General features: G+C 68.9%; 64 protein-coding genes (2 of these 64 cut by a window edge). 19 read left to right on the top strand and 45 right to left on the bottom strand.

Annotated features, from left to right (window positions below):
• The 12 genes from BM424_RS27090 to BM424_RS27035 all read right to left on the bottom strand — a co-directional run.
• On the bottom strand, positions 1-657 hold the 5' portion of the coding sequence (locus BM424_RS27090) for a bifunctional 3,4-dihydroxy-2-butanone-4-phosphate synthase/GTP cyclohydrolase II (RefSeq protein WP_093423812.1). Its footprint begins 642 nt before the window's first position; only the first 657 of its 1299 coding nucleotides appear in the window; the start codon lies at positions 655-657; its stop codon lies beyond the left edge, outside the window.
• Positions 654-1313: a riboflavin synthase gene (locus BM424_RS27085; protein WP_093423810.1), complete on the bottom strand. Its 660-nt coding sequence runs from the start codon at positions 1311-1313 to the stop codon at positions 654-656. Before BM424_RS27085 ends, BM424_RS27090 begins: the two co-directional genes overlap by 4 nt.
• A gap of 49 nt (positions 1314-1362) precedes the next feature.
• The gene (gene ribD / locus BM424_RS27080; RefSeq protein ID WP_093423807.1) at positions 1363-2382 is read right to left on the bottom strand and encodes a bifunctional diaminohydroxyphosphoribosylaminopyrimidine deaminase/5-amino-6-(5-phosphoribosylamino)uracil reductase RibD; all 1020 of its coding nucleotides are present in this window, start codon (positions 2380-2382) and stop codon (positions 1363-1365) included.
• A 36-nt stretch (positions 2383-2418) separates the two neighbouring features.
• Entirely contained in the window at positions 2419-3099 is a 681-nt protein-coding gene (gene rpe / locus BM424_RS27075) for a ribulose-phosphate 3-epimerase (RefSeq protein ID WP_093423805.1), read from the bottom strand.
• A gap of 114 nt (positions 3100-3213) precedes the next feature.
• Positions 3214-4599, bottom strand: a complete 1386-nt coding sequence (locus BM424_RS27070) for an amino acid permease (RefSeq protein ID WP_245776165.1) — start codon at positions 4597-4599, stop codon at positions 3214-3216.
• Between the two features lie 250 nt (positions 4600-4849).
• The gene (locus tag BM424_RS27065; RefSeq protein ID WP_093423800.1) at positions 4850-5257 is read right to left on the bottom strand and encodes an OsmC family protein; all 408 of its coding nucleotides are present in this window, start codon (positions 5255-5257) and stop codon (positions 4850-4852) included.
• Positions 5258-5331: 74 nt separating this feature from the next.
• Entirely contained in the window at positions 5332-5784 is a 453-nt protein-coding gene (locus tag BM424_RS27060; RefSeq protein WP_093423797.1) for a nucleoside deaminase, read from the bottom strand.
• 22 nt (positions 5785-5806) lie between these two features.
• Complete coding sequence (locus tag BM424_RS27055) at positions 5807-7216, bottom strand: RsmB/NOP family class I SAM-dependent RNA methyltransferase (RefSeq protein ID WP_093423794.1); 1410 nt, start codon at positions 7214-7216, stop codon at positions 5807-5809.
• Positions 7213-8136: a methionyl-tRNA formyltransferase gene (fmt, locus tag BM424_RS27050; RefSeq protein WP_093423790.1), complete on the bottom strand. Its 924-nt coding sequence runs from the start codon at positions 8134-8136 to the stop codon at positions 7213-7215. Before fmt ends, BM424_RS27055 begins: the two co-directional genes overlap by 4 nt.
• Positions 8137-8138: 2 nt before the next feature.
• Positions 8139-8684 (bottom strand): peptide deformylase, encoded by a 546-nt coding sequence (gene def / locus BM424_RS27045; protein WP_093423787.1) that lies wholly within the window; start codon positions 8682-8684, stop codon positions 8139-8141.
• Positions 8685-8777: 93 nt separating this feature from the next.
• Positions 8778-10562 carry a gamma-glutamyltransferase gene (gene ggt / locus BM424_RS27040; protein ID WP_093423784.1) on the bottom strand — a complete coding sequence of 595 codons (1785 nt, stop codon included), beginning with the start codon at positions 10560-10562 and terminating at the stop codon, positions 8778-8780.
• Positions 10563-10634: 72 nt separating this feature from the next.
• Entirely contained in the window at positions 10635-12218 is a 1584-nt protein-coding gene (locus BM424_RS27035) for a putative glycoside hydrolase (protein ID WP_093423781.1), read from the bottom strand.
• A 177-nt stretch (positions 12219-12395) separates the two neighbouring features.
• Here BM424_RS27035 and BM424_RS27030 point away from each other — a divergent pair, with 177 nt between their 5' ends.
• From BM424_RS27030 to BM424_RS28610, 6 genes are all read left to right on the top strand, one after another.
• The gene (locus tag BM424_RS27030) at positions 12396-13418 is read left to right on the top strand and encodes a polysaccharide deacetylase family protein (RefSeq protein ID WP_093423778.1); all 1023 of its coding nucleotides are present in this window, start codon (positions 12396-12398) and stop codon (positions 13416-13418) included.
• A 275-nt stretch (positions 13419-13693) separates the two neighbouring features.
• Complete coding sequence (locus BM424_RS27025) at positions 13694-15880, top strand: sensor histidine kinase (protein ID WP_093423775.1); 2187 nt, start codon at positions 13694-13696, stop codon at positions 15878-15880.
• Complete coding sequence (locus BM424_RS27020) at positions 15877-16257, top strand: roadblock/LC7 domain-containing protein (RefSeq protein WP_093423772.1); 381 nt, start codon at positions 15877-15879, stop codon at positions 16255-16257. The genes BM424_RS27025 and BM424_RS27020 overlap by 4 nt, the downstream gene beginning before the upstream one ends.
• Positions 16258-16263: 6 nt before the next feature.
• Complete coding sequence (locus BM424_RS27015; RefSeq protein WP_093423769.1) at positions 16264-16614, top strand: DUF742 domain-containing protein; 351 nt, start codon at positions 16264-16266, stop codon at positions 16612-16614.
• On the top strand, positions 16598-17179 hold the full coding sequence (locus tag BM424_RS27010) for a GTP-binding protein (protein ID WP_093423766.1): 582 nt from the start codon (positions 16598-16600) through the stop codon (positions 17177-17179). Before BM424_RS27015 ends, BM424_RS27010 begins: the two co-directional genes overlap by 17 nt.
• A gap of 240 nt (positions 17180-17419) precedes the next feature.
• Positions 17420-17974 (top strand): hypothetical protein, encoded by a 555-nt coding sequence (locus BM424_RS28610; RefSeq protein WP_139274184.1) that lies wholly within the window; start codon positions 17420-17422, stop codon positions 17972-17974.
• A gap of 146 nt (positions 17975-18120) precedes the next feature.
• Here the strand turns inward: BM424_RS28610 and BM424_RS27005 are convergent, their stop codons facing one another.
• Both BM424_RS27005 and BM424_RS27000 read right to left on the bottom strand, forming a co-directional pair.
• Positions 18121-18684, bottom strand: a complete 564-nt coding sequence (locus BM424_RS27005) for a GNAT family N-acetyltransferase (protein WP_093423763.1) — start codon at positions 18682-18684, stop codon at positions 18121-18123.
• Positions 18684-20705 carry a primosomal protein N' gene (locus BM424_RS27000; RefSeq protein ID WP_175548285.1) on the bottom strand — a complete coding sequence of 674 codons (2022 nt, stop codon included), beginning with the start codon at positions 20703-20705 and terminating at the stop codon, positions 18684-18686. Before BM424_RS27000 ends, BM424_RS27005 begins: the two co-directional genes overlap by 1 nt.
• 123 nt (positions 20706-20828) lie before the next feature.
• On the opposite strand from BM424_RS27000, the gene BM424_RS26995 reads away from it, so the two are divergent.
• Entirely contained in the window at positions 20829-21284 is a 456-nt protein-coding gene (locus tag BM424_RS26995) for a tRNA (cytidine(34)-2'-O)-methyltransferase (RefSeq protein ID WP_093423760.1), read from the top strand.
• Here the strand turns inward: BM424_RS26995 and BM424_RS26990 are convergent.
• The 13 genes from BM424_RS26990 to BM424_RS26935 all read right to left on the bottom strand — a co-directional run bounded on the left by BM424_RS26990 (position 21271) and on the right by BM424_RS26935 (position 31448).
• Positions 21271-21954 (bottom strand): YwaF family protein, encoded by a 684-nt coding sequence (locus BM424_RS26990; RefSeq protein ID WP_342742658.1) that lies wholly within the window; start codon positions 21952-21954, stop codon positions 21271-21273. The genes BM424_RS26995 and BM424_RS26990 overlap by 14 nt on opposite strands.
• A gap of 534 nt (positions 21955-22488) precedes the next feature.
• Complete coding sequence (gene metK, locus BM424_RS26985) at positions 22489-23697, bottom strand: methionine adenosyltransferase (protein WP_093423755.1); 1209 nt, start codon at positions 23695-23697, stop codon at positions 22489-22491.
• A 27-nt stretch (positions 23698-23724) separates the two neighbouring features.
• Positions 23725-24975, bottom strand: a complete 1251-nt coding sequence (coaBC, locus tag BM424_RS26980) for a bifunctional phosphopantothenoylcysteine decarboxylase/phosphopantothenate--cysteine ligase CoaBC (protein ID WP_093423752.1) — start codon at positions 24973-24975, stop codon at positions 23725-23727.
• Positions 24972-25265 carry a DNA-directed RNA polymerase subunit omega gene (gene rpoZ, locus BM424_RS26975; RefSeq protein WP_010310991.1) on the bottom strand — a complete coding sequence of 98 codons (294 nt, stop codon included), beginning with the start codon at positions 25263-25265 and terminating at the stop codon, positions 24972-24974. Before rpoZ ends, coaBC begins: the two co-directional genes overlap by 4 nt.
• 71 nt (positions 25266-25336) lie before the next feature.
• Positions 25337-25939 (bottom strand): guanylate kinase, encoded by a 603-nt coding sequence (gmk, locus tag BM424_RS26970; RefSeq protein WP_093423750.1) that lies wholly within the window; start codon positions 25937-25939, stop codon positions 25337-25339.
• Positions 25936-26253 carry an integration host factor, actinobacterial type gene (mihF, locus tag BM424_RS26965; RefSeq protein WP_093423896.1) on the bottom strand — a complete coding sequence of 106 codons (318 nt, stop codon included), beginning with the start codon at positions 26251-26253 and terminating at the stop codon, positions 25936-25938. Before mihF ends, gmk begins: the two co-directional genes overlap by 4 nt.
• Positions 26254-26718: 465 nt before the next feature.
• Positions 26719-26913 (bottom strand): hypothetical protein, encoded by a 195-nt coding sequence (locus BM424_RS26960; RefSeq protein WP_093423747.1) that lies wholly within the window; start codon positions 26911-26913, stop codon positions 26719-26721.
• A complete protein-coding gene (locus BM424_RS26955; RefSeq protein ID WP_093423894.1) occupies positions 26910-27683 on the bottom strand; it encodes an ESX secretion-associated protein EspG in 774 nt (257 codons plus the stop codon). The genes BM424_RS26960 and BM424_RS26955 overlap by 4 nt, the downstream gene beginning before the upstream one ends.
• A gap of 217 nt (positions 27684-27900) precedes the next feature.
• The gene (locus BM424_RS26950; protein WP_139274183.1) at positions 27901-29106 is read right to left on the bottom strand and encodes a PPE domain-containing protein; all 1206 of its coding nucleotides are present in this window, start codon (positions 29104-29106) and stop codon (positions 27901-27903) included.
• A 68-nt stretch (positions 29107-29174) separates the two neighbouring features.
• Positions 29175-29723, bottom strand: coding sequence for a DUF3558 domain-containing protein (locus tag BM424_RS26945; protein WP_175548284.1), 549 nt, complete (start codon positions 29721-29723; stop codon positions 29175-29177).
• Positions 29724-29742: 19 nt separating this feature from the next.
• Positions 29743-30141, bottom strand: coding sequence for a hypothetical protein (locus tag BM424_RS29025; protein WP_175548283.1), 399 nt, complete (start codon positions 30139-30141; stop codon positions 29743-29745).
• Between the two features lie 238 nt (positions 30142-30379).
• Complete coding sequence (locus tag BM424_RS26940) at positions 30380-30583, bottom strand: DUF397 domain-containing protein (protein ID WP_093423740.1); 204 nt, start codon at positions 30581-30583, stop codon at positions 30380-30382.
• A 16-nt stretch (positions 30584-30599) separates the two neighbouring features.
• Positions 30600-31448 carry a helix-turn-helix domain-containing protein gene (locus BM424_RS26935; protein ID WP_093423891.1) on the bottom strand — a complete coding sequence of 283 codons (849 nt, stop codon included), beginning with the start codon at positions 31446-31448 and terminating at the stop codon, positions 30600-30602.
• Positions 31449-31780: 332 nt separating this feature from the next.
• On the opposite strand from BM424_RS26935, the gene BM424_RS26930 reads away from it, so the two are divergent.
• Positions 31781-32497 carry a hypothetical protein gene (locus tag BM424_RS26930; protein ID WP_093423737.1) on the top strand — a complete coding sequence of 239 codons (717 nt, stop codon included), beginning with the start codon at positions 31781-31783 and terminating at the stop codon, positions 32495-32497.
• Positions 32498-32862: 365 nt separating this feature from the next.
• Positions 32863-33192 carry a hypothetical protein gene (locus tag BM424_RS26925; RefSeq protein WP_139274182.1) on the top strand — a complete coding sequence of 110 codons (330 nt, stop codon included), beginning with the start codon at positions 32863-32865 and terminating at the stop codon, positions 33190-33192.
• Positions 33193-33285: 93 nt separating this feature from the next.
• Here BM424_RS26925 and BM424_RS26920 read toward each other — a convergent pair whose 3' ends face one another.
• From BM424_RS26920 to BM424_RS26895, 6 genes are all read right to left on the bottom strand, one after another.
• On the bottom strand, positions 33286-33747 hold the full coding sequence (locus BM424_RS26920; protein WP_093423731.1) for a hypothetical protein: 462 nt from the start codon (positions 33745-33747) through the stop codon (positions 33286-33288).
• Positions 33748-34047: 300 nt separating this feature from the next.
• Positions 34048-34350: a hypothetical protein gene (locus tag BM424_RS26915; protein ID WP_139274181.1), complete on the bottom strand. Its 303-nt coding sequence runs from the start codon at positions 34348-34350 to the stop codon at positions 34048-34050.
• 164 nt (positions 34351-34514) lie between these two features.
• Positions 34515-35033, bottom strand: a complete 519-nt coding sequence (locus tag BM424_RS26910; RefSeq protein WP_139274180.1) for a hypothetical protein — start codon at positions 35031-35033, stop codon at positions 34515-34517.
• Positions 35034-35118: 85 nt separating this feature from the next.
• Positions 35119-35547 carry a hypothetical protein gene (locus BM424_RS26905; protein ID WP_093423722.1) on the bottom strand — a complete coding sequence of 143 codons (429 nt, stop codon included), beginning with the start codon at positions 35545-35547 and terminating at the stop codon, positions 35119-35121.
• A 1-nt stretch (position 35548) separates the two neighbouring features.
• Entirely contained in the window at positions 35549-36265 is a 717-nt protein-coding gene (locus BM424_RS26900) for a hypothetical protein (RefSeq protein ID WP_093423719.1), read from the bottom strand.
• A gap of 18 nt (positions 36266-36283) precedes the next feature.
• A complete protein-coding gene (locus BM424_RS26895) occupies positions 36284-36592 on the bottom strand; it encodes a hypothetical protein (RefSeq protein ID WP_139274179.1) in 309 nt (102 codons plus the stop codon).
• 90 nt (positions 36593-36682) lie between these two features.
• On the opposite strand from BM424_RS26895, the gene BM424_RS28605 reads away from it, so the two are divergent.
• Positions 36683-36997 (top strand): hypothetical protein, encoded by a 315-nt coding sequence (locus BM424_RS28605; protein ID WP_139274178.1) that lies wholly within the window; start codon positions 36683-36685, stop codon positions 36995-36997.
• 45 nt (positions 36998-37042) lie between these two features.
• Here the strand turns inward: BM424_RS28605 and BM424_RS26890 are convergent, their stop codons facing one another.
• The gene (locus tag BM424_RS26890) at positions 37043-37894 is read right to left on the bottom strand and encodes a hypothetical protein (protein WP_093423714.1); all 852 of its coding nucleotides are present in this window, start codon (positions 37892-37894) and stop codon (positions 37043-37045) included.
• A gap of 1 nt (position 37895) precedes the next feature.
• Positions 37896-38189, bottom strand: coding sequence for a hypothetical protein (locus BM424_RS26885; protein WP_093423711.1), 294 nt, complete (start codon positions 38187-38189; stop codon positions 37896-37898).
• Between the two features lie 443 nt (positions 38190-38632).
• On the opposite strand from BM424_RS26885, the gene BM424_RS26880 reads away from it, so the two are divergent.
• On the top strand, positions 38633-39211 hold the full coding sequence (locus tag BM424_RS26880; RefSeq protein WP_093423708.1) for a dihydrofolate reductase family protein: 579 nt from the start codon (positions 38633-38635) through the stop codon (positions 39209-39211).
• Between the two features lie 59 nt (positions 39212-39270).
• Here BM424_RS26880 and BM424_RS26875 read toward each other — a convergent pair whose 3' ends face one another.
• Entirely contained in the window at positions 39271-40479 is a 1209-nt protein-coding gene (locus BM424_RS26875; RefSeq protein WP_093423706.1) for a cytochrome P450, read from the bottom strand.
• A 139-nt stretch (positions 40480-40618) separates the two neighbouring features.
• Positions 40619-41335, bottom strand: coding sequence for a hypothetical protein (locus BM424_RS26870; RefSeq protein WP_093423888.1), 717 nt, complete (start codon positions 41333-41335; stop codon positions 40619-40621).
• Between the two features lie 248 nt (positions 41336-41583).
• On the opposite strand from BM424_RS26870, the gene BM424_RS28600 reads away from it, so the two are divergent.
• The 4 genes from BM424_RS28600 (at position 41584) to BM424_RS29640 (ending at position 43693) form a co-directional block, all read left to right on the top strand.
• Positions 41584-42285: a hypothetical protein gene (locus BM424_RS28600; protein WP_139274177.1), complete on the top strand. Its 702-nt coding sequence runs from the start codon at positions 41584-41586 to the stop codon at positions 42283-42285.
• Between the two features lie 157 nt (positions 42286-42442).
• Complete coding sequence (locus BM424_RS26865; RefSeq protein WP_139274176.1) at positions 42443-43006, top strand: hypothetical protein; 564 nt, start codon at positions 42443-42445, stop codon at positions 43004-43006.
• 80 nt (positions 43007-43086) lie between these two features.
• Positions 43087-43263: a hypothetical protein gene (locus tag BM424_RS29020; protein ID WP_175548282.1), complete on the top strand. Its 177-nt coding sequence runs from the start codon at positions 43087-43089 to the stop codon at positions 43261-43263.
• A 58-nt stretch (positions 43264-43321) separates the two neighbouring features.
• A complete protein-coding gene (locus BM424_RS29640; protein ID WP_245776163.1) occupies positions 43322-43693 on the top strand; it encodes a hypothetical protein in 372 nt (123 codons plus the stop codon).
• A 161-nt stretch (positions 43694-43854) separates the two neighbouring features.
• On the opposite strand, the gene BM424_RS26850 is transcribed toward BM424_RS29640, so the two are convergent.
• The gene (locus BM424_RS26850; protein ID WP_093423699.1) at positions 43855-44667 is read right to left on the bottom strand and encodes a helix-turn-helix transcriptional regulator; all 813 of its coding nucleotides are present in this window, start codon (positions 44665-44667) and stop codon (positions 43855-43857) included.
• A 117-nt stretch (positions 44668-44784) separates the two neighbouring features.
• On the opposite strand from BM424_RS26850, the gene BM424_RS26845 reads away from it, so the two are divergent.
• Positions 44785-45513 carry an alpha/beta hydrolase gene (locus tag BM424_RS26845; RefSeq protein ID WP_093423696.1) on the top strand — a complete coding sequence of 243 codons (729 nt, stop codon included), beginning with the start codon at positions 44785-44787 and terminating at the stop codon, positions 45511-45513.
• Between the two features lie 798 nt (positions 45514-46311).
• Here BM424_RS26845 and helR read toward each other — a convergent pair.
• Positions 46312-48444: an RNA polymerase recycling motor ATPase HelR gene (helR, locus tag BM424_RS26840; protein ID WP_245776162.1), complete on the bottom strand. Its 2133-nt coding sequence runs from the start codon at positions 48442-48444 to the stop codon at positions 46312-46314.
• A 329-nt stretch (positions 48445-48773) separates the two neighbouring features.
• Here helR and BM424_RS26835 point away from each other — a divergent pair, with 329 nt between their 5' ends.
• Positions 48774-48983 carry a hypothetical protein gene (locus BM424_RS26835; protein WP_093423694.1) on the top strand — a complete coding sequence of 70 codons (210 nt, stop codon included), beginning with the start codon at positions 48774-48776 and terminating at the stop codon, positions 48981-48983.
• Complete coding sequence (locus tag BM424_RS26830) at positions 48974-49759, top strand: hypothetical protein (RefSeq protein ID WP_139274175.1); 786 nt, start codon at positions 48974-48976, stop codon at positions 49757-49759. The genes BM424_RS26835 and BM424_RS26830 overlap by 10 nt, the downstream gene beginning before the upstream one ends.
• A gap of 117 nt (positions 49760-49876) precedes the next feature.
• Here the strand turns inward: BM424_RS26830 and BM424_RS26825 are convergent, their stop codons facing one another.
• The 3 genes from BM424_RS26825 to BM424_RS26815 form a co-directional block, all read right to left on the bottom strand.
• Complete coding sequence (locus tag BM424_RS26825; protein WP_093423689.1) at positions 49877-50230, bottom strand: hypothetical protein; 354 nt, start codon at positions 50228-50230, stop codon at positions 49877-49879.
• Complete coding sequence (locus BM424_RS26820; RefSeq protein WP_093423686.1) at positions 50227-51306, bottom strand: serine/threonine-protein kinase; 1080 nt, start codon at positions 51304-51306, stop codon at positions 50227-50229. The genes BM424_RS26825 and BM424_RS26820 overlap by 4 nt, the downstream gene beginning before the upstream one ends.
• A 95-nt stretch (positions 51307-51401) precedes the next feature.
• The gene (locus BM424_RS26815) at positions 51402-52076 is read right to left on the bottom strand and encodes a TetR/AcrR family transcriptional regulator (protein WP_093423684.1); all 675 of its coding nucleotides are present in this window, start codon (positions 52074-52076) and stop codon (positions 51402-51404) included.
• Positions 52077-52145: 69 nt separating this feature from the next.
• Here BM424_RS26815 and BM424_RS26810 point away from each other — a divergent pair, with 69 nt between their 5' ends.
• Positions 52146-53240: an FAD-dependent oxidoreductase gene (locus tag BM424_RS26810; RefSeq protein WP_093423681.1), complete on the top strand. Its 1095-nt coding sequence runs from the start codon at positions 52146-52148 to the stop codon at positions 53238-53240.
• A 24-nt stretch (positions 53241-53264) separates the two neighbouring features.
• Here BM424_RS26810 and BM424_RS26805 read toward each other — a convergent pair whose 3' ends face one another.
• The 3 genes in view from BM424_RS26805 to BM424_RS26795 are tightly spaced (at most 23 nt apart) and all read right to left on the bottom strand, a layout consistent with a single transcriptional unit that may run on beyond the window.
• Positions 53265-53876, bottom strand: a complete 612-nt coding sequence (locus BM424_RS26805) for a hypothetical protein (RefSeq protein ID WP_139274174.1) — start codon at positions 53874-53876, stop codon at positions 53265-53267.
• 23 nt (positions 53877-53899) lie between these two features.
• Positions 53900-54610, bottom strand: a complete 711-nt coding sequence (locus BM424_RS26800) for a hypothetical protein (protein ID WP_093423676.1) — start codon at positions 54608-54610, stop codon at positions 53900-53902.
• Positions 54607-55400, bottom strand: the 3' portion of a protein-coding gene (locus tag BM424_RS26795) for a WXG100 family type VII secretion target (RefSeq protein WP_093423673.1). 370 nt of this gene lie beyond the right edge of the window; 794 of the gene's 1164 nt are visible here — the last part of the coding sequence; its start codon lies beyond the right edge, outside the window; the stop codon is at positions 54607-54609. Before BM424_RS26795 ends, BM424_RS26800 begins: the two co-directional genes overlap by 4 nt.

Genomic DNA, 55400 nt, shown 5'->3' with positions numbered 1-55400 from the left:
CTTCTCGAAGCGACGCCGGTAGGTGATCAGGTCGGCGATGGTGATCAGCGCCAGGTCGTGCTCGTCGGCGAAGACCTCCAGCTCGTCCCGGCGGGCCATGTCGCCCTCGGACTTCTGGCTGACGATCTCGCACAGCGCGCCCGCCGGGCGCAGACCCGCCAGCCGGGCCAGGTCCACCGACGCCTCGGTGTGGCCGGGACGGCGCAGCACGCCGCCCTCGCGGGCCCGCAGCGGCACCACGTGACCGGGCCGGGTGAGGTCCTTGGGCGTGGTGTCGGCGTCGGCGAGCACCTGCAGCGTCCTGGCGCGGTCGGCGGCGGAGATGCCGGTGGTCACGCCCTCGGCGGCGTCCACGGTGACCGTGTACGCGGTGCCCTTGCGGTCCTGGTTGGAGTGGTACATCGGCGGCAGGTCGAGCCGGTCGCAGTCCTCGGCGGGCATGCCGACGCAGATGTATCCCGAGGTGTAGCGGACCATGAAGGCCACCAGCTCCGGCGTGGCCTTCTCCGCCGCGAAGATGAGGTCGCCCTCGTTCTCGCGGTCCTCGTCGTCGACGACGACCACCGGCTTGCCGGCCGCGATGTCGGCCAGCGCCCGCTCGATGGTGTCGAACTTGTTCGTGCTCACCGTTTCCGAAACCTCGTCCTCGGGGTTCATCGCGCCTCCCTGATGCCGCCATTGTCCCCCGTCACCGCGGGTCCACCAGCGCCGTGCGCGGCCAGCTGAGCTGCGGAGAGCCGCTCCAGGTGCTTGGCCAGCACATCCACTTCGATGTTCACTTCGTCACCCGCGGCGCGTCGGCCGAGGGTCGTCAGCTCCTTGGTGGTGGGGATGAGCGCGATGGAGAACCGCGCGGGCTCCCCGTCGACGACCTCGACGACCGTCAGCGAGACGCCGTCGACGGTGATCGACCCCTTCTCCACCAGGTAGTGGGCGAGGTGTCCCGGCAGGTCGAACGAGGTCAGGCCGGTGGCCTCGTCGGTGCCGCGCAGCACGGCCGTGCCGTCGACGTGGCCCTGCACGATGTGCCCGCCGAGGCGCTCCCCCAGCGCCATGGCGCGTTCCAGGTTGACCCGCTCACCTGCGGTGATGTGCTTGAGCGAGGAGCGGCGCAGCGTCTCGGAGACCACGTCGACGGTGAACGTCCCGCCCTCGGTGGTGACCACGGTGAGACAGACGCCGTTGACCGCGATCGAGTCGCCGTGCTTGGCGTCCTGGGTGACCACCGGACCGGTGATGGTCAGCCGCGAGCCGTCCTCAAGGGGCTCCACGGTCTCGATGGTGCCGAGTTCCTCGACGATCCCGGTGAACACTGCTGCCTCCTGCCTGCCCTGCGGGCCCCGCTGCCCGCCGCCCGGACCGCTAGTCCTGCGGGACGGCGCTGATGCGCACGTCCGGGCCACTCATCGTCGTCTCTTCGATTCGCAACCGCCATGCCTGCGAGATGCTTCCCACGCCCGCGTCTCCCAGCGCGGCGGGTCCCGATCCCAGCAGCGCGGGGGCGACGTAGGCCAGCACCCGGTCGACCAGGCGCGCCCGCCAGAAGGCGCCGGCCAGCGTCGGCCCGCCTTCCAGCAGCACGTCGACCGCGCCGCGGCGGGCGAGCTCGGCCAGGGCCGCGGCGGGGTCGCCACCGGGCAGCCGGACGGTCTCGGCGGAGTCGTCGAGGACGCGGGCTCCCGGTGGGATCTCGCGGTCGCCGATGACCACGCGCAGCGGTTGCCGGTCCAGCAGAGCGCCGCCCGGGTCGCGGGCGGTCAGCTGCGCGTCGTCGGCGAGGATCGTGCCGGTGCCCGCGACGATGGCGTCCATCGCCGCGCGAACCCGGCCCACCTCGGCCCGCGACTCCGCGGAGCTGATCCACTTGCTGGTGCCGTCCGCGGCCGCCGAACGTCCGTCCAATGTGGCCGCGTACTTCCAGGTTACATGCGGGCGTCCGGTGTGGACGAAGTGCAACCAGGCCCGCAGCGGACCTTTCGCGACCTCGTCGCGGAGCAGACCACTGTGGACGTCGACCCCGGCGGCGCGCAGCACCTCGGCGCCACCGGCGGCCGACGGATTCGGGTCGGAGACGGCGTGCACGACGCGGGCCACCCCGGCGGCGCGCAGCGCCTCGGCGCACGGCGGGGTGCGGCCGGTGTGCGCGCAGGGTTCGAGGGTGACCACGGCGGTACCGCCCTCGGCGCGCGGACCGGCTTCGCGCAGCGCGTTGACCTCGGCGTGCGGGCCGCCGGGCGGGCTGGTGGCGCCGGTGCCGGCGACCTCGCCGCGCGCGTCGAGGATCACGCAGCCCACGGGCGGGTTGGGGCTGGTGGTGCCCCGGACCCGCTCGCCGGCCGCGATCGCGGCGCGCATCGCCCGTGCTTCGACCTCAGCGGTCATGACGTGCTCCTCGGGCGATGCGCGGCGGTGGTGAGATCAGGCCCGGGCGTGGGCGTACGCCGGGGCGGCGAGGCCGCGCAGGGCCTCGATGGCCTCGGCCGGGTCCTTGCCGTTGTAGACCGCCGAGCCCGCCACGAAGCAGTCCACACCGGCTTCGGCGGCCTGCTCGATGGTGTCGGCGTTGATGCCGCCGTCGATCTCGACCAGCAGCTTCAGGTGGCCGGTGTCGACCAGCTGCCGCGCCTTGCGGACCTTGTCGAGCACGTCGGCGATGAACTTCTGGCCGCCGAAGCCCGGCTCGACCGACATCACCAGCAGGGTGTCGTAGTGCTTGAGGACCTCGACGTAGTCGTCGAAGTTGGTGCCCGGCTTGATCGCCAGACCGGCCTTGGCGCCGGCGGCGCGCAGGTCCTTGGCGAGGTTGACCGGGTTGTGGGCGGCCTCGACGTGCACGGTGACGTTGTGCGCGCCGGCCTCGGCGTAACCGGGGGCCCAGCGGTCCGGGTCCTCGATCATGAGGTGGCAGTCGATCGGGATGTCGGTCGTCTTGAGGATGGACTGGACGACCGGCAGGCCCAGCGTGAGGTTCGGCACGAAGTGCGCGTCCATCACGTCGACGTGGAGCCAGTCGGCCCGCTTGCCGGGCTCTCCGCCGACGGCGGAGATCTCGTCGGCGAGCCGGGCGAAATCTGCGGAGAGGATGGAAGGCGCGATCATCGGCTGGTTCGACACATGCGCGAGTTTAAATGCCACCGGCCGCGCCGACCGCCACGCCCTCCTCCGACGGTCGCGTCCCCGTGACGAACGGTCGCGGGGACGCGCCTTTCTCGGTCAAGCCCGCTGCCTGCGCTTGATCGCGTAGTAGGCGATCGCCAGCACCACCAGGGCCGGCACGCCCGCCTTCCACGCGGTGTTGAACTGCTCGGTGAACGGCGTCGTCAGCAGCACGGCGGCCACGAACAGCATCGCCAGCGCGGTGGTCACCGGGGCGCCCGGCAGCCGCACCGGCGAGGGCTCCAGGCCCTGGGCGGCGCGACGGCGGCGGAACACCAGGTGCGAGCCGAAGATCATCAGCCAGACCACCAGCGCCGCGAACAGCGCCAGGCCCATGAGCAGCGGGAACGCGCTCTTTTCGGTGAAGAACGCCAGCGCGGAGGCCAGCGCCAGGCCCAGCGCGGACAGCACCAGGGCGCGTCGCGGGACGCCGTTGGAGCTCACCCCGGCGAACCACTTGGGGGCGTAGCCGTCGAGCGCCAGCGAGTGGGTCATCCGGGCGGTCAGGTACAGGTTGGTGTTCATCGCCGACAGGGCCGCGGTGAGCACCACGAAGTTCATGATCCCGGCCGCCGCGGGGATGCCGACCATGCTGAACAACCGCACGAACGGGCTCTCGGAGACCGCGTCGGAGGACGACACCTCGTTCCACGGCAGGATCGAGACGACCACGGCCATGCCCAGCACGTAGAACAGCGCGAGCCGCAGCACGGTGTTGCGGGCGGCGCGCGGGACGGCGCGGGACGGGTCGCGGGACTCGGCGGCGGTCATCGAGAACGCCTCGGTGCCCAGGTAGGAGAAGGTGACCACGGTCAGCGCGAGCCACACCGCGCCGAGGCCGTTGGGCAGGAAGCCGCCGTGCTCGGTGAGCGCCCCCACGCCCGCGGGGGCGTGCCCGGGCAGGCCGAAGACGATGTAGATGACGCCGAGCGCGATGAACACGACGATGGTGGCGACCTTGATCATGGCGAACCAGTACTCGAACTCGCCGAAGAAGCGCACCGCCGCGAAGTTGACCGCCAGCATCACCACGGAGAAGCCCACGACCGGCACCCACAGGGGGATCTGCGGGTACCAGAACTGGAGGTAGAGGCCGGCGGCGATGACCTCGCTGCCGATGTTGACCACCTGCGCGGCCCAGTACATCCAGCGCGAGACGAAACCGGGCAGGCCGCCGAGGTACTCGCGGATGACGGCGCCGAAGCCGCCCGCCTCGGGGTGGACCACGACCATCTCGGCCAGCGCGTAGGCCAGCGCCAGCGCGGCCAGGGCGGCCACGGCGTAGGCGATGATCACGGCAGGTCCGGCGACCGAGATCGCCAGCCCGGAACTGAGGAACAGTCCGGTCCCGATCGCGCCGCCGATGGCGATCATGCCCACCTGGCGCGCGGACAGCGCCCGGCGCAACCCGGACTGCTCGGCCGGTGCGGTGTCCTCGACCACCTGCTGCCTCCTGCTCCTTGCCGATCTACAACGCCCCAGCACCTTACGACCCGCACCGCTTCCCGCGGGCCCTCGGCTACCGAAGCGTTGCCTGCGACGGGTGCAACACCGGGAGCACGACAGTTTTAGTGAAAACTGTCCGGGCAAAAGGGACATTGATCATGGACAGTTCTGGCAAAAACTGTCCCCCTCCAGAACCACGGAGCCCCCGGGGAGACGACCGCGGCGCGGGAGACAGCGCAGGAAGCGCTCAGCGGGGGAGGGTGAGGGTGATGGGGGTGGACTCCTCGACCGAGCGGCTGACCGTGCAGTAGTTCTCGATCGCCCGCTGGACGGCGTCGAGGAGCTTGTCGCGGTCCGGCACGCCGTCGAGGTCGGCGTCGAGGGAGACCTGGATCTCGGCGAACTTGTGGTCGTCGTCCGGGTTCTTGGTGCGGTCGGCGCGGGCGACGAGCTCGCCGTCCTCGCCGATCCGGCGGATGACGAGGTTCTCGCTGGTCACCGCGGAGCAGGCGGCGACGGCCGCGAGCAGCAGCTCACCGGGGGTGAAGGCGCCGGGCGCGCCGTCGCGGCCCACCGCGACCTCGGCGCCGCGCGAGTTGGTCGCGGTGAACGTGTGCTCGCCGGTGCGGGTCACTTCGACCGGAGTGGAGGACATGGGACCACCTTCGAAATCGTCGACTGCCTCGGCAGAACCACCGCGCTCCCCGCGTTGTTCCCACCGGAGGGAGATCAGCTCTCCCCGATGTCCTCGTTCCAGAGGCGGGGGTGCGCGGCGATGAAGTCGGCCATCATGCGGGTGCAGCCGGGGTCGTCGAGGACGACGACGTCCACGCCGTGCTCGGCCAGCCAGTCGTGGCCGCCGTGGAAGTTGCGGGCCTCGCCGATGACGACCCGCCCGATGCCGAACTGCCTGATCAGCCCGCTGCAGTACCAGCACGGCGACAGGGTCGTGACCATCGTCGTGTCGGCGTAGGAGCGCTGGCGCCCGGCGTCGCGGAAGGCCGCGGTCTCGCCGTGCACCGACGGGTCGTCGTCCTGCACCCGCCGGTTGTGCCCGCGCCCGAGCACCGCGCCGTCGGGGCCGATCAGCGCGGCGCCGATGGGGATGCCGCCGGAGGCCAGGCCCGCCTCGGCTTCGGCGACGGCGACCCGCAACCACTGCCCGTAGTCCACTGCGGACACTCCTTCGTCAGAACCGGGACCGTCAGACCCGGAAGAGGGCGCAGAACATCGCGTCGGTGCCGTGCCGGTGCGGCCACAGCTGCACGCCCGGCCCGTCGCCCAGGTCGGGGACGTCCGGGAAGTGCTCGCGCGCGTCGAGCTGGGTGACGCCGGTGCGCCGCACGACGTCGGCCACCACGCCCTCGGTCTCGGGCAGGTGCGGCGAGCACACGACGTAGCCGACGATCCCGCCGGGCCGGGTGAGCTCGATCGCCGAGAGCAGCAGTTCGCGCTGCAGCTTGGTCAGCTCCCCGACGTCGCCGGGCGTGCGCCGCCAGCGCGCCTCGGGGCGCCGCCGCAGGGCGCCGAGCCCGGTGCACGGCGCGTCGACCAGCACCCGGTCGAAACCCGGTTCCAGGCCGGGAGAACGGCCGTCGGCGGTGTGCACGGTCACCGACAGGCCCTCGGTGGTCTTGCGCACCAGGTCGGCCCGGTGCGGCGCCTGCTCGACGGCGTCGAGCGTCCCGCCGTCGAGCGTGACGAGCGCGCCCAGCAGTCCGGCCTTGCCGCCGGGTCCGGCGCACAGGTCCAGCCAGCGCAGGTCGGAGCCGGTGACCTCGGGCTTGGTGACGGCGAGGCTGACCAGCTGGGACCCCTCGTCCTGGACGACGGCGAAGCCCTCCTGCACCGGTTCCAGGTCACCCGGGTCGCCGGCGCCGGACTCCAGCCGCACGCCGTAGGGCGAGTAGGGCGCGGGGTCGCCGCCGGTGATGGCGGCGAGCTCGTCGGCGCTGATCTCGCCGGGCCGCGCGGTCAGGTGCACGGCGGGGCGGGCGTCGTCGGCGGCCAGCGCGGCTTCGAGCTCGTCGAGCCCGAGAGCGTCGGCGAAGGCCTGCGCGATCCACTTCGGATGCGCGTGCTTCATCGCCAGGTGGCCGACGGGGTCCTTGTCCCGATCCGGGGCGATCGCCTCGACCCACTGCTGCTCGTCCTTCTCGGCCGCGCGCCGCAGCACGGCGTTGGCGAAACCGGAGAGCTTGGAACCGTTCTCGAACCGCACGATGTCCACAGTGGAGGCCACGGCGGCGTGCGCGGGGATGCGGGTGCGCAGGATCTGGTACACCCCGACGCGCAGCGCGTCGAGCAGCTTCGGGTCCATCTCGGACAGCGGGCGCGTGCTGCACTCGCCGATCACCGCGTCCAGCAGGCCCTGCGCCCGGCAGGCGCCGTAGGTGAGCTCGGTGGCCAGCGCCGCGTCCCGGCCGGTGAGGCGCCGCTGCTGGAGCAGCGGGGGCAGCGCGAGGTTGGCGTAGGCGTCGCGCTCGCGGACCGCGCGCAGCGTCTCCACCGCGACCAGCCGCACCGGGTCGACGTCCACCGGTCGCGGGTTGGCCTTGCGCTGCGGCGGGCGGGCCTTCGACGGGCGGGAGGGCCGTCGGCGGCGTTCAGTCACTGGAGCTTGTCTCCTTGCTCGATGCGGGTTCCGCGCGCCCAGTCGGTGGCGGCCATGCGCTTCTTGCCCGCCGCCTGGACCTGACCGAGCGCGACGGCGGTGGTGCCGGTGCCGACCAGGACCCGGCGCTTCTCGGCCTCGATCCGCCCGGGCGGCAGCTGCTCGTCGGTGATCGTGACGGGGCCGAGCTTGAACCGCTCCTCCCCCAGCCACGCCCACGCGCCGGGCTCGGGCGTGACGGCGCGGATCAGCCGGTCGACGGCCGCGGCGGGCGCGGTGAAGTCGACCTTGGCGTCCTCGACGGTGACCTTGGGCGCGTAGCTGACGCCGTCGGCGGGCTGCTCCTCGGCGCGCACGCTGCCGTCCTCGACGCCGTCGAGGGTGGCCACCAGCAGGCCGGCACCCGAGATCGACAGGCGTTCCAGCAGCTCACCGGCGGTGTCGGTGGCGCGGATCTGCTCGGTGACCACGCCGAAGACCGGTCCGGCGTCGAGTTCGCGGACGATGCGGAAGGTGCTGGCGCCGGTGATCTCGTCGCCGTGCCGGATGGCGGCCTGCACCGGCGCGGCACCGCGCCACGCGGGCAGCAGCGAGAAGTGCAGGTTGATCCAGCCGTGCCGCGGGATCGCCAGCGCCTCCTCGCGCAGCAGCGCGCCGTAGGCGACGACCGGGCAGCAGTCGGGGTCGATCTCGCGCAGCCGCGCCAGGAACTCCGGGTCGGAGGCCTTGGCGGGGGTGAGGACCTCGATGCCGTGCTCGTCGGCGAGCGCCCCGACGGGCGAGCGCACCAGCTTGCGGCCGCGCCCGGCGGGCGCGTCGGGCCGGGTGACCACGGCGGCGACCTCGTGCCGGTCGGAGTCGATCAGCGCCTGCAGCGCGGGCACGGCGGGCGCGGGCGTTCCGGCGAAGACCACGCGCATGCTCAGCGGCCTCCGAACAGCGGGTGCGGGTTCTGCTTGATGACCGGGGTGGCGCCGTCGAACCAGGGGGCCTGGCGGATCTCGCGCATCGCGGCCTTGCGGGTCTCCTCGTCGAGCCGGTCGAGGAACAGCACGCCGTCGAGGTGGTCGGTCTCGTGCTGGATGCAGCGCGCGAGCAGGTCGGTGCCCTCGACCTCGACGGGCTCGCCGTGGAGGTTCCAGCCGCGCGCGACGACGTGCTGGGAGCGCAGGCAGTCCCAGGACATGCCGGGGATGGACAGGCAGCCCTCGGGCCCGAGCTGGTCGTCGCCGCCGACGGCGGTCCAGGTGGGGTTGATGAGGTGCCCGGCGAAGCCGTCGCAGTGGTAGGTGAACACGCGCAGGCTCACGCCCAGCTGGGGCGCGGCGAGTCCGGCTCCGCCCTGGTCCTCCATGGTGTCCCAGAGGTCCTTGACGAGGGTGCGCAGCTCCTTGTCGAAGTCGACCACCTCGTCGGCCTTGGTGCGCAGGACGGGGTCGCCGAAGAGTCTGATCGGCTGGACGGTCACCTGGTCTCCCTCACGTCGGCTACGACCCGACGAGTCTAGTAGCCGGACGCGCGCCCCGGCCGACCGCCGCACCTGCGGCCGGGGCGCGCTCGGTCAGGGAGTCGGCAGCACCACTCCGGCCGCGCCGCCGCCCCGGCGGTGGGGTTCGGCGGCGGCGAGCCACCGGCCGTCCGGGAGGCGTTCGACGCCGGTGGCGGCGCCGATCTCGTCGGTGGTCTCGAAGCGGTGGCCGAGCGCTTCGAGCTTCGCCGCCTCGGGCTGGGCGAGGAAGGCGGGTTCGGCGTCGGTGGTGGCGCTGTTGCGCTGCGAGGCGCGGGGTTCGGCGATCGCGTCGACCAGCGACAGGCCGCGGTCGAGCCGGCCGGTGAGGGTCTGCAGCACGGTGGTGATGATCGTCGCCCCGCCGGGGCTGCCGAGCGCGAGCGCGGGCCGGCCGTCGTGGAGCACGATCGTCGGGCTCATCGAGCTGCGCGGCCGCTTGCCCGGTCCCGGCAGGTTCGGGTCGGGCACGCCGGGGGTGACCGGGGTGAAGCTGAAGTCGGTGAGCTCGTTGTTGAGCAGGAACCCGCGTCCGGGCACGACGATGCCGCTGCCGCCGGTCTGCTCGATGGTCAGCGTGTAGGACACGACGTCGCCGCGCGCGTCGGCCACGGTCAGGTGCGTGGTGTTGGGGCCCTCGTAGGGCTCGCCACTCCCCTTTTCGCTGGGGCAGCCCTGCGGGGCGGCCGGGTCGCCGGGCGCGACGGGCGCGGGCAGGGCGGCGTCGTCGCTGATCAGGCATTCGCGGGAGGCTGCGAACTCGTCGTCGAGCAGACCGTCGGTGGGCACGTCGGAGAACGCGGGGTCGCCGACCCACCGGTTGCGGTCGGCGAAGCCGAGCTTGCTCGCCTCCAGGTAGCGGTGCAGGTAGCCGGTCTTGTCGGCGGCGGTGAGGTCGGAGCGTTCCAGGATGTTGAGCGCTTCGCCGACGGTGGTGCCGCCGGAACCCGACGGCGCCATGCCGTAGACGTCGAGCCCGCGGTAGCCCGAGCGCGTGGGCTCGCGGTCGAGGGCCCGGTAGTCGCGCAGGTCCTCGGTGGTCATGGCCCCGGGCCGCACGGTGCGGCCGGAGGCGGGGTCGACGGGCGGGTGGTTGACGGTGCGGACGAGGTCGGCGCCGATGTCGCCGGAGTGCAGCGCCTCCACGCCCTGCTCGCCGAGCTGGCGGTAGGTCTCGGCGAGGTCGGGATTGCGGAACACGCTGCCGACGGCCGGGGGCTGCCCGCCGGGCAGGAACAGGTCGCGGGTGGCGGGGAAGGCGCTGAAGCGCTCCTGGTTGTCGGCGGTCTGCTCGCGGAAGGTGTCGTCGACGACGAAGCCCTCGCGCGCGAGCTTCTCGGCCGGGCGCAGCACCTCGGCGAGGTCCTTCTCGCCCCAGCGCTCCAGGGCGCGCTGCCAGGTCCGCGGCGTGCCGGGCACGCCGACGCCGAGCCCGCTGGTCACCGCTTCGTCGAAGGGGATCGGCTCGCCGTGGTCCAGGAACAGGTCCTCGCCCGCTGCCGACGGAGCGGTCTCGCGGCCGTCGATCGTCTCGACGCGGCCGGTCGAGGCGTCGTAGTGCACGAAGTACCCGCCTCCGCCGATGCCCGCGGAGTAGGGCTCGGTGACGCCGAGCGCGGCGGCGGTGGCCACGGCGGCGTCGGCCGCGGTTCCCCCGCGTCGCAGCACGTCCAGGCCCGCCCGGGTGGCGTCGGGGTCGACGCTGGAGACCGCGCCGCCGTACCCGACGGCTTCGGCCTGCTTGGGCGGTTCCGGTTCCGCCTGGGCCACCGGGATCACCGGCGCCAGCAGCGCGCACGCGCCGAGCGCGCTCACGCCCACCCGGATGCTCGACCTCATGTGTCCTCCTCCTTCTGACGACGACGGGCCGCCCGCCTCCCAGCCGGAAGGCGAACGGCCCGTGCCCGTTCTTCAGCCCCTCGGCGCGAGGGCCGCGTCGTGGTACCTGCAGTTCGGCGCCCACAGGAGGAAGGAGTTCATCCCGTTGCTGCGGGCGGCGTCGATCTGCGCCGCGACCTCTCCCGGACCGTAGGACACCCCGAGGCTGAAGTCCTGCAACCACGGGATGATCTGCACGTCCGTGCCCTCGACGGCCTTGGCGAACGCCCCGAGGGAGCGGGCCACGATGTCGTAGGGCTGGCTGTTGGGGTTGCCGACGCCGAACTCCCCGGCCGCCCAGTGCGACGGGTAGACCATCGGCGCGATGTAGTCGACGTACTGCGACATCTGGCGGATGTCCTGGGCGATCTCGGTGGGCCGGTCCACGGCGATGCCGAACACCGACGCGCCGAGCAGCGCGCCGCGCGAGCGGACCTCGGTCTGGGTCTGGCGCAGGAAGTCGGCGATGGCCGCCTCCGGGGTGCCGACCAGGTTCGGGATCCGCATCTCGTTGATGTGGCCGTCCGGCCGCCGCACGTAGTCGTAGAGCACGTCGTCGAAGCCCAGCTGCGCGGCCTCGGCGGCGATGTCGACGTTGTACTGGCGCACCACCGGGTCGGCGAAGTTGGTGAAGGCGTACTGGCCGTAGCCGCTGGACCAGGGCGAACCGCCCGCGGTCTGCACGACGCGCTCGGGGTGGCCGCTGTTCCAGGAGGCCGCGCCGAGCACCGGGTCCTTGAAGGCGACGAGCCGGCCGACGACCCGCACGCCCATGCCGTGCAGCTGGTCGAGGGTCTGGCGGGCGTTGTAGTAGCCCTTGACCGCGCCGATCTGCTGGGCCATCGGCACCTGGGAGTCGTAGACGACCTCGCCGCTCTCGTCCTTGAGGTCGAGCTCGACGGTGTCGATCTTGCCCTGGCGGGCCAGGTCCAGGATCGGCTCGCGCAGCGAGTCGCTGGTCCAGGCCATGCCGGTGACGTGCACCGCGCGCATGCCCGGGTGTTTGATGTGGACGGTCATGGTGCGCTCGGCCTTGTTGCCCGCCGCGTCGGTGGCCACGACCTTGACGTCGCGGTCGGGCTTGTCGACGACGACGCTGAACGCGCCCTGCGGATCGGTCCTGACCTGCTTGCCCGCGACCTCCACGCGCTCGGCGCCGTGCGCCTTGCCGGTGACGGTGACCGGGCGGTTGGGCCCGTCCGGTCGCAGCGAGTCATCGACCTGGAGGTCCGGCGGCGTGGTGTCCACAGTGAACTCGTGACTCGTGGTGTCTGAACCGAGCCAGGAGATGCTCCGCGGGGCTTCCACGACGAGCTCGTGCTTGCCGTCCGGAAGACCGGCGGGAGCCAGGGTCAGACCACCCGGGACCTGCCGCGCGGCGACTTCCCGGCCGTCGACCGTGATCTTGGCGCTGTTCACGCCCTGGATACCCAATTCGGCATCCGTGTTCACCGGTTGAGCCAGACCGGTGATCTTCACGTCCTCAGTGGACAGTGTGCGCAACAGGAGGAAACCGAAGAGCACCACCAGGGCGGTCACTACTCCGATCACCACGTACTTGGGCATTCCGGCGCTGATGGCCTTGATGCGGGCGCGCGCAGACGCAGCATCCGACATCGGTTTCGCCTCCCCGACTTAGGCGAACTCGCGCGGTGCACGAATTTCCTTGCTGGACAATTGGGATCGGCCGCGACTGCGCGGCCGGGGAACCCACTGTCGCAGTCGGATCGGGCTAGATCAATTGGCCACTTGGAGTATCCCGGCGGCGGAACCTGATCTATACCGTTGGTTCCGATGTTGCCTTCCAGAACCGCGCTCCGCGCCGCCGCTCTCGTGATGCTGTGCGCCTCGGCCGCGTGCAGCGCACCCGCCGCGCCCGCTCCGCCACCGCCGCCCGCCGCTCCCGCCGCACCGCCCGCTCCCCCGCCGCCCCCGGACCCGGCCTCGGTCGGGGCCAACGAGCTCGGGGACGTGCCGGTGCTGATGTACCACCGCATCACACCCGCTCCGAGCAGCGTCTACGACCGCACCCCCGACGATTTCCGCGCCGAGCTGGAGCGCCTGGTCCGCGAGGATTACGTTCCGGTGACGGCCACCGAGTACGCCACCGGGAAGATCGACATCCCGGCGGGCAAGCACCCCGTGGTGCTCACCTTCGACGACGGTTCCGCCTCGCAGTTCACTGTGGACACTTCGGGCAATCCGGCCCCGGACTCGGCGATCGGCATCCTGCTGTCGGTCGCGAAGGACAACCCGGGTTTCCGCCCGGTGGCGACGATGTACGTGTTCAACCCGCCGTTCGAGGAACCCACCGGTCGGCGCAGTCTCACCTGGTTGCACGACAACGGTTTCGAGATCGGCAACCACACCCTCGACCACCCCAACCTCGGCAAGGTCTCCTCCGAGCAGGCCCAGCACGAGATCGCCGGGATGCAGAAGATCATCACCGACGCGGTTCCGGGACTGCGGGTGGACTCGCTGGCGCTGCCGCTGGGCATGCACCCCGACGACGAGGCGCTGGCCTCCGACGGCTCGGCCGACGGGGTCACCTACCACCACACCAGCGTGATGCTGGTGGGCTCCAACCCGGCTCCCTCGCCGTTCAGCACCGATTTCGACCCGGCGAACATCCCGCGGATCCGCTCGCAGGGCCCCACCGGCGAGGACGCGAACTACGGCTCGACGGCGTGGCTGGACAAGCTCGCCGCCGACCCGGCCTCGCGCTACACCTCCGACGGCGACCCGGCCAAGACTTCGGCGCCGAACTCGGCCACGACGCAGCCGGCCCCCTCCGCGCCGAACGTGCAGCGCTACTGACCCGAGTGGTGACCGGTTCGCGCCCGCGAGGAGCAGCGGAGTGCGGCAGTTCGCCGAAACCGGATGGCGGGAGTGAACCGGTCACCACTCGTTGGTTGTGCCTGTCAGCGAGAATTTGCCCACCCGCAGGCTGATCGTGATCAACCCGTAAGCAGCGTTGGTATGAACGTGTTACGTGCGCTGACACGGCCGGGTAAGCGCGACACGGAGGGTGAGTCAGCTGCTAGCGTCCCGCCATCATCTTCGCCGCAGAAACCGGAGGGGGGTTTCCGCTGGTGACGTCACAGGACGCCGAGACTCATCACCGGACCATCAAGAAGCGGCTCTCGCGCGCGCTCACGCTGCCGATCGTGCTGCTGTCGGTCGTGCTGCTGTCCTCGACCGTGCCGCAGGGAGTCGAATCCTTCGTCGTCTGGCGGATCGGGGTCGCGGCCAAGGACGCCGGCGGATCGGCGATGCGCGCCTTCGCGGCGCTGCAGCGCGAGCGGGACCTGTCGGTGCGCGAAGGCATCCCGACCGCGCAGCTGGGGGCTGCGCGCGTCACCACCGACCGCACCACCACCGAGCTCATCCGCACGCTGGACTCGCTGACCGACTACGCGCCCGAGCCGATCGCGGTCAAGACCGCGCAGCTCAAGGAGCAGTTCGCCGAGCTGCCGCAGCGCCGCCTGCTCGCCCAGGGACAGCTCAACCAGCGCGCGACGGTCGAGTACTTCAACACCGTCATCGACACCGGCATCGACCTGTTCGACACCCAGTCCCGGCTGGCCCACGACATCCAGGTCACCCAGGACGGCATCACCGCCACCGAGCTGCTGCGCGCCTCGGACCTGATGCGGCGGGCCGCGATGCTCGGCGGGTCGGCGGTGGACTCGGGCCGCTTCGAGGCCGGCGAGCACCACGCGTTCGCCGAGCAGGTGTTCACCTACCGCAGCCGGATCGGTTCCGAGAGCGCGCACGCCGCCCCGCAGGTGCAGCAGCGCTACCGCGCGCTGATCGCCTCGCCCGCGTGGCAGCGGCTCACCGCGGTCGAGGACCGGCTGATCGCCGACGGCGCGGGCGGCGCGCACGCGTTCTCCCCGGAGCAGCAGCGCGCCTGGCACGACGACGTCGCCACCGTCGGCCGCGATCTCAACGACCTGGCGCTGGCCCAGTCCGACCACGCGGTCACGCTCGGCATGACGCAGGCCTACTCGAAGTTCCTGTGGACCATCCTGGTGGTGCTGGTCGCGCTGGCGGCGGTCGCGCTGTGCTGGTGGTACTCGTGGCGCAACATCGGGCTGGCCGAGCAGGTCCTGCAGCGGCTGGCGGGGTTGCGCGACGCGGTGCTGCACCGCACCCACGACCTGCTGCCGCCGATCCTGGCGCGCGCCCGCGAGGGCAAGGCTGTCGACGTCGACGAGGAGCTGGGCAAGCTGGACTTCGGCCGCGACGAGATCGGTCAGGTCGCCGAGGCGATGGAGACCTCGCAGCGGGCCACCATCGACGCGACGATCAACGAGGCGGGCACGCACGCGGCGTTCCGCAGCGCCATCGCCGCGATCGCCAGCGGCCAGCAGACCCTCATCCAGCAGGCGATGGTGCTCATCGACACCGCCGAGCACGACGAGCAGGACCCGGCGAAGCTGCGCCGGTTGCTGCAGGTCGACAGCACCGTGACGCGGCTGCGCCGCAAGATCGAGAACCTGCGGGTGCTGGCCGGGGACCGGCCCGGCCGGCGCTGGCGGGACCCGGTGCCGCTGAGCAAACTGGTGCAGTCGGCCATCGGCGAGACCGAGCACTACACGCGGATCAACGTCCGCGCGGTGCCGCCGGTGGCGGTCAAGGGCCCGGCGGTGACCGACACGATCCGGGTGCTGGCCGAGCTGATGGACAACGCCACCCGCTTCTCGCCGCCGAACGCGCCGGTGCTGGTGAAGGTCGACCGCGCCCCCGGCGGCGGGGTGCTGGTGGAGATCGAGGACCGCGGTCTCGGGATGCCCGAGGCCGATCGCGACCGGATCAACGAGACCCTGTCCGCGCCACCGGATTTCACCGCCACCTCGGTGCAGGACGACGTCCGGCTGGGCATGGTGGTGGTGTCGCGGCTGGCGCAGCGGCGCGGCATCGAGGTCAGCCTCAGCGCCGGGAAGGGCTCGGGAACGCGGGCCTCGGTGGTGCTGCCCGGCGACCTCATCACCTCGGTCGCGCAGCCCCGGCACAACGCCGACCGCACCGACCGGCAGAACGCCGAGTCGACCGTGCGCATCCGCCGCAAGCCCCGCAGCGCGCCCGCGCCGACCGGCCCGCAGGACACCGGCGGCCTGCCGCAGCGCAGACGCGGCACCACGCTCGCGCGGCTGACGTCCAGCACCGCGGACGACGAGGCGGAACCCCAGGCCGAGGAGCAGCGCCCGTCGGGCTCGGCGGCGTTCCTGAACAAGATCCAGCGCGCCCGTTCTCAGCAGGAGGGACGTTCGTGAGCAGCGACAACCTGAGCTGGTTGCTCGAGGATTTCCACCGCCAGGTGCCGGACGCGCGGGGGCTGATCCTGTTCTCCGCCGACGGCCTGCCGACCGCGTCGTCGGGCCTGTCCGAGGAGGACGCCGACGCCCTGGCGGCGCTGGGCGCGTCGATCAACAGCACGGTGAGCACCGCCAGCGCCCGCACCCGCTCGGGGCGGGTGCGCCAGACCCTGGTGGAGAGCGACGACGCGTACCTGCTGCTCACCCGCGCCGCCGAGCGCACCGGGCTGCTGGTGGTCGTGGCGATCACGGCGGACCTGGAGCTCGCGGCCTCGGCGGTGGAGCAGCTGGTCACGCGCGTGGGCGCGCACCTGGCGACGCCGGCTCGGCGGTGAGGCGGCATGGCCGAGTGGAGCGATGACGAACCCGGGCCGCTGGTGCGGCCCTACGTGCACACCGGCGGCCGCACCGACGTCACCAGCGAGGAGCTGGACGTCTCGGCCCTGCTGCGCACCACTCCCGAACCCGACGAGCAGGAGCTGTCGCTGAGCGCGGCGACGGTGCGGGAGCTGTGCGAGACACCGGTTTCGCTGGCGGAGATCGCCGCGGAGCTGGAGAGCCCGATCTCGGTGGCGCGCGTCCTGGTCTGCGAACTCGTCGACCGGGGCCTGCTGCGGGTGTCCGCGCCGCGCACCGACCACCCCGACATTTCGTTCTTGGAGAGGCTGCGCAACGATGTCCGGAACCTTTGACCCGAGCACGACCTCGGCGAAGATCGTGATCGCCGGGGCGTTCGGCGTCGGCAAGACCACCATGATCACCAAGCTCACCGACCGGGAACCGCTGCGCACCGAGGAGATCCTCACCGAGGCGGGCGTGGGCGTCGACGACCTGTCGGGCGTGGAGAGCAAGCAGACGACGACGGTGGCGCTGGACTTCGGCCGCCTGGACCTGCCCAGCGGCCCGAAGCTCTACCTGTTCGGCACCCCGGGTCAGGACCGCTTCTGGCCGATGTGGGACAGCATCGCCCTCGGCGCCCTGGGCGCGATCGTCATCGTCGACCCGGACCGGCTGGGTCAGTGCTTCGCCATCCTCGACTTCTTCGAGGACCGCGGCATCCCGTTCGTCGTCGCGGTCAACGAGTTCGAGGGCGCCACCCGCCGCGAACCGGACCAGATCGCCGCCGCCCTGGACCTCGACCCCGACATCCCGGTCCTGCACTTCGACGCCAGGAGCAAACCCGACACCAAGGAAGTCCTGGTCACAGTCCTCAGCAGAGCAATCGACCACCGCACCACCCCAGCCCCAACCCGCTAGACCCCGGCAACGTCACGAACTCACGTGCCCGAGCGCCACTGCACTGATCGGCTGATCGAGCGCCGATCCACCGCCCCGCGCTCCCGGCGTGCGGTTCACTGACCTCCCTGCTGGATCGCGCAACGATGAGGAGCGGGGTTGCGGAAAGTCGATGTCAAGGGGTACTTCCGGAAAGGCAACTGGGTCAGGCCGCACACGCGACGTGGGCCGAGGCGCAGGACCCTCGGAGCGATCGCCATCGTGCTCGGCGGTTCGGTTGCGCTGGGGAGCGGGGGCACGGCGGCATTCGAAGGAGCGTCTGCGCACAACCCGAAACCACGCTCCTCGCAGACCGCGAAGAGCCCAATCGAGGTGGAGTTGCGGGCGGTCGCACGATGGAGGAGCCGCGGTTACCAGGTCGAGGTAAAGGAACACAGCCAACTCGGTGCCTGCGACACGACGGCTTACGGCGATGTGAAGCGCTTCTTCAGAGCGCACCCGTGCCGGAGCCTGCACCGGTTCATGGCCGACCTCCGCAAGCCGCGCGGCGGCAACGTGGTCGTGGCGGTTTCAACGGTCGACATGCCTGATGTTGACTCGGCCGATGCTTTTAAGGATCTCGTGGACATACATGGCACCGGCAATGTGCTCGAGCTCCCCAAGGAATTCCGCGCGTACCGCAAGGTGACGTTCACCGGCCACCGCTACCGGTCGTGGCAAGACGACAACCTCGTCACCAACGTCCAAGCCGAACCCGTGGTGGGGGCCAAGCTCGGCCTGTTCACGATCACGGAGATCTTGAACCTCGCCGCCTGACCCCTCAAGGCCATGTTCCCGGGGAGCCGATGCGTCGCCAGGGGACAGTTTTAGTCCAAACTGTCCGGACAAAAGGGACATTGATCATGGGTGATTATGGCTAAAACTGTCCACTGCCTCGCACCACGCGCGTGCCGCGCCCCGGATCAGGGCTTGGGGCACCGTTGGTCGCGGGTGAGGGCGTACTCGACGTCGCCGTGCTCGGACCCGGGAATGGGGCCTTCCGGCCAGGTGGTGAAGAAGGTCCGGACGTAGCGCAGGCCGGCCTTCTCCATGACGCGGCGGGAACCGGTGTTGACCGTCATGGTCTGCGCCCACACGCGACTCAGGTCGAGGTCGGTGAATCCCTTGTGGATCAGCGCCCGCGCTCCCTCGGTCGCCAGGCCCTGGCCCCAGGTCGAGCGGCGCAGCCGGTAGCCGAGCTCGAAGGTGCCGACGTCGTCCGGTGAGTTCGGGTGGAACTTGAAAATCCCCAGGAACTCCCCGGTTTCCCGCTCGACGGCGACCCAGTTGCCGTGTCCGGCGTAACGCTCGTAGCGCGCCAGGTACATCGGCATCGTCTCCGACCGGACCTCCTCGAGCGTGCTGGGCACGCCGCCGTTGAGGTACCGCATGACCTCGGGGTCGCTGTTGAGCCGGAACACCTCGGCGGTGTCGTCGGTAGTGAGTTCCCGCAGCACCATGCGCTCGGTCTCCAGGAACACCCGCACTACAGCATCTCCAGCGGGTCCAGGCGCACCTGGAGCTCGGTGGCCTTGCGGGCGGCGCGGATGGCCTGCGCGGCGTGCAGCGAGTCGGCCAGCGCGCGGCCCTCGGTGCGATCGACGCGGACGATGAGGCGTTCGCGCTCGGAGTTGCCGTCCTCGTCGACCTCGCCGAGCGGTACCGGTCCCAGGACTTCGGCGCTGGGCGGCAGATCCGCCGAGTCCAGCAGGGCTTCGATCGCGTCGGTCGTCCCGTCGACGGCGGCGACCCGGCGTGCGGGCGGGAAGCCGAGTTCGGCGCGCTCGGCGAGTTCCTGCGCGGCGTACCAGGCCGGGTCCCACCGCACGAGCGCCTGCACCGGTTGCAGCGACGACTCCGCCATCACCACCACGCGCCCGCCTTCGGACGCGGGCCGCACGAGCGCGGCCGCGGCGAACCACTTGCGCAGCGCGGCCTCGGACGCGCGCAGCTCGGGACGTCCGAGCAGGGTGCGGCCGTCGAGCAGCAGCGCCGCGCCGTAGCCGCCCGCGGCGACGGGCTCGGCTCCGGGCGTGCACACGATCAGCGCGGGCTTGCCGGGCACGTCGGCGAGGATCTCGCCCGCGCCGGAGGTCCGCACCGGGGTTCCGGGGAACGCCCGCCCCAGCTCTTCGGCGGTGCGGCCGGCGCCGACGGCGACCGCGCGCAACCGCCGGGATCCGCACTGCGGGCACTTGAACGCGGCCTCGGAGGTTCCGCACCAGCTGCACGCGGCCGGTTTCGGCATCCCGTCCTCGGTCCCGCCGGGCAGCGACAGCGGGCCCGCGCAACGCCGGCACCGCGCCCGTTCACGGCAATCACCGCAGGCCAGCGCCGGTACGTAACCGCGCCGGGGCACCTGCACGAGCACCGGCGCGCCGTTCTTGAGCGCGGCCCGGGCGGCTTCGAACCCGACCGAGGGCAGCCGCGCGGCGCGGGCGGCGGGGTCGCGCGCCAGCTGCGTGTCGTCCTCGCCGATGGAGGTCACGCGCGGCGCGGCGGCCCGCACCTCGGTGCGGTGCGCGACGAGCTCGTGCGCCCACCCGGACTCGACCAGCAGCGCTGCCTCGGCGGTGCGCGCGAATCCGCCGACGACGAGCGCGGCACCGGCGGTGTGCGCCCGCTGGGTGAGCACGTCGCGGGTGTGCGGGTAGGGCGTCTGCGGGTAGGAGTGCAGGTCGTCGCCGTCGTCCCACACCACGGCCAGCCCGAGGTCGCGGACCGGGGCGAACATCGCCGCCCGGGTCCCGATCACCACGCGCGCGGCGCCGCGCAGGGCGGCGAGCCAGTGCTTGTAGCGCTCGGCGGGGCCGCTGTCGGCGGTCAGCGTCACCACGTCGTCGCCGAGCAGCGCCGCGCAGGCCGCGTGCAGGCGTTTGAGGTCGCGGTGGTCGGGCACGACGATCAGCGCCCCGCGCCCGGACGAAGCGGTGGTGGCGGCGGCTTCGGCGAGCCGCGCGGGCCAGTCCTCCCCCGGCAGCGCCTGCCACACCGCGCGCGCCGGACGACCGGCGCTCAACGCGTCCAAGAAGGACTGCCCGTGCTGATATCGCTGCCACGCGGGCGTTTCCGGCCGCGCGGGCACCGGGACCGGTTCGCGGCGCGCGGACTTCTCGGCGGCGGCGCTGCGCGGCGGGATCGCCAGCCGCAGCACGTCGACGAGCATCCCGCCGTACCGCCCGGCGACGGCGCGGGCCTGGGCGAGCATCGCCGGGGTCAGCACCGGTTCGGGCGAGGCGACTCGTTCCAGCCAGGCCAGGTTGCCCTTGAACTCGGAGGTCGCGACGCGCTCCAGCAGGTAGCCGTCGACGAGCTTGCCGCGGAACCGCACCCGCACCCGCACCCCGGCCTGCGCGTCGGCGTCGAGCCGGTCGGGGATTCGGTAGTCGAACGGGCGGTCCAGGTGCACCGGCAGCGGAACGTCGACGAGCACGCGCGCGATCGGATCGGTCGCCGCCGCCGTGCGCTCGGTCTCCTCCTTCCGCTTCCGCGGCTGCCCACCTGCCATGCCTCTTCTCTACCATGCTCCCCCGTCGCGGCCCGGCTCAGGAGGCGACCGGCGAGTTGATCACGCCCCGGGGGCCCGACCCCGTGGTGGGCGATGCCCGGGAGCGTGTGAAAGCATTTTCGAGTGTTTCACGTCGTCTTCTACCACCCCGAGATTCCCGGGAACGCCGGGAACGCGATCCGGATGGCGGCCGGTTCGGGTGCCGCGCTGCACCTGATCGAGCCGCTGGGGTTCTCCGTGGAGGACGCGAAGCTGCGCCGCGCCGGGCTGGACTACCACGATCGCGCCGCGCTGCACGTCCACCCGAGCCTGGACGCCTGCTGGGAGGCGCTGCGCCCGGAGCGGGTCATCGCCTTCACCGCCCGCACCGAGACGATCCACACCGACGTCGACTACCGGCCGGGTGACGTGCTGCTGTTCGGCCCGGAGTCGACCGGGCTGCCGGAGGAGCTGCTCGACGCGGCGTCGATGCGGGTGCGGATCCCGATGCTGCCGGGCATCCGGTCGATGAACCTGGCGAACTCGGCGGCCGTCGCGGTCTACGAGGCGTGGCGGCAGCAGGGCTTCAAGCTGCCGTGACGGGCTCGCGGCGGCGCGTCCAGGGCCAGGTGAGCAGCGCCCAGGCGCCCATGCCCACGACGAGCTCGACGGCGAGGTAGGTGGGCCAGCCGCCCATCAGGTCCAGCAGCGACGGGTTGTCGGGTTTGCTGCTGACGAAGCCGTAGTTGGTGCCCGCGACCGCGTTGAACACCAGCATCGCCAGGCCCCACGCGACGGTCACGACCACCGACGTCCAGTACCCGCGCCAAGTCGGCCTCAGCCCGATTCCCCAGGTCAGGAAGGCCGCGGCCCAGATCACCAGCAGGTGCTGGCCCCAGAACTCGATGAAGTCGAGGTGCGGGAAGTCGGGCGCGTCCAGCGCCGGCGTGATGATCGCCTGCGGGGTCAGCGTGAGGCCCCAGAAGTACAGCAGCGCGTGCGGCGCCGACGCCCGCGTCCACAGCGCCCAGGCCGCCACCACCCACGCCAGGTCGCACAGGTGCAGCGGCAGCGAGTTGAACAGGTCCCAAGCCCACGGACTCAGCCGGTAGGCCAGCAGCGGCAGGTTGAACCCCACCACGACCAGCGCGAACCCCCGGCACCACCGCTCCACCCCGTCGCGCGACAACCCCCGCCCGAACACGACGAGAACCACCGACCCGACCACGATGAGCCCCATCAAGACCCAATGCGACGCGCCGTAAACCACGAACCGATCCCCCACCGGCCCCACGCCTCAACACTCACCCACCCGCCGCACCCCGTCAATCCCACCCAACACACCCGACGCCCGCGCTTCGGGGCGACAAGCCACCGAAACCATCGCGTCGGGGACTGCCGGTGACTGCCCACCTACCCGGTTCCGGCCCGTTCGACGCCTGCGGCGAGTCGGGGTCGGGCACGGGGTTGGGCAGGGTTCGTTCCTCACCAGGGGGCAGTTTTAGTCCAAACTGTCCGGGGGTGACGCCCGAAATGTCCGGACAGTTTGGACTAAAACTGTCCTCTGCCCACGCCCGAACCCCACCCACCACGTCGAAAACCCCGGTTTTCACGGGTCAAAAACCGCAGGTTTTGACCCGACGAATACCGCAGGTTTTGACCGGGCGAATACCGCAGGTTTTGACCCGAGGGGCGAGGTGGGTGAGGTGACGAAGACCAAGACGAGGACGAGGACGGGGACGAGGGCCGGGATGTGCGAAGCCGCCCCCGGGAGTGGTTTCCGGGGGCGGCTTCGGGGATCGGGTCAGAGGCCGGCTGCTGCCTTGAGGGCTTCTGCTCGGGTGGTGGACTCCCAGGGGAGGTCGACGTCGATGCGGCCGAAGTGGCCGTAGGCCGCGGTGGCCGAGTAGATCGGCCGCAGCAGGTCGAGGTCGCGGATGATGGCGGCCGGTCGCAGGTCGAAGACTTCGTTGACCGCTTTCTGGATCCGGGCCGGGTCGACGGTCTCGGTGCCGAAGGTCTCGATGAACAGACCCACCGGCGCTGCCTTGCCGATCGCGTAGGCCACCTGGACCTCGATGCGCTTGGCGAGCCCGGCGGCGACGACGTTCTTGGCCACCCAGCGGGTGGCGTAGGCGGCGGAGCGGTCGACCTTCGACGGGTCCTTGCCGGAGAAGGCGCCACCGCCGTGGCGGGCCATGCCGCCGTAGGTGTCGACGATGATCTTCCGCCCGGTCAGGCCCGCATCGCCCATCGGCCCGCCGACGACGAACCGGCCGGTCGGGTTGACCAGCAGCCGGGTCTCGGCGGTGCTCAGCGTCAGGTCTGCGATCTCGGGCTCCACCACGTGCTTGGTGATGTCGCCGACGAGCTGGCCTTCGAGGTCGATCTCCTCGGCGTGCTGGGTCGACAGCACCACGGTGTCGAGCCCGACGGCCTTCTCGCCGTCGTAGGAGATGGTCACCTGGGTCTTGCCGTCGGGCCGCAGGTACGGCAGCACCCCGTCCTTGCGGACCCGGGTGAGCCGGCGCGACAGCCGGTGCGCCAGCGCGATCGGCAGCGGCATGAGCTCGGGCGTGTCGTCGCAGGCGTAGCCGAACATCAGGCCCTGGTCACCGGCGCCCTGCTGGGCGATCTCGTCGATGACGCCTTCGACGCGGGTCTCGTGCGCGGTGTCGACGCCCTGGGCGATGTCGGGCGACTGCGAGCCGATGGCGATGTTGACGCCGCAGGAGTCGCCGTCGAAGCCCTTCGCCGAGGAGTCGTAGCCGATCTCCAGGATCTTGTTCCGCACGATGGCGGGGATGTCGGCGTAGGCGTCGGTGGTGACCTCACCGGCCACGTGCACCTGCCCGGTGGTCACCAGCGTCTCCACGGCCACGCGCGAGCGCGGGTCTTGCGCGAGCAGCGCGTCGAGGACGGAGTCGCTGATGGCGTCGCAGATCTTGTCGGGATGTCCTTCGGTCACCGACTCGCTGGTGAACAACCGCTGCTGACTCACAACTCTCCTCATGTCCGGCGGCGTCGACGCCGTCAAACATTACTGGTCGGAGAGCCGCCTACCGACCGCGTCCCACAATGTGGACGCCAGCAGGGACTTGGCGCCGAGATCGATGCGCTCCTCGGTGCCGTCGTCGCCGAGCAGCCAGCCGGAGTTGTCCTCGACCTCGAAGGCCATGCCCTCGCCCACGGCGTTGACCACGAGCAGGTCGCAGCCCTTGCGCGCGAGCTTGGCCCGGCCGTGGTCGAGCACCGAGGAGGTCGCGTCCCCGGTCTCGGCGGCGAACCCGACGATCAGCGACGCCGAGAGCTTGCCCGCCGCACGGGATTCGACGATCTCGGCGAGGATGTCGGGATTGCGGGCCAGCGCAACGGGTTCCGGGTCCCGATCGGTCTTCTTGATCTTGTGCTCGACCTGGTTCACCGGCTTGAAGTCGGCCACGGCCGCGGCCATGACGACGGCGTCGGCCCCGTCGGCCTCGGTGAGCATCACCGACCGCATCTCGTCGGCGGTGCCGACCTTGATCAGCCGCACTCCGGCGGGGGTGACGAGGTCGGCGGTGTGCGCGGCGACGAGGGTGACGTCGGCGCCGCGGTGCGCGGCGATGCGCGCCAGCGCGTAGCCCTGCCGCCCGGACGAGCGGTTGCCCAGGTAGCGGACGGGATCGAGCGCCTCCCGGGTGCCCCCGGCGGAGATGACGACCCGCTTGCCGTCCAGGTCCCACGGCAGGGAGGTCGACGAGGTCAGCAGCAGCCGCGCCAGGTCGACGATCTCGGCGGGGTCGGGCAGCCGCCCCTTGCCGGTGTCCTTACCGGTCAGCCGCCCGGAGTCGGGTTCGGCGACGACGACGCCGCGCTCGCGCAGGGTGGCCACGTTCTGCCGGGTCGCCGGGTGCTCCCACATCTCGGTGTGCATCGCGGGGACCATCAGCACCGGGCAGCGCGCGGTGAGCAGGGTGTTGGTGAGCAGGTCGGGAGCCTGCCCGGTGGCCGCTCGGGCCAGCAGGTCAGCGGTGGCGGGGACGACGACCACGAGGTCGGCCTCCTGGCCGAGCCGCACGTGCGGCACCTCGTGCACGTCGGTGAACACGCCGGTCTCGACCGGCTGCCCGGACAGCGCCTCGAAGGTGGCCTTGCCGACGAAGTTGAGCGCGGCCTCGGTGGGCACGACGCGCACGCTGTGGCCGGTTTCGGTGAGACGCCGCAGCACCTCGCACGCCTTGTAGGCGGCGATGCCACCGCTGACGCCGAGGACCACCCTCGGGCGGTCCTCGGTCGTTCCGGTCGTCACTCGCCTTCGGTGTGCTCGAGCACGCCGGCGTGGATCTCGCGCAGCGCGATCGACAGCGGCTTCTCGCGCGGGCCCGGCTCGACGAGCGGGCCGACGTACTCCAGCAGGCCCTCGCCGAGCTGGGCGTAGTAGTCGTTGATCTGCCGCGCGCGCTTGGCCGAGTAGATGACCAGCGCGTACTTCGAGCTGACCTGCTCCAGCAGGTCGTCGATCGGCGGGTAGGTGATGCCCTCGACGGTGTTGGTCGACGGGCTGCTGTTGAGCGCAGCCAGCGCGCTAGGGGTGCTCACAGGTGTGGCTCCTGCTCAGTAGTGGGTCGTTCGGGACCGGGAAGGGACAGGCGACCGGGGCGAACCGGGCGTCACTTCTCGTGGCCGAGTATCAATCGTACCAATTCGCTGGTCGCGGACTGCAGGTCGGCGTTGACGACGGTCTCGTCGAACTCGGGTTCGGCGGCCAGTTCATCACGTGCGGCGGCCAGGCGCTTCTCGACGACGTCGGCGGGCTCGGTACCGCGGCCGGTGAGCCGGTCGACGAGCTCCTCCCAGGACGGCGGCAGCAGCATGACCAGTTGCGCGTCCGGCCAGGCCGTGCGGACCTGGCGCGCGCCCTGCAGCTCGATCTCCAGCACCGCCGGGTGGCCCGACCGGATGGCCTCTTCGACCGGCTTGCGCGGCGTGCCGTAGAAGTTGCCCGCGTAGCGGGCGTGTTCGAGCATCTCGCCCTCGGCGATCATCCGCTCGAACTCCGCGACGGAGACGAAGTGGTAGTGCACCCCGTCGACCTCGCCGGGGCGCGGAGCCCTGGTGGTCGCGGACACGCTGAAGTACACCTCCGGCACGTGCCGGCGCACCTCGCCGAGCACGCTGGACTTGCCGACGCCGGAAGGCCCGGAAACGACGGTGAGCCGAGGCTCGCCCTGACGGACGATCCTCGGCTCAGCGCCGGCTTGTGCGTCGATCACTCGCCGCTGAACTCGGTGAGCAGCGCCTTGCGCTGCCGCTCGCCCAGCCCGCGCAGACGACGGCTGTTGGCGATCTCCAGCCGCTCCATGATCTGCTGCGCACGGACCTTGCCGACGCCGGGAAGGGCCTCGAGCAGGGCGGAGACCTTCATCTTGCCCAGAACCTCGTCGTTGTCGGCGGTGTCCAGGACCTCCGCCAGCGTGGTTCCGCCTCGCTTGAGGCGCTCCTTGAGCTCAGCTCGGGCGCGACGGGCGGCAGCCGCCTTTTCCAGAGCTGCTGCCCGCTGCTCCTCAGTCAGCTGGGGAAGGGCCACCATGTCCTCCGTGATGTGGGGTTTCGCTTGATCGGTGCGGGCGACGGTACCGAGTCCCGAAAGGCGGTTGCCCACGGGGGTCCCGGTTTTGTGGAACGGATCAGTCCGCCCCACCGCCCTGGCCCTTGAAGTTCTACCCGTACAAGGCGTGCACGAGCACGGGGCCGCTGCAAGTCCTATCAACAAAGCCGCTGAAGTGCACTAATCTCGGCCAAAGAAATCGGAATGTGTCCGATTTCCGCACAGTTGAGCCACGTGGAGGCCATCTCCGCAGGTCACAACGGCGTAAAACACTCCCCGAACGGACGCGTGCCGAAGGCCTGTTCTATGATGGAAGTTGATCTTGAACTCCCCGATTTCTTCCACTCAGCGGAAAAGGTGGTCCCCCATGCGCTCCAGACGCAACCAGGCCTGACGCTCGCGGCTCCGGCGCGTAGCGCCGCCGTAACACCTGCCGCACCCGGCTCAGCGACGCCTGATCCCGGCGAAGCGCATCACCAGGAAGCTCACCCCCGCGACCACCACGATGGGCGGCCCGAAGTCCGGCACGTTGGTCCACACCGCCCCCGCCGCGATCACCATCGCGATGCCCACCAGCCCCGACCGCCAGTCGCGGTACCCCCGACGCGCCGTCGGCCCGGGGCGCCTCTCGTCGGTCACAGCGTCTTGGTCAGGTCGTGGACTCGGGTGATCATGCGCGGGCGGTCGATGGGGGCGATCGTGGTCCAGCCCTCGTCGCTGCGGTGGCTGTTCTCGATCATGTACCAGCCCTGGGCGTTGGCGAAGAAGTTGGTGACCATCGGGGCCCGGTGGCGCTTGCCGTGGCCGTCCATGACGGCGTAGCCGACCTGCGCGTAGGCGTTGCGCGCCCCACCGGCCATCTCCACGAGCGTCTTCGCCTCCTCGCGCCGAATCCCTTGCCGCACAAGCGCTTCGGCCATCTCGCGGTCGTTGCTCGCCGACTTGGCGGCGGATTCCATCGCGGCGCTGCGCAGCGACACGCCCTTGCCGGGGCCGGCCTTGAGGTCGTCGGGCAGCACGCTGAGGATGGCCCGCACCATCGAGTCCGCAGGCAGCGTCTGCACGGTCACGGACTCCTCCGTGAGCACGGCGAGGGTGGCGTGACCGCGGGTGCAGGCCACCATGCCCGCCACGATGCGCTGAGCGCCGTCGGGCGTGCGCTGGCGGAAGTTGATGTCGAAGGCCCGCTCGTAGCGCGTGAGCGGCAGCAGGGCCCCCTGGATGTCCTCTTCCCGCATCTCGTTGCCGAACCCGAGGTGCTGCAGTTCCTCGCGCGCGCGAGCCTCGACCTGCCGCCTCTCGGATTCGAGGATGCCCTCGGGCAGGACGTTGAGCACGAGGGGCTTGGTGCCGAGGTTGAAGTACTTCCACGCCTCGTGGAAGCCCTGCTTCGACAGCTCGATCTTCACCGGTTCTCCCCAGCCAGACAGTGTGGACGGCACCGACTCGATCGCGTCCACGATGTGATCCGAGTTGTTCACTGATTGGTCCAGTTCTCAGCCGTTCGGAAGCCCAAGAAGCACGGCCGTCCCCCGCAGCCCGAGCACTGATCGTCCGAGTTGTTCAAGAGTTAGTGGGCGGCACCGAAGCGGTGCCGCCCACTAGCTGATCTGCGATTTCGCGCACTTACCGCTGGTTGTCCCAGTCGCCGAAGACCGGCGGCGCGACCTTCGGCAGGTCCTCGTCGAAGACGCCCTGGTCGCCGACGAGGTAGTCGGGGGTCTCGTGCTCGAGGTCGTCCTCGCCTTCCTGACCCCGGCCGCGCGCACCCGCGCCCGCACCGGCACCGACACCGCCGCGGCCACCGGCACCACCGGCGCCGCCGACCCCGGAACCGGAGGCCCCGCCGAGACCACCCATGCCCGAGCGGCCACCGGCACCCATACCGGACCCGGCACCACGACCACCGGCACCGGCACCCGAGCCGGCACCCAGGCCACGACCCGCACCGGCACCGCCGCGACCACCGGCGCTACCGGCACCACCGCGGCCACCAGCACCCGTGCCCGCACCGGGACGACCGGCACCGAGACCGGGCGTGCCACCGGGGTACCCCGGAGTACCGGGACCACCGGGCACGCGACCAGCGCCGCTGCCACCGCCGGGAGTCTGACCCGAACCCGAGCCACCACCGGGCAGGTTCGCCCAGGCAGCACCCGTACCAGCGGAACCGCCGCCGTAGGAGCCGCCCGCGCCACCTGCGCCCGAACCGGCCCCGGCCAGGCTGCCGCCACCGGAACCACCGGCCCACGCGCTGGAGGTGGTCGACGGGGAGGAGTACGAGGAGTCCACGCCACCGACGCTCGGGCCGGAGGAGCTGCTCACGCCACCGTCAGGCTGAGCCACGGTCGGCGGCGCTTCGAAGACGGCGCTGCTCGACACGTTGCTCTGCGTCGTGTCCTGGTAGGTGGTGAAGGCCTGGACGGCCTCCTGCCGCAGCTTCTCGTTGTGCGCCTTGGCGTCCTCGGCGTCGGTCGAACCGGTCCAGAAGCTGTCCCAGTTCTCTTCGAGCCAGCCGTCGTCCGGGATGGCCTCTTCTTCACTCTTGGCCGGGATCGACGTCTGGACCTTCTTGAAGGCCTCACCCTGAGCCGTCATCTGCTGCGACTGGAGCTTCGCGCTGTCCGCAGTGATCTCGGTCCACAGAACGACAGGCATGGCCTGGTCCTTCATGGCCTCGCCGGACTCGGACTGCATGAAGGCACCGACGGACTTCAGCTTGTCCTCAAGCCGAGTCTTCAGCTCACGCAGGTACTTGTCCTCAGCGTTCCAGTTGTCCGACTGCTCGTAGAGCCCATCGGCACCGGAACCGCCGTCAACCCACTTGCGCATCTGCTCTAGCTGCGCACCTTCGAAGCTCGACGGTGCTAGGTGTCTGTTGTCAGTCACCGACTACCCCCTCAGGCATTCGGAAGATTAGGAACGACGGTTTCAGCGACCTTCTTCATGGCGTCGCAGCCGTTCACCGCCGGGTCTCGCGACAAGCCGTTCACAATCACGGAGCCCTGGTCTGAGACGTCCACAGCGACCGTGCAGTTCCGGTTGTTGATCTGAGTGTTCACAGCCGGGTACTCGCCGACGGTGGTCTGCTGCGCAGTCGTGTGCGACTCGCTGAACTGCTGCATGGTCTGCTTCGTGGTGACGGTCACGAAGGCGTTCCAACCGGTGTCGGAGCCCGCAGCACCGGACACGAACGAGCAACCAGCCATCCCCTGCGTCTCATCCGGCGCGGGAGGAATGCTGACACCCAGGGACTGCAACTGCTCGGGGGTCAGAACACCGCACTGGTCAGCGACCTGCAGCGACTTCGCGGGTGCCGTTCGGGAAGAGCTCGGCGGCGCTGGGGCCTCGGGCGCACTAGTCGAAGGCTCAGGAGTGGCACCGCCACCCGAGCACCCCGCGAGCGCAGCGCAGGCGAAGACCGCACCGGCGATGAGCCCTTTACGCAAGATTCCTCCTAGTAGAGTCTCAGGACTTGAAGCTGAGAGAAGCAGTGTCGTCGTCCGTTCGAACCTGCTGGGCACTCGCGCGCAGGGCCAATGCAGCATTCCGGAACACCTTGGCCAGATCCTTGTAGTTCTCGGCATAGGCATTCGGGCTGCCGGCGCCAACCTTGCCGTAGATCTCCGTCGCGCCCGTGCTGACCGGATCAAGACCTGGTGCAGGCACGTCCGCGAGCATCGCGACCTTGCCCTCTCGCCGTTCCATCGCGAGGGCTTCGTCGTCGAAGAAGCGTGCAAGCTCCTCGACCTTGTCCGGCTGGATCCGCATCGACCCACCAGCCGCCTGAGACTGCGCGTACGCTGCCTTCTCGCCGATGTTGGTGATCGTCTCGCTGATCTGACCCCAGATGTTCGGGAACGTCATGCCGCGCCTCCCTCGCTGTTCACGCTGAACTCCCCTTGTCCACGTGCCGTCGCAGTGAGGGCGACGGACATCCACTTGCCAGCGTGGCAAACGGTAGCGCACGGGGGTACGCGCGTGTAGCGAAGTTGGTCAAAACAGGAACCGGCAGCCGAGTGAAATGGCTCTCAGATCATCGGTAGGGGCTTCTCAACCACTTGATCTTGTGTTCAAGCCCCTACCGACCCCTATTCATCAGGCCTCAGGTCGTGAAGCGGCCGTCGCGGACTCCTCGGACAAACGACGACCACGCGACCTGGTCGAACGCCAGATGCTGACCTGCGGGGTTCTTCGAGTCTCGAGCGAGCACGTCGTCCCCGGCGAATGCGACCTCGACGCAGTTGCCGTAGTTGCTGCTCCGGCTGCTCTTGCGCCACCTGAGTTCCGAGCGATCCGGCGTTGTCACCAGCAGCTCCTTGCCCTCACGACAACCTGTCGGCGATGGAGTTCATCATGCCCACCGAATCCTCAGCGGAGAGCGCGACCTCGTGCAACCGCCGAAGGGCTTCTTTCGTCGATGCCACGTGCTCGGATTCTTCGAGGAAAGCGCTGCTCCCGCGGTTCTCGAGGTAGACCAGGCTGGGAAGGTTCCCGAAGTCGTAGACGACGAACGGCCCGGAAAGACCCGGGTGCACGGCCTCGGTCGGAAGAACCAGCACGGTGATGTTGGGCTGACTCGCCGCAGACACGAGGTGCCGGAGCTGCCGGAACATCACACCCGGTCCGCCAGCCGGTCGTTCCAGGATGCTCTGCTCAATCAACGCGGTGAAGTGCGGTGCAGAAGGCCGGTTGAGCACCGTCTGACGCCCAAGACGCGCGGTGACCAGCGTGTCGACCTCGGCGAAGTTCAAATCCGGATCAGTCCCCTGGACGATCGCAGTCGCGTACTCGACCGTCTGCAAAAGACCAGGTATCAGCATCGTCTCGTAGTTCGAGATCGCATACGCCTCGCGCTCGAAACGCACCATCTCATCCCACATCGCTGGCAGACGCCCGTTCTGCACCCTCCACCAGTTGGGCATGGACGCGTTCCGGACCAGGCTCAACAGCTCTTCCCGCCGCTTCGCCGGCACCCGGTACAACCCGAGCAACGCCGACACGTCGTCGGCCTGCAACCCACGCTGCCCGGACTCCATCCGAGACAACTTGCTCATGGACATCCCGAGCGCCCCGGCAACTTCCTCGGCCCCGAGCCCACTCCGAAACCGAAGCTCCCGAAGCTCACTGGAAACCCGCCGAACCCGAACAGGAACCCCAACACGCCCACTCATAAAACCTCCGATCAAGACCAACAACGCGATCACGATCGGCACTTGCCCCACGGGCACGTAAGAGAACCCCCACACATTCAGCCACCGGATACAACGAGGCGAACCCAACAGTTTCACCAATCACTCCAGGTGACGACCAGACGTTGCCTAGGCTGCAGCGCCGGAACGCACTTCCGCAAAAGGGAGCACTCGTGCCTACGCAACCAGGATGGAACCAGCAGTGGGGGCCTCAACAGGTACAGCCGGGGCAGCAGGTGCCTCCGCAACAGACCTGGGGGCCAGGAGCTCGTTCTCCGAAAAAGCGGAAGAAGTGGCCGTTCATCCTGATTCCGTTGGCCGTCCTCCTGCTTGTCTGGGCCGTGGTCCGCGGGTCCTACGAGCTCTCGCGCAGCGACACCGAGGTTGCTGAACCTCCACGCGCCGGCGTCGAGATGGCCGAACCAACGAGCACCCCTCCGCCTCCGCCTGGGGCTCCTGTCCAGTGCCAACCGGATCTCGTCCTGTTGTGCTTCCCCGATGACTACAACCCGGACGCCACGATGGACGCCGTAGCCGCCCAGGGCTGGACCTGCTACCGCAAGGGCGACACGAACGGAGTCGGCTCCCCGGTTTCAGAAGCGCGCCGCTGCGAACTCGAAGAACAGGTGCGAGGGAAGTACGGCGCGTACATCGCGTTCGGCTACGAGCGCGATCTCACCAATCCGGACAACGGCAGGCTGGAGAGCTTCTCCTTGAGCGTGAACACCGTTGCCGCGCTCCAACGAGGTGAACGCACCAGCCCAGAGGACGCGACGACGAGACTATTCGAGCTATTCGACTTCATGGCCGAGCGCATCTGGCAGGGGAAACCCGACAAACTCACCGAGGCCAAGGCAGCCTTCGCCCAACTCAAGCCGCAGTGCAACTCGCCGGCCGGCCGCACCATCCGAGGCGCCACCGCCACGACCCCGACCGGTTACCAGCTCACCTGCAGCTCCCCCGGCAGCTGGCAAGTCGGAGACCAATCCGAAAGCCATCAACAAACCCTGACGATCAAACCCGCAACGTGAGAACACCCGACCTAGGTGTGGACGATCAACGTCCTCGCACTTGACGTACTTGCGGCCGCCGCCCAGCAACTATCCCGAAGCGTCTGAGGAGATCGATCATCAAGCTCGCACGAACGTCCGCTCTCGTCGTCGGATCTGCAACGCTGCTGACGTCCTGCTCGCAACCTGCGGCCGGCTACCGCGACGACCCGGGCGCGTGCTCGGTCATCTCCGACCCGAGCATCGTCCGCCAGCTCGGTGACGAAGCTGTGCAGTTCCCGGCCACCGCCGACATCACGGACTCCGACACGCAGATGTCGAGCAAGTGCGAGTGGACGTCGAACCACCCTCCAGGTTGGGGGTCACCGGCGAACGCGGAGATCTCGGTGATCGTCCGACTGAAGCTGACCGACGCGGAGCCGGACCTCTCCGCAGCGCAGGACAGCTACCAGCTGAACAGCGAGCGCGGATCGATCCCCGACTCCCCGCCCAACGTGCTCGGCGACGCGTCCAGGCGAAGCTTCCGACCGGGCTCAGACGACAACAGCCAAGTAGCCACCATCGACTTCCTCCGCGCCAACGCCCACGTCACCATCAGGTATGAAGGCTGGGGCAATCACGGCTTCGACCCGCAGTTCATCCCACCGCAAGCCCAACAGGCCGCCACACTCGACTTCGCGCAGCAAGTCGCCAAGACACTCGGCACGCCGACGTAGTCGGTCGACTCCCGTGATCTTGTCGAGGCTGAGCAACAGCTTGACCTGGGCCGTGCGACCTCTGGCCGAATGTCGTGTCGACGGGAGCCGTCGTCACCAGTCGCCGAACTTCTCCTCGTCATCGCGAGTCCACCCCTGAGGGCCGGCCTGCCCCAGGAAGTCATCGAATCGGCCCGCCGCCTCGCGCTCAGCCGCGCGGTCTTCGCGGGTCGGCTGGTACCACTGGAGCCCGGTTCGAATGGTCAGCAGATCGACGATGTAGGCGCTGATGTCGACTTGATCAAATTCGGCGAAACCACTGCCGTCAGGAGCGTAGCGGAAACCTTTCTCAGCCACGCTCCCGACGAGTTTCGCCACGTCCTTACCACCAATGCCCGCTACGCCAGCAACGTGGAGCTTGAGGCCGAACAGCTCTGCAACTTGCGCGTACCAGCGCTGGTACTCACCTTCGTCGAAGGAGCAGTTCAATGCTTCCCCCACGCGGGCCGCAACCTGTTCCAGCGTCTCCTCGCCGGTGTCGACCCGAACATCGAAAAAAATCTTCTGGCGCTTCATCTACCTACTTTCCTTGGTCAATCCGCTGGTGTCGTAGGTCGCGCTCGCAGCAGGACGGATGCTACCAAGCCGGACCTCTCCGCAGAGCAGGACAGCAATCAGCTGATCAGCGAGCGCGGATCGATCTACGCCGCAACCTCCCGCGGTCTTGTCGAGGCGCAGTTTTCATGAAAACTGCGCCACCCCGAACACCCACGCTGACAACTCCGGGAGTACTGATCAGCCACGGGCCTCCCCCAGAAGGCCGCGGAGTCCGCCAGCTCACGATCCCCCAGAACGACCGGCAACCCCCAGCGGCGATCAACGACAAGAAGGCCTGATCACTGGCCCGTCGTGTACGTGCTCACCGCCATCGGCGAGCACCAGCGCCGCAACTGCCATGCCAACACCGAACCAGCGCATCCGGCTACGTCGGCGCCCGAACAGCACCAGCGCTGTACCGACTGCGACGTACGGAACCCATCCGAAGAGCATGATGATCGCCAAAAACACGATCAACAGGATTCCCACAAGAACCGAGGAAAACACCGTAACCGCAGCACCCAGCGCGAAAAACGCCGCAAGAACGCCATTTGACTCACCATGCGGCAACACCTGCTCCACCCTACTCATCGCACCTGCCCGCTTCCGGAAAAATGTCGCACTCAAGTCAAGGGCAGCACGTCCCATATTGACCAATGAAGCCGACTGCCCGATCAGCCCCAAAATGCCAGCCTATCGGCACGAATGCCCTGATGCGGTCAACTCCATCGACCAACTGTTGAGCGTCACCGCTGTGGTGTTCCGTACGGACCGACGACCACCTTGTTCGGATCGAGCAGGCGCCGCCCCACCATCATGTCGATCATCGACACCACGAACGGGCACAAAACGAGGACGAGGCATACCGCGGCTGCCGGTGACAGCCCGCCTGACGAGATTCCGGTCGCAACGAGGATGAGCAGGGCGATTCCAGACGGGAGGATCGAGGCGACCGCCAGGAAAAGAAGCGTGCTCCGAGTCCGTCGCGCAAAGGTCAGGTTGAACGCCCCCGTGTTGACGCACGAGGAACCACTGGCCAGCGAAAGAGCCGAGCAGATGGCGAACGCTCCGGCCAGCCACCCCATAAAAACGGTGAAGATCGCGGAAGCCGGAGCCACCGGCAGCAGCATGAAACCGCTCACCGCAATTCCGATCATCACGATCCCGACCGCAAGGACCGACAGGGCGCCTACCAACCGAGTGGTGTTCCGGACGCGACCAACGAACGCAGGTGAGGCCGGCACGAACTCGTGGTTCGTGGACATGTGATTGCCCTGCGGCCTGGGAGGTGTGTGAGTCACAGGCTAACCCGCCAATCAGAACCGTCTCGATTTCGACAGAGCCAGCCAACTACCGGTCCCGGCTGCCGGGATCCTCGAGGAAGCTCATTTGGCTGAGATCCTCGTCTTCTTCCTCAATGCTAGGGGAAGTTTCACGCTTAGCAGCCCTGCCCGATTCGGGCCCCGAGGCAAGGTTTCGGCGGAGCTCATTGAATTGTAGTTCACCTTCGTTGGCGAGTTCTTCTCTTTCGACCTCGGTCATCTCGTTCATACGGTCAACCGCCTGTTGAGCCAGGGGAGCAACCGCTTTACCGAAGGCCGCAGTCTGAGCCACCTCGCGAAGACTTGCTTTGCCTGCAAGCACATCGTCTACAAGCCTACGAAATTCTGGGTTATCGACCTTTCCGCGCAACAACTGCAATGAATCACGAAGATGGCGCGAACGCGCCTGGTCGCCACGCGCAATATCAAGAATTGGCTCGGACTCGGGGTTCGTCATGTCATGCTCCAGGGTGGTCGTACGCCCCTGCAGGCAGGGGGTGGTCTTGGAAGCCGTGCAGGTTTCCCAGGAGGCCAGCAATGATTCCGCTGGCGCCGGTACACAGGTTCCAAGCCATACCGTGGTACTTGCAGATATCCATCCAGACTTGTACAGCTCGGGCAATCGTGAGCACCATCGCGCTTCCCCCCGCAATGGCGCCAATTCCCGTCCAGCTGCTCGCCGCAGTGGCTGCCGCTTCGATAACAAATCCGATCGCGAGATCGAACAGCATCTCCAACAAGCTGACCATCGTCTTTGCAGTAGCCCACACCCCGTAAGCTGCCTGCTCGAACTGCACACCAACCTTCTCTAGAGCTGAAATCTGGTCGCGCAACGACTTAGACAGATCCTCAAAGTACTTGCCAGCTGCTGATGCGGCATTCCCTTCCCAAACCTTCAACATGTCAGCGCTACCATGCTCGATCTCAGCAGCGCAGGCCTCGTGGAACTTGCTCAAATTTTTAAGCGCATCGCCAGCCTTAGCAACAGCCTCCCAATTGCCGGCAAGTTCCTTAGCGACCCACTCCGCAGGATTGACACCAGAGACCTGATCAATAAAGATGTACACCCAGTGCCCTAGACTGAAAAAGTCCGGGAACGACAGCGCCTTGTCGATCGCATCCGGAATAGCCTGCTCCGCGACCGGATCAACAAGCTTCGCCTTCGGTTCACTCATCACCGGAATCCTTAATTTCTACGAGCTGGGGTAAGTTTCATCAAGTCGGCGTTCTTCGTTCGCATCGGTCTCGCGATACATGTTCGCCGACTTCACCAACTCACCCGCCGATGCAGACAAAAGTTGATCCAGATGCTTCAGGTTGTCCCCGACTGCAGCTTTGGTGGCATTGTTCGCGTTGGCAATCGTCGCGAACATCCGAGCGTCGCCATAGTCATACGAGAGGTGTTGGTTCAGGTAATCCTGTGCCGTCTTCAAATCGTCTTGTAGTCCCTTCAGCAAGGACGCATACGTGTCGAGCCCCTCAGGCTGCACTCGAAACCCCATACAACTCCTCCCTCTCTCTGCGATCACGCGAGCGCAACCACGTAGGCTACCGGTCGAAGCGACGCGCCGGCACGAAACGGGAAGGACGCTATGCCACCGCAGTCCACACCTCCTGCGAAACCCACCCGACGACGCTGGCTTCGAGTAGCGTGGATCGCGACCTTCGCCCCGATCTGCGCAGGGCTGCTCATCGCCGGTTTTGCGTTTCACTGGGCATTCCTGCCCGCTGCGGCGCTCTGGATCGCAGCCTTGGCCTGCATTCTCCGGATGGAGTCCCTCGACCACCAGACACGATCGGTAGCCGAAGCCACTCCACGCCAGCAACTGGCCAAAGCCGGTTGGCTGCTGCTCGCGATCGCCCTGATCTTTGTGAGCGCAGTGGTTGTGAACGCAGGCCTCGGGTGACGCCCGGTCTCACACGACAGCTCGAGTCACAACAACGCCGTCCCGCTAGCGTTCCAGTAGGTGGCCGAGTTCGTCCCAGCGCTTCCGGCGCACGTCCAGGCCCTTCAGCACTGCCCGGATGAACAGCAGCAGCGCGACGGTCGCCAGTGCCCACGCGAGGTAGTGACCGGTGCCGTCAGCGGGTTCGGACGTCAGCGCTGCGGCGAGGGCGAACAGGCCGATGAATCCGTGCAGGAAGGCCAGGCCGACCTGGCGGTTGAACTGCTTGGCCCAGACTCGCTGTCGTTCGCGGACCCGGTCGAGGTCCCTGCTCGGCAGTGTCGCTTTCGGCTTGAACGGGCCATCGCTGCTGGACAGGACCGTTGTCTGCGGCTTGGACAAGACCAGCGTGCGCCCCACCGCGGTGCGGGTGTTCGTGGCCACGGTCAGACCTGCGGCTCGGACGATTCCCCTGATCTCCGGGTATGAGAGGGGCGCGTACTGCGACGTGTCGAGGTGATAGGCGCCGCGAACGTCCATCTCGGCGTCGCGGAGGTCGGCTCGGAGTCGACGTTGAGCGTCTTCCTTGCCGTTGGCGTCCCGGTCTTCTGCCGGGACGAAGCGCAGCAGCCAGCCCGCTTCGCCCAGGTCATCGTCCTGATAGCCCCAACCGTGCTCGCGCAGCACGGCGAGGATCTCGGGTTTCGGGATCTCCCGGTAGTCGAACCAGTCGATCTCGAAGACCTGGTTTTCGCACTGGTCCGCGGCCTGCTGCAGCCGAGCCAATTGCCGTTCCTTGCGTCGAAACCGGATCTCGCTCGGCGTTCCCAGCGCCGTTGCCGTGACGATCACGGTGAACAGGACGATCGACGGGATCAGCAGCCACAGGCCGATGTCGTGGACGAGTTCTTCCGACAACTCAGATCCCCTTCCGCGGCGGCACGAACCGCAACACCCGGCTGCCGTGGAGGCTGGACTCGTCCACGAACTTGAACCCCTCGCTGGTGGCGAGCTCCTTGATCATGTGATCCGACAGCGGATGGGCCTTCCACACGACGACGTGGACCTCTCCCTCCAGCGACCGTCGCCCCGCCAGATCTCGTCGAACCGACGCAACCCCACGCCCCGGCCGCTGGAACCGCGCCATCACGCGCTCACCAGCCACCCACAGCATGACCAGCGCGAACACGATCCCGCCGATGCTCGAAACCATCCGCTCCCCAGCCGTCCTTTCCGCCGCACCTCCGGAGCGGCGCTCACCAGTCCGCCACCCATGATGTGGTCCCGGTCGAAGCCGCCTCCCGCCGGCCACCTGTGCTCTTGCGGTTTCGGCCCAGCACGCGCACGGGGGACTTCCTTGACCATTCGACCACCGTCATTTTGGGCGCAGTTTTCATGAAAACTTCCCTCCCCCCACCACAGCGCGCGAACGGGTGGGCTGCGGAGGGGACAGTTTTTCCTCGAATTGTCCGGGCAAAACGGACATTGATCATGGGTGATTCGAGGAAAAACTGTCCGACTCAGCGCGGCGCCGCTCCGTCGGTGACCACGGCGGCGACCGCGAGCGCGAGGGCGTGCTTCGGTGGGCGACCTGCACCGATGAGTTCCTTCGGCTTGGCTGGTCTACCTCGACACACCCGAGGCTGGAGGGGCGGCATGGCGAAGTCGGTGTTGTACATGTCGATGTCGTTGGACGGGTTCATCGCCGGGCCTGGGGACGGGCCGGGCAACGGGCTCGGTGTCGGCGGGCTTCGGCTGCACGAGTGGCTCGGCGAGCCCGTCGCGGGGTATCCGCACTTCGATCCGCCGGGGGTGAGCGGGCGGGTGTTCGCCGAGGTGATGGCGACGGGTGCTGTCGTCGTCGGGCGCAAGACCTTCGACTACGCCGGGCGCTGGGACGGCGACCACCACGGAGTGCCGATCTTCGTGCCCACCCGCGGCACGCCTCCGGAGCCACGGAGCGGCTGGGTGCACTACGTCCCCGACGTCGCGAGCGCGATGCGCGAGGCCAAGGCGGCCGCCGCCGACGCGAACGTGATGGTGCACGGCGCTTCCCTCGCGCAGTCGCTGCTGCGCGAGGGCCTGCTCGACGAGCTGGAGATCCACCTGGTCCCGGTCGTCCTCGGTGGCGGGCGCCGGCTGTTCGGAACCGACCACGTCGAGTTCGAGCTCACCCGCGTGCTCGACGCGCCCGGTGTCACGCACCTGCACTACCGGGTTCTGCCCTCGTCGTGAACGGGCGCAGTTTTCATGAAAACTTCCCCCACCCCACCCAAGGCGCGAGACCCCCGGTCTCACGCCGCCACGGGGCTGAACCGCACGCGCAGCGCGTCGGGGCCTCGGGTGAAGACGCCGGTCTCGTTCGAGGGTTCTGCGGCGTGCAGGTCGGGCATCGCGTCGAGCAGGAGGTTCGCGCCGATCTCCACCTCGGCTTTGGCCAGCAGCGCACCCACGCAGAAGTGCCGGCCGAGTGCGAACGCCAGATGATTCGCCGCGGCGGAGAACGCGTTGCCGGTGTCGAGGTCCTCCCGGAAGAGATCGAAGTCGTCCGGGTTGGCGAAGTGTTCGGCGTCCCGGTTGGCCGCGCCGATCAGGACGGTGACGGTGCTTCCCGCAGGTACGGTGCCGCCCGAGAAGGTCACGTCCTCGGCCGGTTCACGCATGATCATGTGCACCGGGGGCGTGTAGCGCAGGGTCTCGACGAAGGCCTGCGGGATCAGCGTGCGGTCCTGGCGCACCGCGGCGAGCTGCGCCGGATGCGCCAGCAGGTTGCGGAACACGCCCGCGATGGCCTTGTCCGTGGTCTCCCCGCCCGCAGCCAGCAGCAGGCTGCAGAACGCCTTGATGTCCTGGTCGGTCATCCGGGTTCCGTCGACCTCCGCCAGGCACATCCGGGAAAGCAGGTCGTCGCCCGGGTTCTCGCGGCGCTGCTGAATGATCGGGATGAGGTAGGCGGCGAATTCCTCGGACGTGCGCAGACCGTCCGCCACCACGTCCGGATCCTGCGTGAGATTGCCCAGGAAACCGATGATCGAGGTGTACCAGCGCTGAAAACGCCCGTAATCGGCCTTGTCCAGCCCGAGCATGTCGACGATGACGTTGACCGGCAACCGGCGTGCGAACTGCTCGACCAGATCGACCTGTCCGGCAGAGCGGAACTCGTCGATGAGTTCGGCCGCGTTGCGTTCGATCAACGGCTCGAACCTCTCGCGCAGCTCGTCACCGCGGAACGCCGGTGCCACCAGCGCCCTGCGCCGTGCGTGCTCGCGGCCATCGAGCTGGAGGATCGTCTTGCCGCCGTGCACCGGTTCCAGCTGCCACTCGTAGTTGTTGCTGGTGAACACCGGATCGCGGAACGCCTTGGCGACGTCCTCGTACCGCGACACCACGTAGCTCTGCATCGGTTCGTGCCACAAGAGCGGATGGTGCTCGCGCAGAACGCGATAGGCGGGATACGGATCGGCGTTGAACTCGGGCGAGAGAATGTCCGGGGCTTCAGGCATGTGCCACTCCTAGGACGCAGCTCACTACCGCATCGAGGCTATTCCCGGACAGCGCGCCACAGGGCCGTTTTCCCCGATACCGCGAACGAACTGCCTCCTCGGTGACTCCCGCGCCACCCGGATGGCCCAGAGCGCCAGGTCACGACGCCGTGAAGGCCTCGGACGTGGCGTCGTGGGCGAGTTCGACGACGCTGGGGCCGTAGACGTCGGGTTCGACGACTCGCAGGATGAGGCAGAAGCGCTTGCGCAGGCCGTGGTTCCGCATGAGGCGGGCGCGGTTGCGCTGGAGGTAGCGGGCGGCGGCGCGGTTGCTGACCGAGGTCTGGCCGCAGATCAGGAACGCCGGCTTGTCGTCGCGGTCCCGCTGGATCTTGGCCAGCGCGACGTACTCCGCGCGCCCCTTCTCGACCGGGAAGCGGTGCTCGCCGACGCTGATCGCGAGGCCTTCCGGGTCGTCCTCGTGCAGCGCGTGCCGCAGGTTCGGCACCGCGGAGCGCAGGTGGGCGGCGGTGCGCTGGTTGGCGTCGGGGCCGCCGATGCAGAACTCGGCCTTGTCGGCCGCGCCCTGGTAGACGTCGTCGTGGAAGACGACCTCGGGCCGTGCGCGGCAGTCACCGAGCACCGTCGACAGCTCCAGCAGCGCCGCCGCGTCGTTGCGGTGCACGCTGGAACCGCGGTTCGACGAGGCGTGCCGGGGCACGACGACCAGGCACTCATCGCCGCCGGTCAGGCCGAAGAACACCTGCATCCGCCGCACCCTGCGCCAGGCCAGCGCCCTGGTCGCCAGCCACACGGCCGAACCCGTGATCACGCTGGCGATGATGTTCAGCGCGACGTTCCACGCATCACCCGTCACGAGCACCCGCCCTCAAGATCGACTCACCGGCAGGCTATCGACCAGGCAGCCACGGCAAACCGCTTTTCAGCGGATCTCGGTGCACCCTCTCCGGCACCAAACAAGCGAGTCATCCGAGCACTACTCCATTCTGATGAACCTCTCCGGTTCAACACCACGACCCTTTCACGACTGAGAGATTCAGGGGTGAAGCCAGGATAAATCGGCTTCACATTCCCATATCTCGCCCATTCGAACAGTGGAGAGCAGTGAGCTTCCCAACGCTAAACCTGAAGATTGCAACAGTTGCTTTGTCCGCCGCGGCCCTACTGGCGACTTCACCCACCACCGCAATTGCAGAACCTGAAACCCGCGACCATGGGCAACGGGTCACGTTATCAATTCAAGCCCCAGCAGGCCTTCCCCTTGGGCAAACGATTCCAGTTGCCGACCTCTGGAAGTACGGTGTACCCAAGAGCCAGATCGACCGGATCGCACGAGGCGAGCAGCCCGATCCCGCATCCAGCCCCTCCAACGGAGAAGTCAAGGGATGGCCCGACCGGTACAACTCCATCGAGGAGTGGAATGATGTCGACAACTGGGCGTCCCACATGCGTCTCGGCTGGTGGGACGGCGGTGACCGAGGATTCGGGCTTGAGAAGATCGAGCAGAAGCACAACCTGGACACTCGTATCGCGAGGGCCGTCACTCAGCGCCCTCGTGGCTACTGGGTAGGATCACCCGAGAAGAACCCGGAAAACGGCGAAGCCTTTGAATACTTCGGAAACTTCGTTAAGATCGACTGTTCCCCCATTGCTTGCCTGCCATTCCCCTCGATCGACACAGAGGAAGTTCGCGTCGTTCATGATTTTCGACGCCTGAGCGACGGCCGACCTTTTGGGGTTGTCACTGCATACTGCACCGGAAAGACAGTGTGCCCGGACTGGGTAAAAGAATCCTACACGCCGTGACGATCCGTACTATCTAGAAATCGAGCGGCTCATGCACCCGTCTCGTCACTGTCCCCGAACTTCCGGGAACAGTGACGAGGCGGGCGAGCTAAAGTGAGGCTAACGCCAGCCGCCGAGCGAATGGACGATGTGCATGCCTGCTGAGTGGTGGTCGCCGGTGGTCAACAACCTGGCCTTGCTCGAGGGCGGGAACGTGGAGGTTGGCTTTCTGGCGTCGAGCATCGACCTGAGCCGTCGTCCTGCCGTTGCGACGTGTTCGTGGATGGACGGGACGACCGCGACGCTGCACGTCGATCCGGACGACGACTGCGCGGCGATTCGACGGCAACTCGCCGATGTCGGGCCCGGCCTTCCCCAGCCCGAGCTCGACAACAGCATCTTTTGGGTGCCGGACGACGAGACGTCGTCGCCGTTCCTCGTGCACGCGTGGGTGCTGCAGGAATTGGGTCGCTCGGCTGAATACCAACCCGTGGCGGACATGTGGGGAGAACGGCTCGAACTGCGGTACATCAGCGGCGGCCCGTCAGAGATCGAGGCGATCTTGCATCTGCCTTCGCGCGGCTACGCCGTGCGGATGCCGATCGAGATCAGCCCACCCGGCGCGAAGTACATCGACATGGCCTACGCGCTCGCGAAGTCGGCTTGCGCGATCGATCCCGGAAATCGGCAGGCCGCTGATCCCCATGACGGGCTCCCGACGTACTTCGGGCCCGCATACTGACGCCCATGACTTCTCCACCTCCTCAGTCCCGGTATCCCGCTTGTGAGTTGTGCGGTGGCACTTACGTCGGTGGGATGCGGATGACCAGCCATCAGAAGACCGGGGTGTTCCCGTTCCGGAAGCGGATGTCGGTCAACCCGCTCTCCACGCTGAGCGCTGTGGTGTGCCTCGGGTGCGGGCACACGAAGCTGTTCGCCGACGAGCTCAACCGCCTCCGGTTCGAGGCCCAGAAGCATCCCGAGGTCTTCGACTGGTAGCGGAACCACCCGAACGCTCGACTTGTTGTGGCTGGTGATCGCGGTGACAATGCGCGGCATGAGTTACGGGCCGCAAGATCCGTACGACCGGCGCGACGCCGACTACCGCTACGACCGCGACTACCGCGACCCCTACGAGCGACGTCGACGCCCGGGGCAGGTCGGCGACACGGTGGCGCGGATCGTGCGGATCGTCGTGTCGATCGTGGTGCTGGTGTTCGCGCTGCACGTGCTGTTCGTGGTGCTCGACGCGAACCAGGGCAACGGCTTCGTGTCGTTCATCTACACCCTCGCGCAGACCTTCGTGCTCGGGCTCGGCGACGTGTTCACCCCGGACGACGCGCTGCTCGGGGTGGTCCTCAACTACGCGCTCGCGGCGCTGATCTGGTTCATCGTCGGCCAGATCATCATCAAGATCATCCGCAGGTAGGGCGGTTTCGCGGGGTTCTCACGTCTCTTCACTCCCGGGGCAGCTTCCCGTCGGCCGGGGACAGTTTTTCCTCGAATCACCCATGATCAATGTCCGTTTCGCCCAAACAGTTCTCACTAAAACTGTCCGCTGCCCTCACCTCCGAGCGGGAGATCGCGAGGTCAGCGGGCGGCGACCGTCGTGCCGAGGAGGGTGAGCTTCTCGGCGCTGTCGGTGCCCGGGTCGGGGTGGAAGATGACCAGGGCCTGGCCCGGGCTCCCCTCGACGCCGAGGCGTTCGCGGTTGAGGACCAGGTCGCCGACCTGCGGGTGGGCGACGCGCATCGGAGCGGCCGCGCAGACGATCACGTCGTGGCGGGCCCAGATGCTGCTGAAGCGGGGGCTGGCGAGGCAGAGCTCGCCGACGATCTCGGCGTAGCGGGGGTCGTGGGTCTCCGCGCCGACCGACTTGCGGAATCCCGCGACCGCGCTGACCGAATCGGTCTCCCAGTCCGGGTAGAGGTCCTGCTCGGCCGGGTCCAGGAACATGTCGCGAAGGCGGTTGGTCCCCGGAACCAGACGGGGCGACATCGCGGTGGCCAGCCGGTTGGCGGCCAGGACGTCCATGTACCTGGTCTCCACGAACGCCGGAAGCGCCAGCGATGCGAGGAGTTTCGCCGTACTGGACCGGAGCTCCGGCATCGGTGTCCTGCGCAGCGGTTTGGTCGCCGCCAGGCGCAGCAGGTGCTCGGTCGCGGCGTCGTCGAGCCGCAGGACGCGCGCCAGCGATTCCAGGACCTGCACCGACGGGTTGCGGTCGCGCCCCTGCTCCAGGCGCAGGTAGTAGTCGGCGCTGATGCCGGCGAGCATCGCGACCTCCTCCCGGCGAAGCCCGGGCACGCGCCGCACGCCGGTCACCGGAATCCCGGCCTGCTCGGGAGTGACGAGCTCGCGCCGTGCGCGCACGAACTCGCCCAGCAGGTTCTCCTCGGCCACACACCCCAGCGTAGGCCGCTCGTGGCTGGTCCTGTCACTCCCAGGGTCGCGGGAGCTCTGGTTCGGCTCGCGCTGCGGCGGCAACGTGGTCGGCACGTCCACTCACCGGAGGTTTGCATGTCCACGTTTCTGCTGGTCCACGGCGCCTGGCACACCGGTCGGGCCTGGGACCGGGTGGTGCCGCTGCTCGCCGGGCACCGGGTGCTCGCCCCGACGCTGACCGGGTACGGCGAGACCGCGCACCTGCTCGCGCCCGAGACCGGGGTGCACACCCACTCCGACGACCTCGTGCGGCTGATCCTCGCCGAGGACCTGCGCGACGTCGTGCTGGTCGGGCACAGCTACGCGGGGCTGGTCATCTCCGACGCCGCCAACCAGGTCCCGGAGCGGATCTCGCAGCTGATCTACCTCGACGCGATGGTGCCGGAGGACGGCGAGACCGCGGCCGACGTGATGCCGCAGGCGAAGAAGTCCATCGACCTGGCGCTGCGCTCCGAGAGCGGGTTCCGCGTCCCGCCTCCGGACGACGGCTTCGCCGGGGACGGCCTGTTCGGCGTCACCGATCCCGACGACCTGGCGTGGTTGCGCTCGATGCTGTCCGACCACTCGGTCGGTGCGCTGCAGCAACCCGTGCGTCTCGACAACCCCGCCACGCGGGCGATCCCCCGCGCCCACATCCACTGCACCGACGTCCCCGAGGGCTTCGTCCGCCGCCCCGTCCCCACCGTCCAACCCAACGGCTCCCCCGCCGTGGTTCACGAGCTGCCCACCGGCCACGACTGCATGATCACCATGCCCGGCGAGGTGGCCCGGTTGCTCGTGGACCTCGCCAGGGGACAGTTTTAGGGTCCGTTTCAAAAGGAACGCGACCAAGGTGACCCAAGATTCAGTAAACGCGACCCACTACGGGTACGTTTCTCAACGGACGCGACCAAAATGACCCAAGCTTTGGTAAACGCGACCCACTACCGGTACGTTTCGAAACGAACGCGACCAAGGTGACCCAAGCTTTAGTAGAGGCGACCCACTACGGGTACGTTTCGAAAGGCAGGGGCAATTTCTTCTGAAATTGGCGGCCCCCGCAACGCGAGGAGAACCACGAAACGAAGCCAATTTCTGGAGAAATTGCCCCTCCGCACGCACCCAAAGTACCCCGCGGAGCGCTCCCAAGACGACCCCCAAGGGGTCGGGACAGTTTTCATGAAAACTGTCCCTCCACCCACACGACGGAACCCCAAAATCCCAGCTCAACCACCTCGAGAGTCTGGAGCCCCCTCCACAGAGAGACCCCGAGGGGTCTGACAGTTTTCATGAAAACTGTCACCCCCCCACGGGGTTCCTTGGGATCGCTTCGCGGGGTCGGGTTGCTTGCGTGCGGAGTGGCAATTTCTCCAGAAATTGGCTTCGTCTTGGGGTTTTCTTGCGTTGTGGGGGGCCGCCAATTTCAGAAGAAATTGCCACTGCCTTTCGAAACGTACCCGTAGTGGGTCGCGTCTACCAAAGCTTGGGTCGTCTTGGTCGCGTCCGTTGCGAAACGTACCCGTAGTGGGTCGCGTTTACTGAATCTTGGGTCGTCCTGGTCGCGTCCGTTGCGAAACGTATCCTTAGTGAAAACTGTCCGGCCCGACTTCCCTTGAAATCGGGTCACTCCTCGCGGGGGCGGAGGACGTCGGGGAGCGGGGTGGTGTGGAGGATGCCGAGGCGTTGCGTCGCGCGCGTGAGGGCCACGTAGAGGTCGGCGGCTCCTCGTGGGGTTGCGAGGATCTCGGCGGGTTCGACGAGCAGGACCGCGTCGAATTCGAGGCCCTTGGTGTCCGTCGGGGTGACCGCGCCGGGGGTGCCGGGTGGGCCGATGACGACGCTGGTGCCTTCGCATCCGGACTCCTCGGACGTGAATTCCTCCACGGCACACGACATTTCAGAAGCGTCGACCTGGCGGAACCAGGGTTCGACGCCGGTGGAGCGGACCGAGGCCGGAGCGGCGACGCCGGGTGCGAACTCGGCGAGGAGTCCGGCGGCGAGCTCCATGATCTCCGCCGGGGTCCGGTAGTTGACGGTGAGCTCGCGGTAGGCCCAGCGACCGGGGACGTAGCGGTCCAGCATCGCGGCCCAGGTGCGCGCACCTGCGGCTGAGCGGCGTTGGGCGAGGTCGCCGACGACCGTGAACGAGCGGCTCGGGCAGCGGCGCATCAGCACTCGCCAGTCCATTTCGGACAGTTCCTGCGCTTCGTCGACGACGACGTGGCGGTAGGTCCAGTCACGGTCGGCGGCGGCGCGTTCGGCCAGGTCGCGGGTGTCGTGCTCGACGAACCGCTCGGCGAGATCCGAGGCGTCCAGCAGGTCCTGGGCCAGCAGGTGGTCCTCGTCGTCCATGAGGTCGTGCCGCTCCACCTGCAGGATCTCCAGAACTCCGGCGGCGTAGTCGGAATCCTCCTCGGCAGAAGGCGTTTTCACCTCCCCGAGCAGGTCGACGAGCTCGTCGAGCAGCGGCACGTCCGACACCGTCCACGCCTCGCCCTCATCCCGCAGCAGCGCCTCGGCGCCGACCGCGCGCAGCCGTTCCGGCGAGGTGTAGAGGTCGGCGAGCAGCTGCTGCGGGGTCAGCTCCGGCCACAGCGCGTCGATCGCCTCGCGCAGGCCCCGGTGCTCGGCGAGCTCGGCCCGCACCTCCTCCCGGATGCTCCCCCACGCCTCGTCCTCCCTTGTCAGCCAGCCGCGGCCGATGCGGGCGGTGGCGCGTTCGGTGAGCACGTAGCCGACGACGTCGACGAACACCGCGCGGGCCTCGTTGTGCGGCAGGCCGCTGTCGCGCGCCTCCTCGCGGGCCCACTCGGCGGTGGCGGCGTCGATGCGGACCGACACGTCCTCCAGCTCGATCTCCCACGGCTGCTCGGGCAGTCGCTGCCGGTCGGCGATCGCCGCGCGCAGCACGTCGAGGATCGTCAGCGATCCCTTGAACTCGGCGATCTCGGGTGCGTCCTCGGCGGTGACGCGCAGCCCGGGCAGCAGGTCGCCGGTGGTGGCGAACACGACGTCGGACTCCCCCAGCGACGGCAGCACGCGCCCGATGTGGTTCAGGAACTGCGGATTCGGCCCGACCACCAGCACGCCGCTGCGCTCCATCCGCTCCCGCTGCGTGTAGAGCAGGTAGGCGACGCGGTGCAGCGCGACGACGGTCTTGCCGGTACCGGGTCCGCCTTCGATGACCAGCACGCCCGGGTGGTCGAGGCGGATGATGCGGTCTTGCTCGGCCTGGATGGTGGCGACGATGTCGCGCATCCCCTCGCCCCGGGGCGCGTTGACGGCGGCGAGCAGGGCCGCGTCACCTGCGGTGTCGCCGTCCGGGCACCCCAGAACCTCGTCGGTGAAGCCGGTGATCTCCCGGCCGCGGCTGTGCAGCTGGCGGCGTCGGCGCATGCTCTCGGGGTGGGCGGCGGTGGCGGTGTAGAAGGGGCGTGCCGCCGGCGCGCGCCAGTCCAGCAGCAGCGGCCGGTGGTCGTCGGCCTCGTCGAACAGCCCGATCCGGCCGATGTAGCGGCGTTCCCCGTCGTCGGCGTCGAGCCGCCCGAAGCACAGGCCGTGGTCGGCGACGTTCAGCCGCTGCAGCTCGCGGGCCTGGGCGCGGACCTCCACGTCGCGTTCCATCGGCGACGTCGCGGTGTCGCCCAGGGCCCGCTGGTAGCGGGTCTCGGCTCGGGCGCGTTCGGCGTCGAGTCGTGCGTAGAGCCCCGCCACGTGGGCGCGTTCGGACCGCAGTTCTTCGTCGTGCTCAGACACGTGCCCCTCACCGGTGATCGACTCCCCCATGCAGCGCAACGCTGTTTGCGCAGGTCGAGCATTGTGCGGCAGACCCCGGGCCTTGCCGCAAGTCCCCCTCCCCCCCGGTAGAATGAGCACGGGAGGGGACGGGGGTTCCCCTCGATCCCGGGCAAGTTCCTCGCGCCGGTTGCCGCGCGTCCCGCCCTTCGGTCTCTTGGTGCTGATCACGAATCCGGTGCGTGCCCGGCTGTCACGCGGCTCGTGTCGCCGGAACGGCGTGTTGCGTGACCCGTTGGCACTCAGCGACTTTCGTCCCATCACTGCTTCCTATGTGGAGGGACGAGACGATGTGCGCCAGTTGGCGGATTCCCGCGTGCGAGCGTCGCGGCGAGATCGTGGTGACGTTGCTGGTGCGGGACGAGATCTCCATCGCCCAGGACGGCGCCGAGGTCGTGATCGCGCGCAGCCAGCTCACCGAGGTCGCCGACAAGCTCTACTTCCTCGACCAGGCGTTCCGCGCCGAAGCCCGCGACGTGGTGGAAGCGCTGTGCGACTGATGGCCGCCGCGATGCTGTGCGCCCTGCTGACCGGGTGCGCCGAACCCGACCGGCCCGAGGACGTGTTCTGGGAGATGTACCGGCGGCAGGCCACCCAGACCGTCGTGCACACCCGGCGCGAGTACTTCGAGACCCCCGAAGCCGCCGCCGCGCGGACGATGGTGCGGGTCAGCGACGAGATCTACGACTACGCATCCGGCCGCCACGTCGGCACCGGCATCGAGCACTGGCGCGGGCGGAGCGTCGTGCGCACCCGGTGCGTCGACGGCGCCCAGTACGGCTACCTGCCGTCGCGGCAGGTCTGGGACGGGCCGGAGTCGAGCGCGTTGTGCCAGGTCAGCTCCCGGCCGGGGCTCGGCGACGGGGTGATTCCCGGCGGCCTGACCGACTCGCAGGCCGAGGAGATGATCGCGTCGCTGCGGGGCGCGCACCACTTCCTCACCCCGCTCGCGCCGGTGCCCGTGGACGTCGACGGCCACCGCTACCTGCGCATCGAGGTCCGGGTCAGGCCGGTCGAGGGATTCGACATGCCGCACCTGCTGTTCGCCCTGCGCGACGCGGGCCTGGACCCGGGCACCTACCCGTTCCAGCCCGCCGACGACACCCGAGGCGGCGCCGACCTCACCTACTACGCCGACCCGGTGACCCTGCTCCCCGAGTTCGTCCACCGCCGCCCCCTCCGGGCCGGTCCGGTCGTCCGAGTCGAATACCTCCACCCGGCCACCGTCCCCGAGAACCCCCTCGCCGACACCACCCCCTGGACCCTCCGCTGGTGACCCGTCGCGACGAAAACCCCGGTTTTCAACGCGACGAAAACCGGGGTTTTCGTCACCGGTGTCGAAAACCGCAACATTCGTCGCGTGAAAACCGGGGTTTTCGATCGGGGGACGGGGTCAGCCGTCGTTGCCTCGGGTTTTCTTGTCCTCGGCGCGGGGTTCGGGTTCGACCGTGACGGTGACGGGGGCCGAGCCCGGGGCGGGCAGGGCGCGGACGTCTTCGGCGACTCGGTCGGCGGCGGCCATGATGGAGCCGGCGCTGTCGGAGTCCAGGGTGCCGTTGGCGACCGCTTCGGCGATGTCGCGATGCAGGGCGACGAGAGCGGTTTCGGCGTCGAGGCGGTTGTGGGCGAGGGCGGCGGTCTTGACCTCGGCGACGCGGGCGCCCAGCTGGGCGCGCACCTGCGGATCGTCACCGCATCCGACCAGCACGAACCCGACCAGCACCACCGCGGGCAGCAGCCGGTTCATCCGCGCACCAGCCTCTCCAGGTTCTCCAGGTCGGCGGGCAGCCGGTCCGGTCCGGGATCACCGGAAACCGGTGGCAGCTCAGGGGTTTCGCTCGACGACGGCCAGAACGCCACGGCCAGCACGAGGGCGGCGACCACCGCCAGCAGCCCGGCGGCGATCGGCGCCAGCGGCGGCCGCGAGGACTGCTGCTGGACCGGCATCGACTCGGTCGGCGGGCGCTGCACCCGCTGCTGCGGCACGCGCGGTGGCGCGGGCAGCGGCGCCGGGATCGGGGCGAGGACCTCGGTCGTGCGACCGCTGAGCAGGTCACCGGCCTGCTCGGCGCTGATCCGTCGCGAGGGGTCGGCGGTGAGCATCGCCAGCAGCCCGCGCCGCAACCGGGCCGGGATGCCGTAGGGGACCTGCGGCGGGCGGACCAGGCGCGCGACGGCCGCGTCCGGGCCGCCGGGGTACTCCACCCGCCCGGTCACGCACTCCAGCAGCACCAGCCCGAGCGCGTAGACGTCGGCGGGAAACCCCACGTCACCACCGGAAACCTGCTCGGGAGCCATGTAGGTGGTGGTGCCGACGACCATGCCGGAGTCGGTGAGCCGACCGGCCGCGTCGGCCAGCCGCGACACCCCGAAGTCGGCGAGGAACGCGCGCCCGTCGTTGCCGACGAGCACGTTGGTGGGCTTGACGTCGCGGTGCACCACGTCGTTGCCGTGCACGTAGGCGAGCACGTCGGCCAGCTTGCCGCCGATGTCGGCGACGTCCTCGGGCTGCATCGGGCCCGTCTCGGCGACGTCGGCGAGCGTGCCGCCCTCGACGAGCTCCATGATCAGGAACAGCTCGTCCTCGTCGGCGCTGAAGTCGTGCACCGTGACCAGACCCGGGTGGCTCAGTCCCGCGAGGATCCTGGCTTCCTCGGCGAAGCGCTTGCGCCCCAGCTCATCGGTCGCCGAGCGGAACACCTTGGCAGCGACCAACCTCTGCAATCGGGTGTCCATCGCCCGGTGCACGTCGGCCATCCCACCGCCGCCGATGCGGGAACCCAGCCGGTACCGCCCGCCCAGCAACGGAGCATCGTCGGTCATGCACCCTCCGAACTCCTCACCCATTGACCCTATCGGGTGGTGACACGGAGCCCAACGACCGGCTTGAGCAGGAATCATCATGCTCAACCAGATCTTTATCGGCGGGTGACTCCGAGCGCGCGGATGCCGGCGAGGATGAGGTCGACCCCGGCCAGGAACTGCTCCCGGTCGTCGTGCTCGCGCAGCTGGTCGGCGACGTCGCGGGTGAACGGGAACTCGGCGGGATCGAGCTGCGCCCACGTGGCCGCGGCCGAACCGAGGAAGTCGCCGCGACTGCCGGCGGGAGCCATCCGCGCGTTGGCGGCGTTCTGGCCGCCGACGCCGAGGACGTAGTTGAGCAGCGCGGAGGCCGCGGCGAACTCGGCGGACCGGGGCATGCCGAGCGCCCGGACGTGACCGCCGAGGGTTTCGAAGATCCGCAGCAGCGTCGGGTGGGTCGGGGTGAGCGTGAGCTGCGTGCCCGCCCACGGGTGCGCGTCGATGGCGTCGAAGACGGCGAGCGCGACCTCCCGCACGGCGTCATCCCCGCGGGCGTCACCGGTGGGGATGACGTCGGCGAGCACGACCTCGGTGGCGGCGCTGAGCAGCTCGTCCTTGCCCGCGACGTGGTGGTAGAGGGCGCCGGGGCCGGTGCTGAGCTCGCGTCCGAGCCTGCGGAAGTTCAGGCCGCGCTCCCCCTCGGCGTCGAGGATCGCCACGGCGGCCTCGACGATGCGCTGCCTGGTCAGGGCGTCGGAGCGGCGTCCGGTGTGATGTGCGCTTCCCGGCATGGGTCCATCTTGACACACGCTGGAACGTCGTTCCAAACTCGAATGGAACAGCGTTCCAAAGGAGGCGTCATGACACCACCGGTCACCATCGTCGGAGCAGGCCTCGGCGGGCTCGCCCTCGCCCGCGTCCTGCACGTCCACGGCATCCCCGTCACCGTCTACGAAGGCGAGGACTCGCCCACCGCCCGCACGCAGGGCGGCATGCTCGACATCCACGACACCGACGGGCAGCTCGCGCTCAAGGACGCGGGCCTGTTCGACGAGTTCCAGCAGCTGATCTTCGAAGGCGCCGAGGCCAGCCGGCTGCTCGGCACCGACGGGACGGTGCTGCTCGACCGGCCCGACGACGGCCTGGGCAAGCGCCCGGAGGTCCGTCGCGGCGCCCTGCGCCGGATGCTGCTCGACTCGCTGCCGCCCGGAACCGTCCACTGGGGACACAAGCTCGCCTCGGTCCGCCCGCTCGGCGACGGGAGGCACGAGCTGACCTTCGCCCACGGCGCGAGAACGACCTCGGAACTCCTGGTCGGCGCCGACGGCGCGTGGTCGCGCGTCCGCCCGCTGCTGTCGGCGGCCACCCCCGCCTACGTCGGCGTGGTGTTCGTCGAGACGTACCTGTTCGACGCCGACACCCGCCACCCCGCCGCGGCCCGGGCCGTCGGCGACGGCTCCCTGTTCGTCCCCTCACCGGGCAAGGGCATCGCCGCCCACCGCGAACCCGGCGGCACCCTGCACACCTACGCCCAGCTGCGCGTCCCCCAGGAGTGGATCGACTCGACCACCCCGCTCCGCGACCGCGTCGCCGCCGAATTCGACGGCTGGGCACCGGAAATCCGCGCCCTGATCACCGACGGCGACACCGACCCGGTGCTGCGCCCGCTGCACACCCTGCCCGACGACCACCGGTGGGACCCCGTCCCGGGCGTCACCCTCATCGGCGACGCGGCCCACCTCATGGTCCCGGCAGGCGAAGGCGCCAACCTCGCCCTGTACGACGGCGCCGAACTCGGCAAAGCCCTCGCCACCCACGACGACCCCGGCACCGCGATCGCCACCTTCGAGCAGGAGATGTTCACCCGAAGCCACGCCACAGCCCCGGAATCCCACGAAGTCCTCGACTACTGCCTCAACACCCCGGACCACATCCTCACCCTCCTCACGACCTGACCCGAAGGCCCCGAGGGCAGGGGCTCACAGACGCTCTTCTGCCACCTTGACCAGCTCGGCGGCATCCTTCATGCGGAATTCGAGGACGGAACCGTCGGCGAAGCCGATCCGGAAGAACTCGACGGGGTCGAATCCGCGCCCGAGGTCAGCTGCGGCGAACCCGGCGATACCACTGGTCGGCAGTTCCCACCAGGTTTCCACCTCGCCGGCGTTGGCCCTGCCCTTGCCGAGCAAGCCGCCCAGGAAGCCCGATTCACCGCCTGTGCCCTTAGCCTCGGCGAGGGTATCGGCTTCGACGACCACCGCGAGCCGCTGATTGCTGCACACCAGCCAGGCGAGATGCCTACCGCTGTTCAGCGCTGCGGCGCTCCGCGGAGCCGCCTGCTGCGGGCCGCTCGCGTGGGCCCAGCCGAAGACAGCGGGATCGTGGACCCATTCGTCCGCGAGGTGTTCACCGGTTGCCACCAGGGAATTCACACTCGGCCACGGAGGCTGGAGCACGTCATGCCCGGCCTCGTAAGGGGCACCACGTCCGTCACTCGTCGTCGCACCGAACCACCCCGACTTCTGCGGGCCTCCGATGATGAAGGCGAGCTTCTCGCCAGGGCCGCACCAGCCCTCCGTGAGCAGCCGCACGACCTCTCGTTGATCCCGCATCGTCAGATCTTCCCGTGCGACATGTCGAGCAGGCGCTGCACGCGCTCCTGCTCCCGGGTCCGGCACACGTCCACACCGGAACCGTCGGTCAACGTCACCCGCAGGTACCAGGGCTTGTACTTGAACCCGCGTCCGAGATCGCGGCGCTGCGCGCTGATCTCGGTGATGGCGGAACGCTCGATCTCCAGCCAGGTCCTGACCTGCGGAACCGGAACGGGCACACCAGGTTCGTGCTCGGCCTTGTTCGCCGCGAGCTCCTGCGCGAACTTCACGGCCCCCTTACCGAACCTCAGCGCTCCGCCGAGCAGCCCCTGCGGCGACGGCTCTTCCTCGCGCTGCTCGGCGCTGAAGGTCAGCCACGCAAACCTCTGCGGCGTGAGTACCCAGCATCCGACAAGCGCATCACCTGGAACCCGCGACAGCTGTTCGACGGCCGCGCAGTCCTCCCCACCGCCGAACACCACGTTCGCAGGAGGATCCGAGAAGTCCGAGCCACCGCTGGCCCCGGCCGCAGCTTCCGCGAGACCGGCCACCACACCCGCTGCCTTGTCCCCGCCAGCGAGCATCGCGCGCGCCCCGAAGCCCTTCTTCGGTTTACCCCGCGCATCCAGCCCCACGACGTCGAACCCGCAGCTCAACTGCGTGCGGTGACACCACAGCACCGGCTCCCCCGGCCGACACCACTGCCCCCGAACCGCGAGAACCTCAATCACTGAAAGCCCTTCTCCTGAGCGGACTTCCGCTCCTGCTCATTCATCTCACCGGTCACCTGGTCCTTCCCGACACCATAAGCGGCATCCGCCCCCTGCTCGATTGCCGCGTCTGTTGCGGTCGAGACGCCCGCGTCGAACAACGCGCCGCTGATGCGCGTCTGCCCGCCGAATGTACTGGTCATGAACCGCTGAGCAAGATTGCCGGCCAGCGCACCAGCGCCCGTCTCGTTGGAGAACCGGCTGCTCGCCGTCGTGGCCAGAGAGGTCGGATCCGCCTTCGTCAGCGTGTTCAACGCGGCGTTTGAGTCGAGGCGCCGACCGACGAACTGCTTGACCATCCCACCGTTCCGCAGAGCATCCATCCTGGAGATGACCTCACGCAGCTTGGCGGTTTCGCGGAGCTTCTGGAGTAGTTGTTCCAGCTTCTGGAAGAGCTGGTAGAGCTTGCGCTGGACTTGGGCCACGCGGGTGGCGATGCGGCCGCCCTGGATTCCGACCTGGGCCGCCGTTCCCGCACTCGCGGCCCCCACGGAGGCTCCTGCGGTGATCCAGGACGCCGCCAGGGCTGCCAGCCACTGGATGATCAGGCCGATGATCAGTTCCGTGACGACCTGGATGAAGAACTCCATGAACATGTCGAAGATGTCGGCCGCCATGTCCAGCGTGCTCTTGAGGTCTCGGATGTCGGCGGACAGCGCCTTGACGCCGTCACCGAACTCGGCCATCTGCTTGCGGAACGCGTCGCCGTCCTTGCCGATCCACGTCTCAGCCGTGGCCTCGGCCCGCTGGG

It is taken from the genome of Saccharopolyspora flava (genome assembly GCF_900116135.1).
GTDB classification, from domain to species: domain Bacteria; phylum Actinomycetota; class Actinomycetes; order Mycobacteriales; family Pseudonocardiaceae; genus Saccharopolyspora; species Saccharopolyspora flava.
This window is presented reverse-complemented; position numbering and strand designations above follow the sequence as displayed.

What these genes read in the sequence shown, in the direction of transcription:
- ribD (WP_093423807.1), bottom strand. Translation starts at nt 2,382, where the DNA reads ATGACCGCTGAGGTCGAAGCACGGGCGATGCGCGCCGCGATCGCGGCC.
- rpe (WP_093423805.1), bottom strand. Translation starts at nt 3,099, where the DNA reads ATGATCGCGCCTTCCATCCTCTCCGCAGATTTCGCCCGGCTCGCCGAC.
- BM424_RS27065 (WP_093423800.1), bottom strand. Translation starts at nt 5,257, where the DNA reads ATGTCCTCCACTCCGGTCGAAGTGACCCGCACCGGCGAGCACACGTTC.
- fmt (WP_093423790.1), bottom strand. Translation starts at nt 8,136, where the DNA reads ATGCGCGTGGTCTTCGCCGGAACGCCCGCGCCCGCCGTGCCCGCGCTG.
- ggt (WP_093423784.1), bottom strand. Translation starts at nt 10,562, where the DNA reads ATGAGGTCGAGCATCCGGGTGGGCGTGAGCGCGCTCGGCGCGTGCGCG.
- BM424_RS27035 (WP_093423781.1), bottom strand. Translation starts at nt 12,218, where the DNA reads ATGTCGGATGCTGCGTCTGCGCGCGCCCGCATCAAGGCCATCAGCGCC.
- BM424_RS27030 (WP_093423778.1), top strand. Translation starts at nt 12,396, where the DNA reads ATGTTGCCTTCCAGAACCGCGCTCCGCGCCGCCGCTCTCGTGATGCTG.
- BM424_RS27015 (WP_093423769.1), top strand. Translation starts at nt 16,264, where the DNA reads ATGGCCGAGTGGAGCGATGACGAACCCGGGCCGCTGGTGCGGCCCTAC.
- BM424_RS27010 (WP_093423766.1), top strand. Translation starts at nt 16,598, where the DNA reads ATGTCCGGAACCTTTGACCCGAGCACGACCTCGGCGAAGATCGTGATC.
- BM424_RS27000 (WP_175548285.1), bottom strand. Translation starts at nt 20,705, where the DNA reads ATGGCAGGTGGGCAGCCGCGGAAGCGGAAGGAGGAGACCGAGCGCACG.
- metK (WP_093423755.1), bottom strand. Translation starts at nt 23,697, where the DNA reads ATGAGGAGAGTTGTGAGTCAGCAGCGGTTGTTCACCAGCGAGTCGGTG.
- BM424_RS26950 (WP_139274183.1), bottom strand. Translation starts at nt 29,106, where the DNA reads ATGCGCAAGTGGGTTGACGGCGGTTCCGGTGCCGATGGGCTCTACGAG.
- BM424_RS29025 (WP_175548283.1), bottom strand. Translation starts at nt 30,141, where the DNA reads ATGACGTTCCCGAACATCTGGGGTCAGATCAGCGAGACGATCACCAAC.
- BM424_RS26935 (WP_093423891.1), bottom strand. Translation starts at nt 31,448, where the DNA reads ATGAGTGGGCGTGTTGGGGTTCCTGTTCGGGTTCGGCGGGTTTCCAGT.
- BM424_RS26920 (WP_093423731.1), bottom strand. Translation starts at nt 33,747, where the DNA reads ATGAAGCGCCAGAAGATTTTTTTCGATGTTCGGGTCGACACCGGCGAG.
- BM424_RS26910 (WP_139274180.1), bottom strand. Translation starts at nt 35,033, where the DNA reads ATGTCCACGAACCACGAGTTCGTGCCGGCCTCACCTGCGTTCGTTGGT.
- BM424_RS26905 (WP_093423722.1), bottom strand. Translation starts at nt 35,547, where the DNA reads ATGACGAACCCCGAGTCCGAGCCAATTCTTGATATTGCGCGTGGCGAC.
- BM424_RS26900 (WP_093423719.1), bottom strand. Translation starts at nt 36,265, where the DNA reads ATGAGTGAACCGAAGGCGAAGCTTGTTGATCCGGTCGCGGAGCAGGCT.
- BM424_RS26895 (WP_139274179.1), bottom strand. Translation starts at nt 36,592, where the DNA reads ATGGGGTTTCGAGTGCAGCCTGAGGGGCTCGACACGTATGCGTCCTTG.
- BM424_RS28605 (WP_139274178.1), top strand. Translation starts at nt 36,683, where the DNA reads ATGCCACCGCAGTCCACACCTCCTGCGAAACCCACCCGACGACGCTGG.
- BM424_RS26885 (WP_093423711.1), bottom strand. Translation starts at nt 38,189, where the DNA reads ATGGTTTCGAGCATCGGCGGGATCGTGTTCGCGCTGGTCATGCTGTGG.
- BM424_RS26880 (WP_093423708.1), top strand. Translation starts at nt 38,633, where the DNA reads ATGGCGAAGTCGGTGTTGTACATGTCGATGTCGTTGGACGGGTTCATC.
- BM424_RS26875 (WP_093423706.1), bottom strand. Translation starts at nt 40,479, where the DNA reads ATGCCTGAAGCCCCGGACATTCTCTCGCCCGAGTTCAACGCCGATCCG.
- BM424_RS29020 (WP_175548282.1), top strand. Translation starts at nt 43,087, where the DNA reads ATGACCAGCCATCAGAAGACCGGGGTGTTCCCGTTCCGGAAGCGGATG.
- BM424_RS29640 (WP_245776163.1), top strand. Translation starts at nt 43,322, where the DNA reads ATGAGTTACGGGCCGCAAGATCCGTACGACCGGCGCGACGCCGACTAC.
- BM424_RS26845 (WP_093423696.1), top strand. Translation starts at nt 44,785, where the DNA reads ATGTCCACGTTTCTGCTGGTCCACGGCGCCTGGCACACCGGTCGGGCC.
- BM424_RS26835 (WP_093423694.1), top strand. Translation starts at nt 48,774, where the DNA reads ATGTGCGCCAGTTGGCGGATTCCCGCGTGCGAGCGTCGCGGCGAGATC.
- BM424_RS26825 (WP_093423689.1), bottom strand. Translation starts at nt 50,230, where the DNA reads ATGAACCGGCTGCTGCCCGCGGTGGTGCTGGTCGGGTTCGTGCTGGTC.
- BM424_RS26820 (WP_093423686.1), bottom strand. Translation starts at nt 51,306, where the DNA reads ATGACCGACGATGCTCCGTTGCTGGGCGGGCGGTACCGGCTGGGTTCC.
- BM424_RS26815 (WP_093423684.1), bottom strand. Translation starts at nt 52,076, where the DNA reads ATGCCGGGAAGCGCACATCACACCGGACGCCGCTCCGACGCCCTGACC.
- BM424_RS26810 (WP_093423681.1), top strand. Translation starts at nt 52,146, where the DNA reads ATGACACCACCGGTCACCATCGTCGGAGCAGGCCTCGGCGGGCTCGCC.